Source organism: Gammaproteobacteria bacterium (assembly GCA_030949385.1).
GTDB lineage: Bacteria > Pseudomonadota > Gammaproteobacteria > JAUZRS01 > JAUZRS01 > JAUZRS01.
On the sequence record JAUZSP010000007.1, the window covers coordinates 288,358 to 346,028 of the forward strand.

At 52.1% G+C, this 57,671-nt stretch carries 50 protein-coding genes, 1 tRNA gene and 1 other RNA gene (2 of these 52 only partly in view); 23 read left to right on the top strand and 29 right to left on the bottom strand.

Translation table 11 applies throughout. The features are described 5' to 3' along the window. The 7 genes from ispC to rpsB form a co-directional block, all read right to left on the bottom strand. On the bottom strand, nt 1-77 hold the beginning of the coding sequence (gene ispC, locus Q9O24_10880) for a 1-deoxy-D-xylulose-5-phosphate reductoisomerase (GenBank protein ID MDQ7075630.1). The gene continues 1,129 nt to the left of window position 1, outside the view; 77 of the gene's 1,206 nt are visible here — the first part of the coding sequence; the start codon lies at nt 75-77; its stop codon lies off the left edge, out of view. Nucleotides 78-97: 20 nt separating this feature from the next. After that, nucleotides 98-985, bottom strand: a complete 888-nt coding sequence (locus Q9O24_10885) for a phosphatidate cytidylyltransferase (protein ID MDQ7075631.1) — start codon at nt 983-985, stop codon at nt 98-100. Next, nucleotides 918-1,640 (bottom strand): isoprenyl transferase, encoded by a 723-nt coding sequence (locus Q9O24_10890; protein MDQ7075632.1) that lies wholly within the window; start codon nt 1,638-1,640, stop codon nt 918-920. The genes Q9O24_10885 and Q9O24_10890 overlap by 68 nt, the downstream gene beginning before the upstream one ends. Nucleotides 1,641-1,682: 42 nt before the next feature. Further along, complete coding sequence (gene frr / locus Q9O24_10895) at nt 1,683-2,240, bottom strand: ribosome recycling factor (GenBank protein ID MDQ7075633.1); 558 nt, start codon at nt 2,238-2,240, stop codon at nt 1,683-1,685. 5 nt (nt 2,241-2,245) lie between these two features. Further along, a complete protein-coding gene (pyrH, locus tag Q9O24_10900) occupies nt 2,246-2,968 on the bottom strand; it encodes a UMP kinase (protein MDQ7075634.1) in 723 nt (240 codons plus the stop codon). A 108-nt stretch (nt 2,969-3,076) separates the two neighbouring features. After that, nucleotides 3,077-3,955: a translation elongation factor Ts gene (gene tsf, locus Q9O24_10905; GenBank protein MDQ7075635.1), complete on the bottom strand. Its 879-nt coding sequence runs from the start codon at nt 3,953-3,955 to the stop codon at nt 3,077-3,079. A gap of 70 nt (nt 3,956-4,025) precedes the next feature. After that, entirely contained in the window at nt 4,026-4,811 is a 786-nt protein-coding gene (gene rpsB, locus Q9O24_10910) for a 30S ribosomal protein S2 (GenBank protein MDQ7075636.1), read from the bottom strand. A gap of 210 nt (nt 4,812-5,021) precedes the next feature. Here rpsB and map point away from each other — a divergent pair, with 210 nt between their 5' ends. From map to Q9O24_10935, 5 genes are all read left to right on the top strand, one after another. After that, a complete protein-coding gene (gene map, locus Q9O24_10915) occupies nt 5,022-5,789 on the top strand; it encodes a type I methionyl aminopeptidase (GenBank protein ID MDQ7075637.1) in 768 nt (255 codons plus the stop codon). A gap of 1 nt (nt 5,790) precedes the next feature. Next, entirely contained in the window at nt 5,791-8,439 is a 2,649-nt protein-coding gene (glnD, locus tag Q9O24_10920) for a [protein-PII] uridylyltransferase (protein MDQ7075638.1), read from the top strand. Then, on the top strand, nt 8,436-9,566 hold the full coding sequence (gene dapE / locus Q9O24_10925; protein MDQ7075639.1) for a succinyl-diaminopimelate desuccinylase: 1,131 nt from the start codon (nt 8,436-8,438) through the stop codon (nt 9,564-9,566). Before glnD ends, dapE begins: the two co-directional genes overlap by 4 nt. Nucleotides 9,567-9,804: 238 nt before the next feature. Continuing rightward, on the top strand, nt 9,805-10,002 hold the full coding sequence (locus Q9O24_10930; protein MDQ7075640.1) for a hypothetical protein: 198 nt from the start codon (nt 9,805-9,807) through the stop codon (nt 10,000-10,002). Between the two features lie 6 nt (nt 10,003-10,008). Continuing rightward, complete coding sequence (locus Q9O24_10935; GenBank protein MDQ7075641.1) at nt 10,009-11,058, top strand: hypothetical protein; 1,050 nt, start codon at nt 10,009-10,011, stop codon at nt 11,056-11,058. Here the strand turns inward: Q9O24_10935 and Q9O24_10940 are convergent. After that, nucleotides 11,041-13,752, bottom strand: coding sequence for a hypothetical protein (locus Q9O24_10940; protein ID MDQ7075642.1), 2,712 nt, complete (start codon nt 13,750-13,752; stop codon nt 11,041-11,043). The two genes, Q9O24_10935 and Q9O24_10940, sit on opposite strands and share 18 nt — an antisense overlap. 427 nt (nt 13,753-14,179) lie before the next feature. Here Q9O24_10940 and mutS point away from each other — a divergent pair, with 427 nt between their 5' ends. From mutS to Q9O24_10990, 10 genes are all read left to right on the top strand, one after another. Next, nucleotides 14,180-16,726: a DNA mismatch repair protein MutS gene (gene mutS / locus Q9O24_10945; GenBank protein MDQ7075643.1), complete on the top strand. Its 2,547-nt coding sequence runs from the start codon at nt 14,180-14,182 to the stop codon at nt 16,724-16,726. 269 nt (nt 16,727-16,995) lie between these two features. Then, nucleotides 16,996-17,856, top strand: coding sequence for an NAD(+) kinase (locus tag Q9O24_10950; GenBank protein ID MDQ7075644.1), 861 nt, complete (start codon nt 16,996-16,998; stop codon nt 17,854-17,856). 75 nt (nt 17,857-17,931) lie between these two features. Continuing rightward, entirely contained in the window at nt 17,932-18,162 is a 231-nt protein-coding gene (locus Q9O24_10955) for a type II toxin-antitoxin system HicB family antitoxin (GenBank protein ID MDQ7075645.1), read from the top strand. After that, nucleotides 18,162-18,386 carry a type II toxin-antitoxin system HicA family toxin gene (locus Q9O24_10960; protein MDQ7075646.1) on the top strand — a complete coding sequence of 75 codons (225 nt, stop codon included), beginning with the start codon at nt 18,162-18,164 and terminating at the stop codon, nt 18,384-18,386. The genes Q9O24_10955 and Q9O24_10960 overlap by 1 nt, the downstream gene beginning before the upstream one ends. A gap of 59 nt (nt 18,387-18,445) precedes the next feature. Beyond that, nucleotides 18,446-20,113 carry a DNA repair protein RecN gene (gene recN, locus Q9O24_10965; protein ID MDQ7075647.1) on the top strand — a complete coding sequence of 556 codons (1,668 nt, stop codon included), beginning with the start codon at nt 18,446-18,448 and terminating at the stop codon, nt 20,111-20,113. A gap of 58 nt (nt 20,114-20,171) precedes the next feature. Continuing rightward, entirely contained in the window at nt 20,172-20,408 is a 237-nt protein-coding gene (locus Q9O24_10970; protein MDQ7075648.1) for a hypothetical protein, read from the top strand. Further along, nucleotides 20,409-20,747, top strand: a complete 339-nt coding sequence (locus Q9O24_10975) for a type II toxin-antitoxin system PemK/MazF family toxin (protein ID MDQ7075649.1) — start codon at nt 20,409-20,411, stop codon at nt 20,745-20,747. It abuts the gene before it with no gap. Nucleotides 20,748-20,802: 55 nt separating this feature from the next. Then, the gene (gene cobN, locus Q9O24_10980; GenBank protein ID MDQ7075650.1) at nt 20,803-24,615 is read left to right on the top strand and encodes a cobaltochelatase subunit CobN; all 3,813 of its coding nucleotides are present in this window, start codon (nt 20,803-20,805) and stop codon (nt 24,613-24,615) included. A 126-nt stretch (nt 24,616-24,741) separates the two neighbouring features. Beyond that, on the top strand, nt 24,742-25,113 hold the full coding sequence (locus tag Q9O24_10985) for a nucleotidyltransferase domain-containing protein (GenBank protein ID MDQ7075651.1): 372 nt from the start codon (nt 24,742-24,744) through the stop codon (nt 25,111-25,113). 36 nt (nt 25,114-25,149) lie between these two features. Next, entirely contained in the window at nt 25,150-26,262 is a 1,113-nt protein-coding gene (locus Q9O24_10990; GenBank protein MDQ7075652.1) for a Fic family protein, read from the top strand. Between the two features lie 180 nt (nt 26,263-26,442). Here the strand turns inward: Q9O24_10990 and Q9O24_10995 are convergent, their stop codons facing one another. Both Q9O24_10995 and Q9O24_11000 read right to left on the bottom strand, forming a co-directional pair. Continuing rightward, nucleotides 26,443-27,531, bottom strand: a complete 1,089-nt coding sequence (locus Q9O24_10995) for a cobalt-precorrin-5B (C(1))-methyltransferase (GenBank protein MDQ7075653.1) — start codon at nt 27,529-27,531, stop codon at nt 26,443-26,445. A gap of 16 nt (nt 27,532-27,547) precedes the next feature. After that, nucleotides 27,548-28,870, bottom strand: a complete 1,323-nt coding sequence (locus Q9O24_11000) for a cobyrinate a,c-diamide synthase (protein MDQ7075654.1) — start codon at nt 28,868-28,870, stop codon at nt 27,548-27,550. A 252-nt stretch (nt 28,871-29,122) separates the two neighbouring features. Between Q9O24_11000 and Q9O24_11005 the strand changes: the two genes are divergently transcribed. Then, nucleotides 29,123-29,719 carry a DUF938 domain-containing protein gene (locus Q9O24_11005; protein ID MDQ7075655.1) on the top strand — a complete coding sequence of 199 codons (597 nt, stop codon included), beginning with the start codon at nt 29,123-29,125 and terminating at the stop codon, nt 29,717-29,719. A gap of 756 nt (nt 29,720-30,475) precedes the next feature. Here the strand turns inward: Q9O24_11005 and Q9O24_11010 are convergent. Both Q9O24_11010 and alaC read right to left on the bottom strand, forming a co-directional pair. Next, nucleotides 30,476-31,783 carry a homoserine dehydrogenase gene (locus Q9O24_11010; protein MDQ7075656.1) on the bottom strand — a complete coding sequence of 436 codons (1,308 nt, stop codon included), beginning with the start codon at nt 31,781-31,783 and terminating at the stop codon, nt 30,476-30,478. Nucleotides 31,784-31,788: 5 nt separating this feature from the next. Beyond that, on the bottom strand, nt 31,789-32,982 hold the full coding sequence (alaC, locus tag Q9O24_11015; protein ID MDQ7075657.1) for an alanine transaminase: 1,194 nt from the start codon (nt 32,980-32,982) through the stop codon (nt 31,789-31,791). Between the two features lie 141 nt (nt 32,983-33,123). Here alaC and Q9O24_11020 point away from each other — a divergent pair, with 141 nt between their 5' ends. Beyond that, on the top strand, nt 33,124-33,522 hold the full coding sequence (locus tag Q9O24_11020; GenBank protein MDQ7075658.1) for an Mth938-like domain-containing protein: 399 nt from the start codon (nt 33,124-33,126) through the stop codon (nt 33,520-33,522). Here Q9O24_11020 and Q9O24_11025 read toward each other — a convergent pair. The 9 genes from Q9O24_11025 to Q9O24_11065 all read right to left on the bottom strand — a co-directional run bounded on the left by Q9O24_11025 (nt 33,519) and on the right by Q9O24_11065 (nt 39,241). Next, the gene (locus Q9O24_11025; protein MDQ7075659.1) at nt 33,519-33,863 is read right to left on the bottom strand and encodes a histidine triad nucleotide-binding protein; all 345 of its coding nucleotides are present in this window, start codon (nt 33,861-33,863) and stop codon (nt 33,519-33,521) included. The two genes, Q9O24_11020 and Q9O24_11025, sit on opposite strands and share 4 nt — an antisense overlap. A gap of 23 nt (nt 33,864-33,886) precedes the next feature. Beyond that, nucleotides 33,887-34,474: a recombination mediator RecR gene (gene recR, locus Q9O24_11030; protein ID MDQ7075660.1), complete on the bottom strand. Its 588-nt coding sequence runs from the start codon at nt 34,472-34,474 to the stop codon at nt 33,887-33,889. Nucleotides 34,475-34,486: 12 nt separating this feature from the next. After that, nucleotides 34,487-34,813 carry a YbaB/EbfC family nucleoid-associated protein gene (locus Q9O24_11035; protein MDQ7075661.1) on the bottom strand — a complete coding sequence of 109 codons (327 nt, stop codon included), beginning with the start codon at nt 34,811-34,813 and terminating at the stop codon, nt 34,487-34,489. Nucleotides 34,814-34,885: 72 nt separating this feature from the next. Next, entirely contained in the window at nt 34,886-36,688 is a 1,803-nt protein-coding gene (dnaX, locus tag Q9O24_11040) for a DNA polymerase III subunit gamma/tau (protein MDQ7075662.1), read from the bottom strand. 102 nt (nt 36,689-36,790) lie between these two features. After that, nucleotides 36,791-36,887: signal recognition particle sRNA small type (gene ffs / locus Q9O24_11045), an RNA gene on the bottom strand. Nucleotides 36,888-36,940: 53 nt separating this feature from the next. Then, nucleotides 36,941-37,030 (bottom strand) — tRNA-Ser (locus Q9O24_11050). Nucleotides 37,031-37,607: 577 nt separating this feature from the next. Then, nucleotides 37,608-38,336: a metallophosphoesterase gene (locus Q9O24_11055; GenBank protein ID MDQ7075663.1), complete on the bottom strand. Its 729-nt coding sequence runs from the start codon at nt 38,334-38,336 to the stop codon at nt 37,608-37,610. Between the two features lie 64 nt (nt 38,337-38,400). Then, nucleotides 38,401-38,931 (bottom strand): pseudouridine synthase, encoded by a 531-nt coding sequence (locus Q9O24_11060; protein ID MDQ7075664.1) that lies wholly within the window; start codon nt 38,929-38,931, stop codon nt 38,401-38,403. Then, entirely contained in the window at nt 38,870-39,241 is a 372-nt protein-coding gene (locus Q9O24_11065) for a S4 domain-containing protein (protein MDQ7075665.1), read from the bottom strand. Before Q9O24_11065 ends, Q9O24_11060 begins: the two co-directional genes overlap by 62 nt. A 318-nt stretch (nt 39,242-39,559) precedes the next feature. On the opposite strand from Q9O24_11065, the gene Q9O24_11070 reads away from it, so the two are divergent. Continuing rightward, the gene (locus Q9O24_11070) at nt 39,560-40,627 is read left to right on the top strand and encodes a response regulator (protein ID MDQ7075666.1); all 1,068 of its coding nucleotides are present in this window, start codon (nt 39,560-39,562) and stop codon (nt 40,625-40,627) included. Between the two features lie 6 nt (nt 40,628-40,633). Next, nucleotides 40,634-42,706 (top strand): ATP-binding protein, encoded by a 2,073-nt coding sequence (locus Q9O24_11075; protein MDQ7075667.1) that lies wholly within the window; start codon nt 40,634-40,636, stop codon nt 42,704-42,706. Here the strand turns inward: Q9O24_11075 and Q9O24_11080 are convergent. Further along, nucleotides 42,703-43,581, bottom strand: a complete 879-nt coding sequence (locus Q9O24_11080; GenBank protein MDQ7075668.1) for an FAD:protein FMN transferase — start codon at nt 43,579-43,581, stop codon at nt 42,703-42,705. The genes Q9O24_11075 and Q9O24_11080 overlap by 4 nt on opposite strands. Nucleotides 43,582-43,707: 126 nt before the next feature. Next, the gene (locus Q9O24_11085; GenBank protein ID MDQ7075669.1) at nt 43,708-44,697 is read right to left on the bottom strand and encodes a porin; all 990 of its coding nucleotides are present in this window, start codon (nt 44,695-44,697) and stop codon (nt 43,708-43,710) included. Between the two features lie 559 nt (nt 44,698-45,256). Here Q9O24_11085 and Q9O24_11090 point away from each other — a divergent pair. Next, nucleotides 45,257-45,931 carry a response regulator gene (locus Q9O24_11090; GenBank protein MDQ7075670.1) on the top strand — a complete coding sequence of 225 codons (675 nt, stop codon included), beginning with the start codon at nt 45,257-45,259 and terminating at the stop codon, nt 45,929-45,931. A gap of 2 nt (nt 45,932-45,933) precedes the next feature. Next, entirely contained in the window at nt 45,934-47,346 is a 1,413-nt protein-coding gene (locus Q9O24_11095) for an ATP-binding protein (GenBank protein MDQ7075671.1), read from the top strand. Here Q9O24_11095 and rlmD read toward each other — a convergent pair. After that, nucleotides 47,324-48,646, bottom strand: coding sequence for a 23S rRNA (uracil(1939)-C(5))-methyltransferase RlmD (gene rlmD, locus Q9O24_11100; GenBank protein ID MDQ7075672.1), 1,323 nt, complete (start codon nt 48,644-48,646; stop codon nt 47,324-47,326). The two genes, Q9O24_11095 and rlmD, sit on opposite strands and share 23 nt — an antisense overlap. A 188-nt stretch (nt 48,647-48,834) precedes the next feature. Between rlmD and Q9O24_11105 the strand changes: the two genes are divergently transcribed. Beyond that, nucleotides 48,835-49,551, top strand: a complete 717-nt coding sequence (locus Q9O24_11105; protein MDQ7075673.1) for a hypothetical protein — start codon at nt 48,835-48,837, stop codon at nt 49,549-49,551. 48 nt (nt 49,552-49,599) lie between these two features. On the opposite strand, the gene Q9O24_11110 is transcribed toward Q9O24_11105, so the two are convergent. The 5 genes from Q9O24_11110 to Q9O24_11130 all read right to left on the bottom strand — a co-directional run bounded on the left by Q9O24_11110 (nt 49,600) and on the right by Q9O24_11130 (nt 57,188). Continuing rightward, a complete protein-coding gene (locus tag Q9O24_11110; protein ID MDQ7075674.1) occupies nt 49,600-49,905 on the bottom strand; it encodes a DUF3240 family protein in 306 nt (101 codons plus the stop codon). Further along, the gene (locus Q9O24_11115) at nt 49,898-52,975 is read right to left on the bottom strand and encodes a CusA/CzcA family heavy metal efflux RND transporter (protein MDQ7075675.1); all 3,078 of its coding nucleotides are present in this window, start codon (nt 52,973-52,975) and stop codon (nt 49,898-49,900) included. The genes Q9O24_11110 and Q9O24_11115 overlap by 8 nt, the downstream gene beginning before the upstream one ends. Beyond that, nucleotides 52,976-54,076: an efflux RND transporter periplasmic adaptor subunit gene (locus Q9O24_11120; GenBank protein MDQ7075676.1), complete on the bottom strand. Its 1,101-nt coding sequence runs from the start codon at nt 54,074-54,076 to the stop codon at nt 52,976-52,978. Next, a complete protein-coding gene (locus tag Q9O24_11125; GenBank protein ID MDQ7075677.1) occupies nt 54,073-55,329 on the bottom strand; it encodes a TolC family protein in 1,257 nt (418 codons plus the stop codon). Before Q9O24_11125 ends, Q9O24_11120 begins: the two co-directional genes overlap by 4 nt. A 194-nt stretch (nt 55,330-55,523) precedes the next feature. Continuing rightward, nucleotides 55,524-57,188: an AMP-binding protein gene (locus Q9O24_11130; protein ID MDQ7075678.1), complete on the bottom strand. Its 1,665-nt coding sequence runs from the start codon at nt 57,186-57,188 to the stop codon at nt 55,524-55,526. Nucleotides 57,189-57,354: 166 nt separating this feature from the next. Between Q9O24_11130 and Q9O24_11135 the strand changes: the two genes are divergently transcribed. Continuing rightward, nucleotides 57,355-57,671, top strand: partial view of a hypothetical protein gene (locus Q9O24_11135; GenBank protein ID MDQ7075679.1) — the 5' portion only. Its footprint extends 655 nt past the window's final position; the window shows 317 of its 972 coding nt (coding positions 1-317); its start codon is at nt 57,355-57,357; the stop codon falls past the right edge of the window.

Here is a 57,671-nt window from a genome sequence, read left to right on the forward strand (position 1 = left end):
ACATCCAAAGTACTGACACCAATGGAACCAGTGGCACCTAAAATCGTCACCCCTTGAGAGTCGGTTCTGTTGCTCATATAAACGGTCAATCTTCCTGTTAAAACCAAGCCAAACCGGCAACAAAAATAGGCGCGGCAGCCAAGAGACTGTCTATGCGATCCAACACCCCACCGTGGCCTGGCAAAATTCGGCCACTGTCTTTAGCCCCCGCTTCGCGTTTCAACAGGCTTTCCAACAAATCTCCCACCACCGACAACGAAGCCACAAACAAGGTTAATAAGATAAAACCCAGCTGATTAGCAGGCCAATCCAGCCAGTAAAGACCGGCCACTGCGTAAAAAGTTGCGGCCAGCAAGCCACCCGCCACACCCTGCCACGTTTTGCCAGGGCTCAAAATGGGAGCCAATTTGTCTCTGCCCCAGCGTTTACCGGCAAAATAAGCGCCTGTATCCACCACCCACAACAAACAGACAATGTACAGCAGCAGTTTTGGCCCCCATTGAGACGCACCATGTACCGTAACCAGCGCCAGATAAGAAGGCACTAAAGCAAACAAACCCAGAAAAAGCCATTTCAAGCCCACTTTGCCCCGCTCACGCTCGCTAACAAAACGGACCCGAAACAACACCCAGCACACCAGCCCCCACCCCAACAAGACCAGTGGGTAGAGTGGCGAAGACAAATTCGCCCACTGTAACCACCAGATCAACAGGGTTACCACCACTACGCCCAACATCCAAATGGCTCGCTGAGGCGCAGTGCGTAAGGAGGACAAACAGCCCCATTCCCACGCACCCATCAGATAAAACAGCCCCAACAAAGCCGCCAAACCAGAGGTGGACAAAGCAAGCATCGCCCAAATGGAGAGCGAGCCTAAAATAGCTCCGGTCAATAAACGTTGTTTCAACATACCGTGGTTATCCCACCTGTTCCCCTGTGCGCCCAAAGCGGCGCTGACGCTGGCGATAAAAGGCCAACGCTTCATCCAATGTGTTTTCATCAAAATCCGGCCACAGAGCATCGGTAAAATAGAGCTCCGTGTAAGCCAACTGCCACAACAAATAATTACTGATGCGACGTTCACCACCGGTACGAATAAACAGATCCGGCTCAGGCAGATCACTCAGATCCACATAAGTCCCAAACAACACCTCATCCACCTGCGCGGCGTTTACTTTACCCGCCTCCACATCACGACAGAGGCGTTTCGCTGCGTGGGCAATGTCCCAACGACCGCCGTAATTCACCGCGATATTAAGATACATGCCGTTGTTGTTTTCGGTGCGTTTTTCCGCTGCCTCCATCTCTTCCCGCAAGGTGTCGTTGAAGGGACTTTTATCACCAATAAAACGCACTCGAACTTTATTGCGATGCAACCGTTTCACCTCGCCACGCAAGGTGATCAAAAACAATTTCATCAGCAAACCGACTTCTTCTTCCGGTCTACGCCAATTTTCACTGCTAAAGGCAAACAGGGTCAATGCCTCAATTTTATTTTTCGAACACGCCTCAACCGCCCGCCGCGTTGCTTTGACCCCTTCACGGTGCCCCAAAGTACGCGGCATAAAGCGTTTTTTTGCCCAGCGGCCATTGCCGTCCATAATGACCGCGATGTGACGCGGCAACACCTTGTCAGTCATTTTGTTTCCCTCTCTCTCACAGCCTATTTTTATTAGCGGCGCTTAAACTTCCATCAACTCTTTTTCTTTATTGCCCAACAGCAGCTCAATTTCAGCGATAAAACCATCCGTGAGTTTTTGCACTTTCTCCTCTGCTCGACGTTCGTCGTCTTCGGAGATCTCTTTCTCTTTGCACAGGCTTTTAAAATCGCTGTTAGCGTCACGACGAATGTTGCGAATCGCCACCCGACCGCCTTCTGCTTCGTTACGCACCACTTTCACCAGATCACAACGGCGCTCTTCCGTCAGTGGCGGCAGTGGAATGCGGATCACTTGACCCACAGAGTTGGGGTTCAGCCCCAAACTAGAGTTCATGATCGCTTTCTCAATCACCGCCACCATCGGTTTTTCCCACGGTGTGACGCTCAAAGTACGCGCGTCTTCCACAGAAATATTCGCCACCTGACTCAAAGGCACATCGGAACCGTAATAATCCACCTGAATCACATCCAGCAGACTGGTCTGTGCCCGACCCGTGCGAATGCGGCTGAACTCCTGTTTCAGCGCTTCAACACTTTTGCTCATGCGTCGTTTTGCATCGTCTTGAATTTCATCAATCATCTTAACTAACCTTGTTCTACCACGGTGCCAATGTCTTCGCCCATCATCAGACGCCACAAGTCACCTTCGTTATTCAAATTAAATACCCGTAACGGCATATTATGCTCACGGCAAAGCACCGTTGCGGTGGTGTCCATCACGCCCAAATTATCACTCAACACCTGATCGTAACTGATGCGTTCGTACCGCTTAGCAGCGGGATTTTTCATCGGATCAGAGTCATACACACCGTTCACTTTAGTCGCTTTGAGCATCACATCCGCTTTGATCTCAATGGCACGCAGACTGGCGGCGGAATCGGTGGTGAAAAACGGATTTCCGGTACCGGCAGCCAAAATGGTCACCGCGCCTTTTTGCAGATATTCCAGCGCCAAACGCGGCGAGTAATCTTCGCACGCTTGGGCAATGGACAACGCCGACAACACCCGAGCATCCAGACCTTGCTGAATCAGCGCGTCTTTCATTGCCAAGGAGTTCATCACCGTGGCCAACATGCCAATGTGATCACCGGTAACCCGATCCATGCCGCCTTGCGCCAAACCGGCACCGCGAAAAATATTACCGCCACCGATGACCACCGCCACCTGCACCCCTTGCGCTTGCAACTGCTTAATTTCAGTTGCAACACGGGCAATAAATTGCGGATCAATGCCGTACTCAAACCCGCCCATCAAGGCTTCGCCGCTCAGTTTTAACAAAATGCGTTTGTAAATTGGAGTCTCTGACATCGTGTACCACCCCAGCGTTATTTGATCAAAAAAAAGCCATCATACCTGACAAAAGTCTCTTGCATAAAAAAGCCGGGACTCAATCCCGGCTTTTCGGCTCAAAGGCGATTAACTGCCCTGAACTTGTGCCTTCACCTCATCAGCGAAGTTTTCCACTTTTTTCTCGATGCCTTCACCCACTTCCAAACACTGGAAGTAGGCCACTTCAGCACCTGCGCCTTTGAGCAACTTGGCCACACTTTGATCGGGATCTTTAACAAACGATTGGCCCAACAGAGTGATTTCAGCCAAGTATTTTCTCATCCGACCGACAATCATTTTTTCAATGATGTTATCGGGTTTGCCGCTCTCTTTGGCTTGCGCCACAAAGATGGATTTTTCTTTCTCTAAAATGTCCGCAGGCACCTGCTCTTCAGAGATGCAAACTGGACGGCTGGCAGCAATGTGCATCGCCACATCACGACCCAGAGCCGCATCACCGCCAACGATGTCCACCAGTACAGCGATGCGCACACCGTGCAAGTAGTTGCACAACGTACCTTGTGCTGCACGGATTTCAAAACGACGCACCTGAATGTTCTCGCCAATTTTAGCGATCAGCTCTTGACGTGCCACCTCAACGGTGCGGCCATCATCCAGAGTCATCTCATTCAGAGTGGCCACATCCGCAGGGCTGTTGGCTAAAATCAGTTTTGCTACAGAAGAGACAAAGTTATTAAAATCATCACCTTTAGAGACAAAATCAGTTTCGCTGTTCACTTCCAACATCACGGCGGTTTTGCCATCACCAGCAACCTCAACCACCACCGCACCTTCCGCTGCGATACGACCGGCTTTTTTATCGGCTTTTGCTAAGCCTGTTTTACGCATGTGGTCGATTGCCGCTTCCATATCGCCGTCCATTTCAGACAACGCTTTTTTACATTCCATCATGCCTGAGCCAGTACGCTGACGCAGCTCTTTTACCATTGAAGCCGTAATTGCCATTTGGGGTCTCTCTTTAAATCAGTCAATTTAGCAGCGCCCATCTTGGCAGGCACTGCTAAAACATATCTCATTACGCTTCTGCGGATGCGCCGCTGTCGCCTTCGGCTGCTGCATCGGCATCAGCACCCGCTGCCACTTCAACAAAATCGTCGTTTTCATTCACAACCGGCGTGTTGATGTTTTTGCCGTCTTGGATCGCAGCCGCCACACCTTGGGTGTAGAACTGAATCGCGCGCAGAGCGTCATCGTTACCAGGAATGATGTAATCGACGTTTTTAGGCGAATGGTTGCTGTCCACCACCGCAATCACGGGAATACCCAATTTGGTCGCTTCCGCAACAGCGATGTTTTCCGTACCCACATCAACAACAAAAACGGCATCGGGCAGACGATCCATATCCTTGATGCCGCCCAAGCTGCGTTCCAACTTGTCCATTTCACGCTGACGTTGCAGCGCTTCTTTTTTATTCAGACGCTCGATGGTGCCATCGGCAAACATCGCTTCCAACACTTTCAAACGTTTCACCGACTGTTTGATGGTTTTGAAGTTGGTCATCATGCCACCCAACCAGCGACGGTTGACGTAAGGCATACCACACGCTTTGGCGGATTCGCTGATCGCATCCCGCGCCGCACGCTTGGTTCCGACAAACAGCACTTTGCCGTTTTTAGAAGCCAACTTGCCAAGGAAATTAAGCGCGTCTTCCATCATCGGAACGCTGCTTTCCAAGTTAAAGATATGGATGTTGTTACGCGCACCAAAAATATACGGTGCCATCTGGGGGTTCCAGTAACGGGTTTGGTGACCGAAATGAACACCTGCTTTTAACATGTCACGCATTGAAACTTTAGCCATGAGATTTCCTCTGTCTGGGTTTGGCCTCCGTCTGCCCGCTTAACCAACCCCGTAGGGCACCCAGTCAAGCGTCTCTAGCAGACGTGTGAATTGCATCAACAACCCTATGTCGTGATGCGCGGCGATTTATACCACAATCCTTCCTCAGCTGCAAAACAGAGATAAAAATCGGGTACAATGGCCGCCAATTCAGATCAGGAATCCAATCCCATGCAGGTCACGATAAAAACAGCCGAAGAGATCGAAAAAATGCGCACCGCAGGACGACTGGCCGCCGATGTGCTAACCATGATCGAACCTCATATTCAAGCGGGGACCACCACCGACGAACTGGACAAACTCTGCCACGACTACATCGTCAATGTGCAAAAAGCGATTCCCGCCCCGCTCAACTACCATGGCTTTCCAAAATCCATCTGCACCTCGGTCAACCATCAGGTCTGCCACGGTATTCCCAGCGATAAAAAGCTCAAAAAAGGCGACATCATCAACGTAGACATCACCGTGATCAAAAACGGCTACCACGGTGACACCAGCCGCATGTTTCACGTCGGTCAAACCAGTGCCCAAGCGCAGCGCCTCTGCAATGTCGCTTACGACTGCATGAAAATCGGCATCGAAATGGTCAAACCGGGCGTTCGTCTGGGCGACATTGGTCACGCCATTCAACGCCACGCCGAAACCAGCTACTGCTCCGTGGTACGAGAATATTGCGGCCACGGCATCGGCCAAAATTTTCATGAAGACCCACAAGTGCTGCACTACGGTCGTCCTGGCACCGGTCTGGAGCTGCGTCAAGGCATGACCTTCACCATCGAACCGATGATCAATCTGGGCAAACGCCAGGTCAAACAACTGGGTGACAACTGGACCGTGATCACCAAAGACCGCAGCCTCTCAGCACAGTGGGAACACACCCTACTGGTGACCGAAAGCGGTTTTGAGATTTTCACCCTGCGCGAAGGGGATCTGCTCTAACATGCACCGTACCCCGCTGCTGGATCACATCACCCTGCAAGATGAGCTGAAAAAAGCAGACAATCCTGCACCGGTCTACGCCGACACCCTGAAACGCTACGATGACGTAATTCATCGGCGTTTCACCACCGGCACCCCCATTCAAGAAGTGGTGCAGCTGCGCTCGCAACTGGTGGACGAAATACTGCTGCACATCTGGCAGCGTCATTTTCCAAGCACCCCAGACACCGTGGCGCTGATCGCCGTAGGCGGTTACGGGCGCAGCGAGATGATGCCCAAGTCCGATGTGGATCTGCTCATTTTGCTGCATGAAACCGACCCCGAACAGCACAATGAAGCACTGGAACAGTTCCTGACCTTTTTATGGGACATTGGGCTGGACATCGGCCACAGCGTGCGCACCGTGGCCGAGTGCGTTGAACAAGCGCGCGACGATATTACCGTTGCCACCAACATTATGGAGACCCGCTTGCTCTGCGGCAGCTCAGCGCTGTTTGAGCAGATGCAAACTGAAACCGCGCCCGATAAAATTTGGCCTTCCAAAGCCTTTTTTCAAGCCAAACTGGAAGAGCAACAAAAACGCCACCAACGCTTTCAAGACAGCAGCTACAAACTCGAACCCAACATCAAAGAGAGCCTCGGCGGCCTGCGCGACATTCAAATGATCGGCTGGGTGGTAAAACGCCACTTCGGTGCCAGCTCACTGCAAGAGCTGGTCACCCACCATTTTCTCAACGACGATGAATACCAACTGCTGATGGGCGGCCAAGCGTTGCTGTGGAAAATTCGTTATTTATTGCACCACCTCAGCGGGCGGCGCGAAGATCGCTTGCTGTTTGATCGCCAACGAGAACTGGCACACGCCTTTGGTTACTTGGATGATCGCAACAACCTTGCTATCGAACAGCTGATGCAGCGTTATTACCGTACCGTGCTCGGGCTGCAACGCCTCAATGAAATGCTGCTGCAACTCTTTAGAGAGCACATTTTGCACGCCGACGAAATCGCCAACATCACACCCCTGACACCCTACTTTCAGCTCAATCGCGGTTATCTAGAAACCGTAGACGAAGAGGTCTTTAAACGTTACCCCTCAGGGCTACTGGAGCTGTTTGTCATACTTTCCGCCCACCCTGAAATCAAAGGAGTGCGCGCCAACACCATTCGCCAAATTCGCGCCCATCAATACTTAATCGACGCTCAATTCCGCGCCGATACCAACAATCAAAAGCTGTTTTTGACTCTGTTCCGTGAACCGCAAGGCCTCACCCATCAGATCCGCCTGATGCACCGTTACCGTGTGCTGGATGCCTATCTGCCCGCCTTTGAAAAAATCAGTGGCCGAATGCAGTACGATCTGTTTCACATCTACACCGTCGATCAACACACCCTAATGGTGATTCGCAATCTGCGCCGCTTTAATCTGGCCAAACATCAAGACGAACTGCCGCTCTGTTACGAGCTCTGCCAACAGGTGGATAAAATCGAGCTGCTCTTTTTAGCCGGACTGTTCCACGACATCGCCAAAGGTCGAGGCGGCGATCACGCCCAACTGGGCGCGATGGATGCCGAAACCTTCTGCCAGCAACACCAGCTAAAAAAAGTCGATGTCAAATTGGTCAAGTGGCTGGTGAAAAACCATCTGATCATGTCCGTGACCGCACAACGCAAAGACATCAGCGATCCCGAGGTCATTCACGATTTCGCCAGCCAAGTCAGTTCGGTCAAATACCTGACCCATCTTTACCTGCTGACCGTGGCCGACATTCGCGGCACCAACCCCGAACTGTGGAACAGTTGGAAAGACAACCTGCTCAAAGAACTCTATTACAAAACCCTCAGCGCCTTACGACGCGGCTTAGACAACCCACTCGATCGAGCCGAACACATTCAAGCGGTGCAAGAGGAGGCGCTAGAGCTGATGCAACCCCAGCAAAACCAACAGGCCGCACTACAGACCCTCTGGCGCGATTTTGGCGACAACTACTTTTTACGTCACAGCGCCAAAGAAGTGGTCTGGCACAGCAGCGCCATTCTCGCCCACCACGAGACAAGCCCACTGATCACCTTCCACCCACAGGCGCAACAGGGCAGCACCGAATTTTTTATCTACACCCACGACAGCGGAAATCTGTTTGCCCAAGTCACCTCGGTGATGGATAACCTCAACCTCAACATCGTCAATGCGCGCATCATCACCGCCGACAACGGCATGACCCTAGACACCTTTTTACTGCTGGAAGAGAATGGCGAGGCGATCACCGAAACGTCGCGCATTGAACAGATTCACCGCAATCTTGAAAACAGCATCTCCAACAACACCCTCGCCACTCCAATGCGCCACAGCCAAAGCCGCAAACTGAAAGAGTTTAATGTGCCGCTGCGCATCAGCTACAGCAACGACCTAGAGCACCGCTTCACCTCCGTCTCCATCAGTGCCAGCGACCAATCCGGTCTGCTCTCCAAAATTGGCCGCAGCTTTGCCGACTGCCAATTGCAAGTCCACAACGCCCGCATCAGCACCATTGGTGAACGGGTAGATGACACCTTTTTTATCACCAACCAACACAATCAACCGGTCACCGACCCACATACCTTGCAACAACTGCAAGGCCTATTGGAACAACGACTCGGCGGAACACACTCATGATCTCCCCCACACTAAAATTGGCACAAGCCCTAATCCAACGCCCCTCTGTCACCCCCGAAGATCACGGCTGCCAAGCACTACTAATAGAGCGCCTGGAAAAAATCGGCTTTCAGATCGAACGGCTGCGTTTTGGCGAGGTGGATAACTTTTGGGCGCGACGCGGCAGCTCAGCGCCCCTGTTCGCCTTTGCCGGTCACACCGATGTGGTGCCCACAGGGCCAGAAGAAGCCTGGGACTACCCGCCTTTCAGTGCTGAAATTCATGACGGATTACTGCACGGACGGGGCACTGCGGATATGAAAGGCAGCATCGCCGCCTTTGTCACCGCCTGTGAACGTTTTGTCGCCGACAATCCCGATCACACCGGCTCCATCGCGCTTCTCATCACCAGTGATGAAGAAGGCCCCTCTATCAACGGCACCGTCAAAGTCATCGAACACCTCGAAGCACGGCAAGAAAAAATCGACTGCTGCTTGGTGGGCGAACCGTCCAGCACCGACAAGCTAGGCGACATCATTAAAAACGGTCGTCGTGGTTCCCTCAATGCCAAATTGACCGTTTTAGGCAAACAGGGGCATGTAGCCTACCCACATCTGGCCGACAACCCCATCCATCGTTGTGCCGCCGCACTGGATGAGCTGGCGGGCATCGAGTGGGATCAAGGCAATGACTTTTTCCCCCCAACCAGCTTTCAGATCTCCAACATCAACGCCGGTACCGGAGTCACCAATGTGATCCCTGGGGCAGTAGAGATTCTGCTCAATTTCCGTTACTCCACCGAAGTCACCGCCGAAATTTTACAACAGCGCCTGCTGGCCATTTTGAACAAACACCAACTGCGTTATGAGATCGAATGGACGCTCTCAGGGCTGCCCTTTTTAACCGCCGCAGGCGCACTGGTAGACGCCATTGTGCCCAGTGTCGAAGCGGTCATGGGCTTTAAACCACAGCTCTCCACCAGCGGCGGCACGTCTGATGGCCGTTTTATCGCCCCTACTGGCGCTCAAGTGGTGGAGCTGGGGCCGCGCAACGCCACCATTCATCAAGTCAATGAGTGCGTTTCGGTAGAGCACCTAAACCAACTATCGGAAATTTACGAAGGAATTTTGCAACGCTTGTTAACCTAAGGACTTTTATCAGCGACAAAAATTAAGATGCTCACTCGGTTCAAACGAATGCCGCCCAAGCTGAAGAGAAGGCTCTTTTTTAGCGTGGTCATGTTCAGTAGCACAACCACCCTATTGATTTTTATCGCAGCCATACTCGACATTCTTTACGGCGGCTCAGACGGGCGACTCACGCACATTTACCAGATAATATCTCATATCATACTGAAATAATCTTCAGCAACAACGGCACAACATTATGACCTTAGACATACTAAACAAGCTCTGTTTTACCCTTATCATCCTCTGTATTTTAGCTGGAATCGGCTTGGCACTGGCGATGATCTGGGGCGTGGTACACGACAGCAATTTTGCTTGGAAATCATGGCTAACCATCGGCGTTTTTTTTGTCGCTTCGGTGATCACCATGAACGTTACGAAAGTGTTTGCAAAATAATACAAAATGCAAAAATCATTGACACAATGGGGTCTGACCCACATCGAGCGTTACCTCAAAGGTCACTTCTCCCTCTTTCAAAACACCGCCTATCACAAGCTCGCCAACCACGCTGCGTTCTACTCCTTTGCCACGGGTTTTATCATCACCTTGCTCCTTGCCTCAGCCGAGGTCTATTTTGTCACCCGCTCCCAGATCGAGCTTAATCTTGAAACCGTGCTGTTGCTGGTTCTGCTCAATGTTGGCCTGATTGCCATCGAGTTTTGGTTGCTGTTTCACATCGGCTTTCAAGCCTGCGCGCGCTACATCCAAGAGCTGGAAAAACAGCACTCCCTTAGTCCCGAACTCAAACACGCACTGGTAGAAGCTATTTTAGAGTTGGAAGAGAACAAAGCCGCTCCGTTTAACCTTGATCTACAACGCCACACCCCCAAACACCACTGGCTCAGCTTGCTGCTCTACAAATTCAAAGTGATGCTCAGCAACGCCCTCGCCAAATTGATCATCAACCGCCTTCTCAGTCGCAGCGCCGCGCGCGGTTATGCACCATTGATCTCCACCGTCATCACCGGATTTTGGGACGCTTGGGTGCAACTCAACTGCCTGAAAGAGGTGCGGCTGCGCCTTTCAGCTCACCTTTACAGCCGACAATTGCTCAACACCGTACAACAAAACAACTGCCCACAACCCACTCGACAGGTGTTGATTCGCATCATCGCGGTGCGTCTCGAACTCATGGGACGCTACAGTCTGGCCTTGAGCCACCTACTACAAGACCTAGAAGCAGAACAACTGGGTTCCGTCAGTGAATGCGAACGGCTCTTTGATGCCGCACGAATGGCGCAAGCGTATCAACAGCTGCCTACCTCAGAACAGCACAAGCTGGCCAACATCGCCTGCACCTTGCTGGCCTTCAAGCGTCAACGCCCGAGCAAAAAAGAGCGGCATTGGCTCACCCTATTCACGCTGGACAAACAGCAGCTCAAACAGTGCCGCCAACAACTGGACTGCCCTGTACGTCAATCACACTTAATTACCTTACCGGTAAAAGCGTAACCGACGCCCTCTCACCAACAACAATAAAAACAACACCAGCAAAGGCAAAGGCCCTTGACTGCCCGCCCCAAATTGATCTGTGCCCAAACGGCTGACATTCAAACAGGCAACACTGCTTCTATCCGGCGCACAAGGGTCTAGATTGGCCGAATCCAATTGATCATTCAAACCGTCTTGATCGCTGTCTAGCAAAGCAGACTCCAAAGCACTGATGCGCAGATCACCGTCCACATTGCTTGGTGATGAAACCAGACCCACCTCGATAAAATCACTCACCCCATCGCCATCGCTGTCCTTGTTCGTCGGGTCGGTGCCCAATTGCAGCTCAATGCCGTCACTAAGGCCATCGCCGTCACTGTCACAGGCGGCAACCAAATTAGAGGGCAAACAGGCATTACTCTTACTGCTGTCCAACGCATCCACAACCCCATCGCCATCGCTGTCCTGTTGGTTCGACTCCAAAGCGTCGATCACGCCATTGCCGTTGCTGTCCTGTGGACTGGCCACATTGCCCACCTCCAGCAGATCGGCAAGACCATCGCCATCGCTGTCACTCAGGTTAGGATTCAAACCCCACTGAAGCTCAAAGCCATCACTGAGGCCGTCGTTGTCGCTGTCACAAGCAGCAACCATATTAGACGGCAAACAGGCATTGGCGTTATTGGTATCCAAAACATCCACAACGCCATCACCGTCGGCATCCAAAAGACTCGACTCAAGCGCATCCAGCACACCATCGCCGTCACCGTCTAAAGGGATTAAAGCAGCACCCACCTCAATCAGATCCAAAATGCCGTCACCGTCGCTGTCGTTCAAAGTAGGGTTCAAACCCCACTGAAGTTCGAAGCCATCACTGAGGCCATCGCCGTCGCTGTCACAAGCAGCAACTACATTAGAGGGCAAACAGGCATTAAGATTACTGGGATCATACTGATCCACCACCCCATCTCCATCGGCATCAAAAATATTGGATTCCAACGCATCAACAAGGCCGTCACCGTCGCTGTCCACGCTGTTGGATTCCAAGGCATCAATAAGACCATCACCGTCGCTGTCAATCGGCATGGAAGAGTTAGCCCCCACTTCCAGCCCATCGTGCAAACCATCGCCATCACTGTCGGCGCGGTTCGGGTCGGTTCCCAATAGACGCTCTTGGCCGTTGTTCAAACCATCCCCATCGGCATCACAAAGAGCCACACTGGCGTCCGGATTACAGGCGTCGTTGTTGGCCGGATCAAGCTGATCAGACACCCCGTCCTGATCCGCATCGTTACGTTTTGACTCCAAGGCATCAATCACCCCATCGCCATCGCTGTCCAGCGGGGCAGCGACGTTGCCACCCACCTCAACGGCGTCATTCAGACCATCGCCATCGCTGTCGGCGTTGTTTGGGTCGGTACCCAAAGCGACCTCATCGCCGTTACGCAGACCATCGCCATCGTCGTCGTTAAGAGCCAAACAGGCCAAACTGGATAAATTTGGAACACAGGGGTCGGCATTGTCACTGTCCTGCTGATTGCTCAGGGTATCGCCATCGTCATCCACACGGTCAGACTCCAGGGCATCAATCGCCCCATCACCGTCCGTATCAATGGCCGGAGTGGCCGGATAATTCAACCCCACTTCAATGCCATCATTGACCCCATCGCCATCGCTGTCTGGGTTATACAGATCGGTTCCCAACAACAGCTCTTCGCTGTCCAGCAGACCGTCCGCATCAATGTCATTGGGGCGAAACTGCAACGCCTGCACCGACTGCTGCAAAGGCACCCCGACAGGAACTGCTGCCGTTCCAGAGGTATAAAAGAGCTGCGCATACAAAGTGTAATCTCCCACCAACGCCGCATCGTAAACAAAGCTGATGCTATCAATGGCACGCGTAAATTGTGCATTGGCCACCGAGGTAAAGGGAATGCTCAGCGTTACCGGTGAATTGCCGTTCGGATCAATGATCGAATAGTCCAATTTATAATTGCCCGCCTGCACAACATTCAGGCTGCTTTGCAGCTGCAGATCAACGGTGGTCGCCGTGACATTAGCGCTCAAGGCATCAACGGCCGAAATCTGCCCTTGAACAGCCTCACCGCCATCAATTAGCAGATGGGCGACCGTCACCATCACCGCGCCATTACTGCCAGACACTTGTGAGGGACGAATCACCACCGAGTTATTGCCGCTCACAACTCGATTCAGCGGCAGAGCAAAAACCGTGGTGCTGTAATCGTTATTAAACCCCGTCAGATAGCTGCCCTGCTCAATCAACGGATAAGCCGCCAGCGCGATGCCGTTACCCACCGAGAGGCCGTTAAACTCCACCACGTTCAGCTCCGGTGGAATCAAGGCAGGCAAAATCAAACCCTCTTCATCCACATCAAACGCGGTGACGGTCAAGTAGACCGACTGCTGTGGCAGCGCCCCTGTCATATTAATGTTGAACTCAACCGGCCCCGCCTGTTGAGTCAAAGGTTGGTTGATCAGCGTCCCCGCCTTGTAAACGGCAATGCCGCCCGAACCGAGCGGCAAGCTGGTAAACAGCAGATCACCGTCAGGGGTGGGTATTCCCCCTTGGCCTAAATTGTCTACATGAGTAATGTAAGTACTGCCCGCTTGAGCTACCGATTGCAACAGCAACCCCAACAACACGCCCTTTAACAACCCAAATCTGCTGATTCCCTTATTCATTCTTGCCTTCACAATCGTCGTCCTTTACACACGCCACCAAAATGAGATACAAACACACATTGATAGGAATTAAAATATTCAAATAGCGTAAAGGCATCCGGCTAATATTTTTCTGATTAAAACTCGATTTAGAGCAAAAAAGTCAGTCAATAGAGCCAAAATGAGACCAATTTCACAAGAAAATTAGAAAACACTAATTATTAACAAAGTCTTATTTAACAAAGATAAGAAGAGATAAAACAGTAAAAAAATGCCATATAGTACAAATAAAGGCACAAAGGTCGGTGTAACGCTCACATAAACCCCATCAGAGCAGATGCAGCTACTCAGCACCGCCCAGAGCCATTACACTCCCTCCCATTCGAACATTCCCTCAACCCGCAAATGGACAGAGCCTCGCACCGTGAAAACCAGCACCAAAACCCCCAACCTCACCCCCATGATGCAGCAGTACTTCCGCATCAAAGCCGAACACCCCGACAGCCTGCTCTTTTATCGCATGGGCGATTTTTACGAACTCTTTTTTGACGACGCAAAAAAAGCCGCTCAACTGCTCGACATCACCCTCACCAGCCGAGGCAGCGCCCACGGTGAACCGATCCCCATGGCCGGAGTGCCGCACCACGCCGCTGAAAACTACCAAGCCAAACTGATTCGTATGGGTGAATCCATCGCCGTCTGCGAGCAAATTGGCGATCCCGCCAGCAGCAAAGGCCCCGTTGAACGCCAAGTGGTGCGCATCCTCACCCCAGGCACCGTCACCGACGAAGCCTTGCTGCCCGACCAGCGCGAAAACCTGCTCATCGCCGTCCACCAGCACAACGGAGCCTACGGCCTCGCCGCACTGGAACTCAGCTCTGGGCGTTTCAGCGTGCAGGAGCTGCCAGACGACGAAGCCCTCTTCAGCGAACTCGAACGACTGCATGCCGCCGAAACCCTGCTCAGCGAAAACCTATCTCCCGATCAGCCGCTATTGAAACTAAGTGGCATCCGTACCCGCCCTGTGTGGCATTTTGATCACGACAGCGCCACCCGCCTGCTGAGCAAACAGTTCGGCAGCCGCGATCTGGCCGGTTTTGGCTGCGAGCAACTGCCCTTGGCCATCAGCGCGGCAGGCTGCCTGTTGCAATACCTCAAGGAGACCCAACGCAGCGCCCTACCACACCTGCAAGGCTTGCGCGTCGAACAACGCAGCGAGAGCCTGATTCTCGATGCCGCCAGCCGCCGCAATCTGGAACTGGAAACCACCCTCAGCGGCAGCCGCCAAGGCACTTTGGCCAGCACGCTTGACCAAACCAGCACCCGCATGGGCAGCCGTCTGCTGCGCCGCTGGCTGCACCGCCCACTGCGCGACCAAAACACCCTCAGCGCCCGCCACGACAGCATCGAGGCGCTGCTCAACCATTGGCAGCGCAGCGATCTACAGACTCAACTGCGCGGCATCGGCGATGTGGAGCGCATTTTGGCGCGCATCGCGCTCAAATCAGCCCGCCCCCGCGACCTCACCACTCTGCGCAGCACCTTAGAGCGGCTGCCAGAACTGCACACTCTGTTAAACGATCTGCCCACGGCACGACTGGCCGAATTAAGAACGGAGATCGGCCTTCACCCCGAGGTGCTGCAACGACTGCACAGCGCCATTATCGAAGAACCGCCGGTACTGATTCGGGACGGCGGCGTGATTGCCAAGGGCTACGATGAAGAATTTGATCGCCTGCGTGACCTGAGCCAGAACGCCGACCAATTCCTGCTTGATCTGGAGCAGCGCGAACAGCAACGCAGCGGGATCAAAGGGCTGAAGGTGAGTTACAACCGCGTGCATGGCTACTACCTTGAGATCAGCCGTCTGCACTCCAACGAGGTGCCGGACGATTACATTCGCCGCCAGACGCTTAAATCCGTGGAACGGTTTATCACCCCCGAACTGAAAACCTTTGAAGACCAAGTGTTAAGCGCCCGTGAACGAGCCTTGGCACGGGAAAAAGCCCTCTACGAGCAGCTGCTGGAACAGCTGAAAACCGACATCAAGGCGCTGCAAATCATGGCCGCCGCGCTGGCGGAGCTGGATCTGCTCAACACCTTGGCCGAGCGCGCCGAAAGCCTCAACTTAGTGCGTCCTCACTTCAGTGACAAAAGCGGCCTCGACATTCGCGGCGGTCGCCATCTGGTGGTGGAACAGATGCTCGACAGCCCCTTTGTGGCCAACGACGTGCTGTTCAATCGACAACGCAAAATGCTGATCATCACCGGCCCAAATATGGGCGGAAAATCCACCTACATGCGCCAGACGGCGCTGATTGTGATCCTCGCCTACATGGGCAGTTTTGTGCCTGCCGAAAGCGCCACTCTTGGCCCTATTGACCGCATCTTTACCCGCATCGGTGCCACTGACGATCTCGCCAGTGGCCGCTCTACCTTTATGGTGGAGATGACCGAAGCGGCCAACATTCTGCACAACGCCAGCGACCAAAGTCTGGTGCTGATGGATGAGATTGGCCGTGGCACCAGCACCTTTGATGGCCTCTCACTGGCCTGGGCTTGCGCCGAACAGTTGGCGAATAAACTGCGCGCCTTCACCCTCTTCGCCACCCACTATTTTGAGTTGACCACCCTAGTCGATCAGCACCCGAGCATCCACAACGTGCATCTGGATGCCATCGAGCACGGCGACAGCATCGTTTTTATGCACCAAGTGAAAGCCGGAGCCGCCAGCCAGAGTTACGGTCTGCAAGTGGCGCAATTGGCCGGTGTACCTGCGGTGGTGATTCGCAACGCCAAACGCAAGTTGCAGCAACTGGAGAATCAAACCGCCAACCGCCAACAGCAAGAGCGCGACGACGGCCAGTTGGCGCTCTTCAATCCGCCTGCGGGCAGCGACACCTTGAGCCAATTGCAACAGATCGACCCCGATGCCCTCACCCCACGACAAGCCTTGGACGCGCTGTATAAATTAAAAAAATTGCTGGACACCGAATTTGAAACGTAGGGTGCAATAACCGTAGGGCATTGCACCTATTTGTCTTGATGGCGTAATGCCCTGCGGTTATTACGCCTTACATTCATCGCCACACATCGAGCAAAAACAGGCTTATGGTTGTCTCTCGACGATAAACAAAGCTGTTATTTCAAAATTATGTGAAAAGCATCACAATAGGAACGACAAGGGGCGGCAAATAGAAGACCGCCTTCACCCTTCCATAAGGCCAGCAGCTTTACTATAAACCCCATCGTCTTTTCTATTTTAAGGGAATTTTCATGTCTCAATTTGCCTCCATTGGCCTAATCACCAAACCCGATGCCAGCCAAGTGGTTGATACCCTGTGCACCGTCCATCAACATCTGCTTGAACAGGGCATTCAGGTCTATCTGGAGGAGCGCAATGCGGAACTGGTAAAGAACGCCCAAAGCCTCAGCCGCGAGCAGATGGGCCAGCGGTGCGATTTGGCCATTGTCATTGGCGGTGACGGCACCCTGCTGGGAGCGGCGCGCTCGTTGGCGGAATACGATATTCCCATCGTCGGCATCAATCTGGGCAATTTAGGCTTTTTGGTCGATGTGCCTGCCAGCGATCACCTCAGCCATCTGGATCAGATTCTGGCCGGAGCCTATATCGAAGAGTCGCGTTTTCTGCTGCAAGCCTGTGTCAAACGCGGGGAGGAGACCTTTTGCCAAGGGCTGGCCATGAACGACGTGGTGATACACATCAAAAACGTGGTGCGCATGGTGGAGTTTAAAACCTACATCAACGGCCAGTTTGTCAATCGCCAACGCGCCGATGGTCTGATCGTCTCCACCCCCTCCGGCTCCACCGCCTACGCCCTCTCCGGTGGCGGGCCAATTCTGCACCCCTCGCTGGAGTGCATCACCCTATTGCCCATCTGCCCCCACACCCTGAGCAGCCGCCCCATTGTGGTGGCCGCCGACAGTCTGGTGGAGATCTGCATCAGCGAAATGCGCTTTGAATCCACCCATGTGGTTTACGATGGCCAAGAGGGCTGCGACCTGCAACCGGACGACCGCATCGTGATTCAAAAATCACCGCACCCCGTGCGCCTGCTGCACCCGAAAGATTATGACTACTATCACATTCTGCGTGAAAAGCTCAATTGGGGCTAAGGAAGACCTACTGTTTAGGCTGATACACTAAAAGCGATGAAAAAATCACACACCAACCACACAAATGAGAAAATGATGGAACAGATTGCTAATTTACACATAGAAAAACTGCCTGAAGGCCTTTATCTCGCCACCTGTGATGATATTCCCGGCTTGATCGCTCAGGGTCGCACCATTACAGAGACCGTAGAGATTGCCCGCGATGTCGCGAAGAAATTACTGGAAGCGCAAGCTGAAAGAGATCAACAAGCCAAGTTGACATCAATCGAGGATTCGTTTGATTACCCCTTGATTTTGAGCCTCTGATGGGAAGACTCGCGGGTTTCAAGTACCGGCAGATCATTAAAAAGCTAAAAAAACTCGGGTTTGAATTTGATCGCCAAGCAGCCGGTTCCCATGAGATCTGGTTTAACCCAACAACCAATAAATACACAACCATTCCCAATCACCCTGGAGATATGCCGGAAGGAACACTCCGAGCCATTCTCAAGCAGGCGGGAATTTCTACAGACCCATTTTTGAATGCTTAGAAACTACCACATTCTGCGTGAAAAGCTCAATTGGGGCTAAATACCCGTATAATCCCCCCATGCTGACCCACATCCAGATTAAAAATTTCGCCATTATCGACCAATCGGAGCTGGAACTCAGCTCCGGCATGACCGCCCTCACAGGGGAGACCGGCGCAGGAAAATCCATTTTGCTCGACGCGCTCGGCATGGTACTCGGAGATCGCGCCGACAGCGGCTCCGTGCGTCACGGCGCAGCCCGCGCCGAAATCAGCGCCAGCTTTGATCTGCACTCCCTTGAGCGAGTACAGAACTGGCTCTGTGAACAAGAATTGGACGATGAACACGAGTGCATTTTGCGCCGTGTCATCGGCAAAGACGGTCGCTCCAAAGCCTTTATCAACGCTCGCCCTGTCCCTCTGCAAACCTTGCGTAAACTGGGCGAACAGCTCATCGACCTGCACGGCCAACACGAACATCAATCGCTAACCAAAAAAGAGGTGCAGCGCCAACTGCTGGATGACTACGCCAACAACGACACCCTGCTCAAACGAGTCGCCAACGAATACCAGCAGTGGAAACAGCTCAATGACCAACTGCAACGTTTGCATGACAAAAACGGCTCCCGCAACGAAGCTGAACTGCTGCGCTACCAAGTGGAAGAGCTAGAAGCACTGGAACTGACCGCCGAAAATCTGCAACAACTGGATGAAGAACATCGCCGCCTGAGTCACGCCGAGCAACTGATCAACAGTTGCCAAAGTCTGCTTGATCAACTCTACGAGACGGAACCTTCAATCCACACCCAGCTCAGCCACGGCATCAGCGAACTGGACGGTCTAAGCAAGCTGGACAGCGACCTGCAACCCACCATCGAACTGCTCAACAACGCCCTGATTCAGAACGACGAAGCGGCCACCGCCCTGCGCGATTACCTCAGCGGCATCGAACTAGACCCCAATCGCCTCGCGTGGATCGAAGAGCGCCTCACCACGGTGCAAGATCTGGCACGCAAACACCACATCAACGCCGAACAACTCCCCCAACGCCTAACGGATCTGCAACAGCGCCTTGGCGAATGGGACGATCTAGAACACAATCTGGCCGCGCTGCAACAACAACTGGCGGAACTGGAAATCCAATACCGCCACCACGCTCAACAACTGCACGAAGCGCGTTGTAAAGCGGCCAAACGGCTCGGCACAGCGGTCAGTGCCAGTTTGGCTGAGCTGGGAATGCCCGGCGGTCGTTTTGAAGTGGAGGTAATCGAACTGGAAAACCGTCACTTTAGCAGCCACGGTTTTGATGATGTCAGCTACAAGGTGAGCGCCAACCCAGGCCAGCCCACCAAGCCCCTGCAAAAGGTCGCCTCCGGTGGTGAGCTGTCACGCATCAGCCTCGCCATTCAGATGATCAGCTCACAAAAAGCCAGCATCCCAACCCTAATTTTTGACGAAGTGGACAGCGGCATTGGCGGCGGTGTGGCCGAAACCGTCGGCGGTCAACTGCGCGCACTGGGCGAACGAGGGCAAGTGCTCTGCGTCACCCATTTGCCACAAGTGGCCGCTCAAGCGCACCACCACCTTAAAGTAAGCAAAGTGCTGGGCAACAAGTCCACCCTTGCCACCGTCGAAGAATTAACCGCTGAACAACGAGTGGAAGAGATCGCACGTATGTTGGGTGGCAGCGAGATCACCGCGCAAAGTTTGGCGCACGCCACCGAGATGATTAACCTAACCCAAACTTGATCATCTCAAGCTCAATCTGAGCTTGACGTACTTATAGACAAGGTCATACTTATTTTTTATGAAAACCGCCATATCCATACCCGACCCTATATTTCAAGCCGCTGAAGGGCTGGCTCACCGTTTGGGTGTTTCCAGAAGTGAGTTGTACGCCAAAGCCATTGCTGAATACATGCAAAATCATAAAACACAAAAAATCACAGAAAAATTGAATGAAATATATACCCACGAAAATGAAAAGCTGGACACAGAGCTAAGCACCATGCAGCTTCGATCCATTCCCAAGGAGGGGTGGTAAGTGAAACGAGGCGAAGTTTGGTGGGCGACTTTGGATGAACCTCGCGGCTCAGAACCCGGTTATCGCCGCCCTGTGGTTGTGGTCTCCTCCAATGAGTTTAATCAAAGCAAAATCAGTACAGCCATTGTTGCAGTAGTCACATCTAATCTTCGTTTGGCCGAGGCACCTGGTAATTTTTCCATCTCAAAAAAAGAATCCGGCCTCAGCAAAGAATCCGTTGTAAACCTATCTCAATTGCTGACACTGGATAAATCATTTTTATCAAAAAAATCGGATGCGTTATCGGCAAAAAAACGGCTGGCTATGAACGAAGGTTTAAGGTTGGTATTGTCGCTGTAAGAAAAAATAAGCCACTCGCTCACCCCCCCCATCTAAATCGAAAAAAGAGTTCCCCATGCACCTACTGGCAGCCCAACCTGGCGGTTTTGTCGATGAAGAAGGCATCATCGACCTCGCTCAAACCCCCGCCAAGATTGTTATTTTAAGCGCCGCCGACAGCAGCTTGGCACTCTTAGCGCACGCGCAAGAAGCGCAGCCAGAGCTGCCTTCCCTGCGGCTGGCCAACTGGATGCAACTGCTCAAACCAGCGGCCTTTGACCTCTATCAAGAGCGCGTTTTAGACCAGACTCAACTGGTGATCGTCTCCCTGCTCGGCGGCCAATCTTACTGGTCTTACGGCATCGAACAACTGCACCTCTGGGCGCAGCAACGCGGCCATCAGCTCATCGTCGTGCCTGGCGATGACAGCCCCGACCCCGCCTTGCAGCAGCTCAGCACCTGCGATGAAGCCACCTACCTGCGCGTCTGGCGCTACCTGCGCGAAAGCGGATCGGAGAACGCCCAACAGCTGCTCTACTTTCTCGCCAGCACCTTTTTTGCTCAACACCACCGCTGGCGCGAACCTCAAGTTCTGCCCGCCGCGCTGATCCACAAACCCCAACAGACCATCGGCAGCGCACGGCTCGCAGATTGGCAACGAAGCTGGCACCCCAATCGCCCCGTGGTGCTGCTGCTCTTCTACCGCAGCCACCTCTTGAGTGGCAATCGAGCACTGTTTGATCAACTCATCGAACAGCTGCAACAAGAGGGCATCAACCCCCTGCCGTTGGCGATTCGCTCCCTCAAAGAGCCGCAATCACTGGCGCTGATCAACGATCTTCTGGAGCGCAGCAACGCCCAACTGATTCTGAACAGCCTCAGTTTTGCCAGCAACCGCGCTGCCGCACCGGAACTCAGCTCCACCCCTTTACTCTACGACAGCCCTTTTGTGCGCGACCTGCCTGTGTTGCAACTGATCCTCGCCTCCAGCAGCGCCGCAGATTGGCAGAGCCAGCAGCAAGGGTTACGCAGCCGAGATCTGGCCATGCAGGTGGTACTGCCGGAGATGGACGGGCGCGTCATTGGCCGTGCCATCGCCTTCAAAAGCGAAAACCGCTACTCCGAAGCGGCGCAAATTTCCCTGATTCAACATCAACTTCATCCCGAGCGAGCGCGTTGGCTGGCGCAGTGGAGCCGCGCCTACCTTGCCCTGCGACAGAAAAAAAACAGCGAAAAACGCATCGCGCTGATCCTCGCCAACTACCCCACCCAAGAAGGGCGCATCGGCAACGGGGTCGGTCTTGACACCCCCGCCTCGACGCTGAAAATTTTGACCGCGCTGCAACAGGCCGATTTTCCCGTAGAAAACATTCCAGTCAACGGCAACGCACTCATCGAAGAGCTGCTGAGCGCCATCAGCAACGACCCCGCCACCCTCGCTCAACGTCCCTGTTATCAGAGCCTCTCACTGGTCGACTACCGCCACCACTTCGCCCAGTTGCCAGCGGAAAACCAACAGGCGGTGCTGGCGCGCTGGGGTGAGCCGGAAAAAGACCCAAAGTGCCGCAACGGTCGCCTGATGCTGGCGGGCATTCGTCTCGGCGAGACCTTTGTCGGCATTCAACCGGCACGAGGCTTTAACATTGACCTGCTGGCCAACTACCACGATCCCGATCTGGTGCCGCCCCACGCCTATCTCGCCTTCTATTTTTGGCTGCGTCACGTCTACCACGTCGATGCGGTGATCCATGTGGGCAAACACGGCAACCTGGAATGGTTGCCTGGCAAAGGCAACGCCCTCTCTGAGCAGTGCTGGCCCGACATCGCTCTTGGGCCGATGCCGCATTTTTACCCCTTTATCGTTAACGATCCTGGCGAAGGCGCACAGGCCAAACGACGCGCCCAAGCGGTCATCATCGACCATCTGATGCCACCAATGGCACGAGCGGAGAGTTACGGCGAACTGAACGCACTGGAAAATTTAGTCGATGAATATTACCAAGCCCTCGGTATGGATCAGGCGCGGGAAAACTGGCTGCGTGAGCAGATCCTTCAACAGGTCAAACAGACTCATCTGCTGGAAGAGCTGACACTGCCCTGTAAAAACAACAGCACCGAGCAGATTTTTAATCAGTTGGATGCCTATCTCTGCGAGATCAAAGAGGCGCAGATCCGCGACGGCCTGCACATTTTGGGCGCGCTGCCAGAAACCGATTCACTGGCGGAGACCTTGGTGGCGTTGCTGCGCCTGCCACGGGGTAACGAGATCAACGAGTGCGGTCTGCTGCACAATCTGGCGCACGATCTGGGTCTACCGAGCGACTTCGACCCTCTTCAAGCCAGTGCAGAACCATGGCACACCGCCAAACCCACCCTGCTGCAACAGCAGAGCAGCGCCCTCTGGCGCACCGCCGCCGACACCCGTGAACGGCTGGAGCTTCTGGCGCTGAGTTGGGTCAAACGTCACCTGCTGAAAAATCACAACGCGACAGACCTAAGGCAGTTGAGCAAAACCCATCCGCGCACCGCGCAGCAACTCGGCTACGCCAAAACGGTGATTTTGGCGGCGCTGAAAACGGGGGTGAAGGATGAGATTCAAGCGCTGATCAACGGCCTGCAAGGTCAAGCCGTCCCTCCAGGGCCGAGCGGTGCGCCCACCCGTGGCCGCCTCGATGTGCTGCCCACGGGGCGTAATTTTTTCTCCCTCGACAACCGTTCCGTTCCTTCCCAAGCCGCGTGGGCTTTGGGGCAGCTCAGCGCCCAACGTTTGATTGAACGTCACCTGCAAGAGCACGGCGACTACCCTAAACAGGTCGGACTCTCCGTCTGGGGTACCGCCACCATGCGCACCGGTGGCGACGACATTGCCCAAGCCTTTGCCCTGATGGGCATCGAACCGATCTGGGCCGTTGCCTCACAACGGGTGATCGACTTTCGCATCATTCCTGCCATGCAGTTAGGCCGCCCGAGGGTGGATGTGACCCTGCGGGTGTCGGGCTTTTTCCGCGATGCCTTTGCCAATGTGATGAAGCTGTTTGATGCCGCCGTCTTGGCGCTGGCCAAGCTGGAAGAGCCCGGAGAGAGCAACACCATTCGCCAGACCATTTTAGCCGATGCCGCTGAGCTGCAAGCGGCAGGACAGGAGCCAGAACAGGCGTGGCGCGAGGCCAGTTACCGTGTTTATGGCAGCAAACCGGGGGCCTACGGAGCGGGCCTGCAAGGGCTGATCGACGGGCGCTGCTGGCAAGAGCAGAGCGATCTGGCCGAGGCCTACCTCAACTGGGGCGGTTACGCCTACGGCAATCAGGCCGGTGATGGCGTGGCGGCCAAAAACGCCTTTCAACAGCGCCTCTCGCAACTGCAAGTGGTGCTGCACAACCAAGACAACCGCGAACACGACCTGCTCGACTCCGACGATTATTACCAGTTTCAAGGCGGCATGACAGCGGCGGTGAACACCTTCAGCGGCAAAACACCGCAGGTCTACCACAGCGACCACAGCAACCCAAGCCAGCCCAAAATCCGCACCCTGCAAGAGGAGCTGAACCGCGTCATTCGCTCGCGGGTGCTGAACCCGAAGTGGATCAAGGCGATGCGCCGCCACGGTTACAAAGGCGCTTTTGAGATGGCCGCCACGGTGGATTACCTCTTTGCCTACGATGCCACCACCGACTTGATCGCCGACTATCAATATGAAAAAGTCAGTGAGGCGTTGGTCTTTGATGCTGAAAATCAGCGGTTTTTACACGACAATAATCCCAAGGCATTGGAGGAGATGGCGGAACGGTTATTGGAAGCGACTCAACGGGGTTTGTGGCAAGAGTCTGGGGACTATGCGGGGAGATTGCAGGATTTGTTGTTGGCATTGGATGAGGGTTTGGAGGGGTAAAGACTCGCATAAATTCTGTAGGGGCGCATTCCATATGCGCCCTTCTTTAATTCATCGGATAAAAAAAAACCTTATCGCTGCACAATTAATGATTTATAATCGCACACAAAACATCGGAAACCCCACATGAGTCTCAACACCAACCACCTAATCATGCCAATACTTAACCTACCAGCACAAGAGATTACTTTACTAAAAGAGATCCTAGAAACCCACACCCCTAACGCTGAAGTGTGGGCGTACGGCAGCCGCGTCAACGGCCAATCCCATGACGGCAGTGATCTTGATCTCGTGCTGCGCAACCCCACAGACCTCACCGAACCAGAAGAAAACCTGTTTGAACTCAAAGAGGCGCTTATTGAGAGCAACCTGCCTATTTTGGTGGATGTATTGGATTGGGCGCTGTTACCAGACGCCTTTTACCCTGAAATTGAAGCCCAATATGTACCGGTGCAAAAAGCAAAGCTGAAAAATGCACCTCACCTTTGCGGAGAATAGCCCCCATAATCTCCGCATATTTTGCGGATATTAACAATGTATTTATGGCAAAATTCCGAATGGCCTCATTTCAGTTGGGATGAAGCCAAACTATCCAAGCTGCTCGCCCAAGTATCGAGAGAACAGGGGCGACTGTTGGGAAAAATGGAAATGTTGGGCTTTGACCTACGCAACGAAACCCATCTGCGCACCCTCACCGAGGAGGTGGTCAAATCCAGCGAGATCGAAGGCGAAAAGTTGGAAACAGAGCAGGTCAGATCCTCCATCGCTCGTCGCCTCGGCATGGACATTGGTGGCCTCATTGCCTCTGATCGCCATGTCGAAGGCGTGGTTGAGATGACCCTAGATGCCACCCGTAACGCAGCAGCTCCCCTCACTCAAGAACGTCTGTTTGCTTGGCACGCTGCGCTGTTTCCAACCGGACACAGCGGCATGAGCCAAATCCAAGTGGGGCGTTGGCGTGATGATCATAACGGCCCAATGCAGGTCGTTTCAGGTCCCATTGGCAGAGAGAAAATACATTACCAAGCTCCCCCAGCAGAACGCCTGAACGATGAAATGAATCGGTTTTTGGCCTGGTTCGAACAACCCAGCGAGCAAGACCCCCTGCTCCATGCGGGGCTGGCACATCTCTGGTTTGTCACCATCCACCCCTTTGAAGATGGCAATGGCCGTATCGCCCGCGCCATTGCCGATATGGCATTAACCCGTTCGGAGCAGAGCAAGCAACGTTTCTACAGCATGTCAGCGCAGATTCGCCGCCAACATCAGGCCTATTACGACACACTGGAGTGGACACAAAAGGGAGATATGCAGATCACCCAATGGCAAGAATGGTTTCTCAACAGTCTGCTCTGTGCCATCAAAGAGGCAGAACAGAGCTTAAGCCACACGCTGCGCAAAGCTCATTTTTGGGAACGCTTTGCCAAAGAGCCTCTCAATCAACGACAGATCAAAATTTTGAATAAATTGTTAGAGGGTTTTGAGGGCAAACTCACCACTTCAAAATGGGCAAAGATTGCTAAATGCTCGCAGGATACTGCTTATCGTGACATTCTTGATTTGATAAAGCGCAAGGCGTTGCAGAAAGAAATTGGTGGTGGGCGTAACACGAGTTATGGGTTGAGTTTGGTACAAGAAAAGCAATAACGGTTCGAGCAAGCCAAAAACTGGGGTATAAAACACCCGCTAAATTAATGGCGGAACACAGAGCTGCAATTGCAGCTTAAGCGGTTATGCACTTCGGGGTTGAATCTGCCTAAAGAAAATATGTAATCTATTGAAAGACAGTCCAACCACACGCAAATAAAAAAACTCTCGCAAGAAAACTTATTTTTCAAAACACCCAACAAACCCACCCAAACGATCCACAGCCCAAATCTCCAACGCCGTCTCAACCAACAACTGCCGCTTCGCCACCCCGTGCGCCTCTTGGCAAACCTTCAACCCCAGATCAATCCCCGTCGCCTGACACCAGCGCAACACCTCCGCACTGGTATTGGCACTGCGAATTTTTTCCACCAACTCACCCTCAGCCCCCAACTCCTGCGCCCACTTGGCCAACTGAACAAAATCAATCTGCGAACGTGTGCTGTGCAGATCCAGATGACCACACGCCAATTTAGTTAATTTACCAAAACCGCCACAAATGCTGATTTTCTGAACCGGATTTTTTTTCAGGTGTTTCAGCAGCGCACCGACAAAATCGCCCATTTCGATCAACGCCATCTCTGGCAGTTGATAACGGTCACGAATAAACGCCTCACTGCTGCTGCCGGTGCTGGCCGCCAGGTGGCTTTGGCCGTTGCTGCGCGCCACATCAATGCCTTGGCGAATCGAGGCGATATAGGCACTGCACGAATAAGGACGCACGATGCCCGTGGTGCCTAAAATAGAGAGACCGCCTAAAATCCCCAGCCGTGGGTTCATGGTTTTCAGCGCCAGCGCCTGACCGTTCTCCACCCCCACAGTGACCTGAAAGCCACCGTCGTAGTGGTGCTGCTGCGCCAGCCGTTGCAGATGCTCCGTCATCATTTTACGCGGTACGGGATTGATGGCAGGCTCACCCACCGCCAGCAACAGGCCACTGCGGGTCACCGTACCCACTCCCTCACCGGCAGCAAAATGAATCCCCTCAGGCAACAGACTCAAACGCACAAAAACCCGTGCGCCGTGGGTCACATCGGGGTCATCACCGGCATCTTTGATCGTCGCTGCATGAACAACATCGCCCTCGGCGTAGAGTTGATCCAATTCCAGCGAGACCTCTTGCCCCCGTGGCAGGCTGACAAACACCCGCTGAGGTGTCTGTTTGGCCAGCAGCAATTCCGCCGCCGCCACACAGCAGGCGGTGGCGCAGCAACCGGTGGTCAGACCACTGCGCAGTTTGGGCGGCGTTTCCGCCGACTCAGGCCACATGCCGCACCCCGCTCATTTATGAGACCGCCTGCAACGCCATCTCACCGCGAAACAGCGCCGCAATGGCCGCTGGATTGGAAGAAAAAAAGAGGTGCAAATAAGTAGCGGTCAGACCTTTTTCACGGTAAATCGCCTCACCAGGTGCGGGATGACGCTGACGACGACCGTGAGCAATGGGCTTCAAGTTGACTTCGCAACGAGAGCGATGATGAGCGTGAGCGCGCAGCTCGCCTTCGGGCAGCAGTGCCGTCTGCATCCCTTGACAGCCTCGTTTACCGCGCATCGCCCCTTCGCCCTCCAACAACGCCAACAGCTCAAATCGCTTGCCCTCCAGATCCGTCAGACCGGCCAAGGTGTAAAGAAACCCACCGCACTCAGCCAAGATCGGCCTGCCTTGCTGGAAAAAATCGCCAATGCTGGCCAACATAGAAACGTTCGCCGCCAAACCTTCCGTATGCAGCTCGGGATACCCCCCAGGCAGCCAGAGCGCCTCCGCTTCAGGCAACCGCTTATCTTTCAGTGGCGAGAAAAAACGCAGCTCCGCCCCCATCGCTTCCAGCAGGCGCAGATTAGAATCGTAAAGAAAACTAAAGGCCGCATCACGGGCAATGGCGATGCGCACCCCTGCCAAACTGCGCTGCACCGTGGGCAGCGTTGCAGTCGTAAAACAGACCGCCTCGGGCAACCGGCTCAAAGCCGTTTTGGCCAGCACATCGGCACCGGCCTCAAAACGCCGCTCCAAGGTCTCTCTGACTTCATGGGCTTGCACCAAACCCAGATGCCGTTCCGGCAGCGCCAACGCCGCCTCACGAGGAACGGTCGCCAACAGCGGCAGGCTCTGTGGCAGCGCATCGCGGATCAGATCGGCGTGACGCTCACTGCCACAGTGGTTGGCGATCAGCCCCGCCACTGTGTAATCATCACGAAAGTTGGCCAGCCCCGTGGCCAGCGCGGCAGCGGTCTGCGCCATACCCTTCACATCCATCACGATGGCGATGGGAATGCCAAAAGTGGCGGCCAAATCGGCGCTGGAAGGTTCACCATCAAACATCCCCATCGCCCCTTCGATCAAAATCAGATCCGCCACCTGCGCCGCTGCATAAAGCTTGGCACGACAGTAGGCCTCACCCGCCATCCAGAGATCCAATGGCTCCACCGGCTCCCCAGAGGCTTGCGCCAAAATCTGCGGATCGAGGTAATCAGGGCCGGTTTTAAACACCCGCACCACCCGCCCTTGGCGCTGATGAAAGCGCGCCAGCGCAGCGGTGATGGTGGTTTTGCCTTGGCCTGATGCAGGCGCGGCTAAAAAGAGTGCAGGGCAGAACAGCGTGTTACTCATGACAACAATCATCTCCAAACAATGTAGGGGGCAATAACCTTGTTGGCCATCACCCAATAATGCAGCGCTCTTGCTGTCCGTTAAACCCACTTTTTCTGATTCTATTGATGGGCAAGATCAGCTAAAATTTTGCTGGCAAAAAAAAGGGGGAGGCTGGTATTTTCACACTGCTTAGCTCAAATACTGGTTTTAATAAAATTAGTCTATAGAATAACGCTTCTTGAAGATACTGACAGCGAAGTAAAAAAAACCGTGAACCACAAACCTTACTCCGAAGCCTGCGATCAAAACGCCCAACCCATTTTTGACCTTCTCAGCCAAAAAACACCGCCCAACAGCACTCTGCTGGAGATCGGCAGCGGCAGCGGCCAACACGCGGTCTATTTTGGCAAAGCCTTGCCCAGCGTCACTTGGCAAACCAGCGACCGCCAACAGAATCACAGTGGCATCACCCTCTGGCTGGAAGAGTACGCCCTAGACAATGTCCTGCCACCCTTGGCACTGGATGTCTTAAACGACCCGTGGCCAAAACAGCAATACGATACCGTTTACAGCGCCAACACCGCCCACATCATGCCCACCGCTGCGGTAGAAGCGATGTTTCAAGGCGTAGGTCAGGTGCTGCAAGAGAAGGGGCTGTTTCTGCTCTACGGGCCTTTTATGGACAACGGACAACAAACCAGCGTCAGCAATGAACGTTTTGAACTCTGGTTAAAAGCACAAAACCCACAACAGGGGGTAAGAGACAGCGTTTGGCTAAAAGAGTTGGCGGAAAGCGCCGGTTTAACATGGCTTGATGATGTTCAATTGCCAGCGAATAATCGCATTTTGATTTGGCAGAAACGCTAACAGAATCGCTGCACCAAGCGATTAACGGTGCAGCAGACCCCTTATGCGGCAAAAAACAGCATCAGAGTTGAAAGTGAAAACGCGGCAGCGGTTAACAACAGTTGGTAACGCACCTTTCTTTTCTCATCAAACGTCGATATTTCAGAACTGTTCATTGTTGTTGCTCTCCATTGAAGGGATATTCCCTTCCTAATTCCCTAATAAAATAGACTTCAACCCTTTTGCAAGGAATTGAACTACTTTTATACCAGACTCAAAGGAATTTTAGTAGCATTACAATCCAAAAAATTACCAAATGTGATCCAGATCACATCATTTGATCAGAATTTGATCAGAAAAACACGATGGCGTTACGGTTTGATTAACGCCAATTGTGGCTGCAACAGAGCGGCACCCAGCTGATTTAAGGGTGCGTCGTCCCTGCGTAGGTAAAGATGCCGTTAATCGCCGTCAGCAGCAGAATCACCACTGCAATCAAACGCCCAATGCCAATCGCACTTTTTGATACTGTTTTGTTCATTCGCTTATTTCCTCATAAGAATATTTTCAAGTTTCAAGAACTGCCGGAACATCCTTATGTGTCAAAAGCCAGCAATGAATAAGAATATACTAATATACTTATTCATAAAACCCCAAAGTGCAATTTTGAGCACCCAATCCAATAAATGCCCTTATTAAACGCCTAAAACCCAAAAAACCCCCGCATCAACACAATAATACGAGGGTTTTCAGAAAAGCCGCTAAACTAAAAAACGCTTAACTCAACGTCTCCATACGAATGCGGCTCACCGGAGCGCCGATGCTATCAAGGGCTTCCAGATCGACAATGGCGGCGTTCATCTGCGCCTCTTGCACTCGATGGGTCAACAAAATAATCGGCACCACACGGCCCTCTGTGGCCTCTTTTTGCAACAAAGCCTCAATGCTGATGCCCTGCTCGCTCAAAATACGACTGACATCGGCCATCACCCCAGGCTGATCTGTCGCACTCAAACGTAAATAATAGGCGGTCTTCACCTGATCCATCGCCAACACCGGCAGATCCGACAGCGCATCGGGCTGGAAAGCCAGATGCGGCACCCGATTTTCAGGATCCACCGTCAGAGCGCGCACCACATCCACCACATCGGCCACCACCGCTGAAGCGGTCGGTTCCGCACCGGCACCGGCACCGTAATAGAGGCTTGGGCCGAGCGCATCGGCCTGCACCAACACCGCGTTCATCACCCCGTCCACATTGGCGATCAAACGTCGTTCTGGAATCAAGGTCGGATGCACCCGCAGTTCGATGCCTGCTGCTGTACGACGTGTCACACCCAGATGTTTAATGCGATAGCCCAGCTCGGCGGCGTAAGTCACATCTTCAGGAGTAATTTTACCAATGCCTTCGGTGTAACATTTATCAAACTGCAACGGAATGCCAAAGGCGATGGATGCCAAAATGGTCAGTTTGTGCGCCGCATCAATGCCTTCCACATCAAAAGTCGGATCGGCTTCGGCGTAACCCAGCGCCTGCGCCTCTTTAAGCACATCGGCAAAGTCACGGCCTTTGTCACGCATCTCAGTGAGAATAAAATTACCAGTACCGTTGATAATCCCCGCGATCCACTCAATGCGGTTGGCTGACAACCCTTCACGCACCGCTTTAATAATTGGGATACCGCCCGCCACCGCCGCTTCAAAGGCCACCACCACCCCTTTGGCTTGCGCGGCGGCAAAAATCTCATTGCCGTGCAGACCAATCAAGGCTTTATTGGCGGTCACGACATGCTTGCCATTCTCAATCGCTTGCATCACCAAGGTTTTGGCCAGACCGTAACCGCCAATCAATTCAATCACCACCTCCACTTCGGGGTCATTGACCACCGCATGAGCGTCACTGCTGATTTTGGCTTCCGTCAGACCCAGCTCGGCGGCACGCTCCGTGTTCAAATCCGCCGCATGGCTGATCACAATGCCTCGGCCTGCGCGCCGCGCAATCTCTTCTGCGTTACGCAGCAGCACCGTTGCGGTACCGCCACCGACGGTACCCAAACCCAACAGACCGACGTTTACCGGCTTCAATTCACTCATTCCTGACTACCTTTATCATTACGGAACATGTCACGAATGCCACGCAGCGCCTGCCGAGTACGATGTTCGTTCTCGATCAAACTGAAACGCACGTGATCGTCGCCATATTCACCAAATCCAATCCCAGGTGACACCGCCACCTTGGCCTCTTTTAACAGTTTTTTCGAAAACTCCAACGAACCCATCTCTTGGTAACGCTCAGGAATTTTTGCCCAGACAAACATCGTCGCTTTCGGGATGTTCACTTGCCAACCCATGGTGTTCAGGCCGTGACAAAGCACATCACGGCGGCTCTGATACATGTCACGAATCTCAGCCACACAACTCTGATCACCGTCCAGTGCAGCAATCGCCGCCACTTGGATCGGAGTGAACATGCCGTAATCGAGATAGGACTTCATCCGCGCCAGCGCCGCCACCAACTCCTTGTTGCCGCACATAAAACCGACGCGCCAACCGGGCATGTTGTACGTTTTAGAAAGCGAATAAAACTCCACCGCCACCTCTTTGGCTCCCGGCACCTGCAAAATAGAGGGCGCTTTGTAGCCATCAAACGCAATTTCAGCGTAAGCAATGTCCTGCACCACCCAGATCTCATGTTCACGGGCAATCGCAATTACCTTCTCGAAAAACTCCAGCTCCACACACTGCGCGGTGGGGTTACCCGGAAAGTTAAGCACCAGCATCTTCGGTTTCGGCCAGGCGTTTTTAATCGCTTTTTCCAGCTCAACAAAAAAATCCGCATCTTCGGTCAAGGGCACATGGCGAATGTCCGCACCGGCAATGACAAAACCATAAGGGTGAATCGGATAAGCGGGGTTGGGTACCAGCACCGCATCACCCGGCCCCACGGTGGCCAGCGCCAAATGCGCCAAGCCCTCTTTGGAGCCGATGGTGGTGATGGCCTCGGTCTCAGGGTCAAGATCCACATCAAAGTTGCGTTTGTACCAGTTGCAGATCGCTTGTCGCAGCCGTGGAATGCCCCGCGACTGTGAATAACGGTGGGTGTCTTTGCGATTGGCCGCTTCCACCAGCTTATCCACAATGTGCTGCGGCGTGGGCTGGTCGGGGTTGCCCATGCCAAAGTCAATGATGTCCTCACCGCGCGCGCGCGCCTCTGCTTTCAACTCGCCGGTAATATTAAACACGTACGGTGGCAATCTCTCGATACGTCGAAATTCGTTTTTCAAAGCTCTTTTTCCAGCGGTTGGTGGCGGTAATGTGAGGCGATTATAACGGCATGTTTGCGCGGATGCAGCCACAGAGAGAAAAAAGCCCTGCAAGCCAAAACGAAACCGTATAATAGCGCCTCAAAACCCGAGGGGCGGCAGATGAAATTCAGCGAAACATTTGGTGACAACGACCATCACGTCAGCGGTTACGGCCCAGAAGGGGTTACCGTTTTAGGTCGTCGTCACCCCTACCATCTGATCGTCAATCGAGAACAGATTCAAAAGTGGCCCATTGACGGTCTCAGCAGTCTCAATCTCGACACGCTACAGGCGGTGCTGGATCTGAAACCGGAAATCGTCATTCTCGGCACCGGCGACAAACAGATCTTTCCGCCAATGGAGATCATGATGCTGTTCGCCAAACAACAGATCGGTTTTGAGGTAATGAACACCTCTGCCGCCTGTCGTACCTACAATATTCTGCTCTCCGAAGATCGTGACGTAGTAGCGGCGCTGATTCTAGATAATCCGATCATAGAAAAACCAAAGCACGCTTAACCAGGTGGCCACTGCATCTGTCGTCCTGCCAACAGGTGCAAATGAATGTGGTAGACGGATTGACCACCCTGTTCACCGCAATTGATCACGGTGCGATAACCACTTTCAGCGACCCCTTCCGCTTCGGCCACTTTTTTCGCGGCCAAAATCAACGCACCCATTACCGCGCTATCTTCACTCTCAAGATCATTTAAAGTGGCAATGTGCTTTTTCGGAATCAGCAACACATGCAACGGCGCTTGTGGGTTGAGATCACGAAAGGCCACTACCTGCTTATTTTCGTAGACAATTTCAGCGGGAATCTTGCCATCAACAATATTGCAAAACAGACAATCAGACATACACGCTCCTTCAAAACAACAGGCTAAATTTCTTGGCGACCGGCCAACGCATGAGACAAGGTACTGCGATCGACAAACTCCAACTCACCGCCCAAGGGGACTCCGTGGGCAATGCGCGTCACTTTGATGCCCTGCTCTTTGGCCATTTCACTGATGTAAAAGGCCGTCGCTTCACCTTCCACCGTCGGGTTGGTGGCCAAAATCAGCTCTTCAATCTCATTCGTTGCAAGGCGCTGCTCCAACAGATCCAGACCCAACTCAGCCGGACCGATGCCATCCAATGGCGACAGATGCCCCATCAGCACAAAATAAAGCCCTTCGTAGTGCGTTGCCGATTCAATCGCCATCACATCCGTCGGCATCTCCAACACACAGAGCTGCTTTTTCGAACGACGCGGATTGAGGCACAGCTCACACACGTCCGCCTCGGTAAACGTTCGGCACGACTGACAATGACCGATGCCCTGCATCGCTTTTTGCAACAGATCGGCCAACCTCACACCACCGGCACGATCCCGTTCCAACAGATAAAAAGCCATCCGTCGAGCAGACTTCTCACCCACGCCCGGCAAACAGCGCAACGCATCAATCAGTTGAGGTAACAGAGCCAAAATAAACGCCCCCTAAAAGGGCATTTTAAAACCAGGCGGCAAAGACATACCGGAGGTGACACCGGACATCATATCTTTGCTGGCGGCATCGACTTTTTTGGTCGCATCGTTAACCGCAGCGGCCAGCAGATCTTCCAACATCTCTTTGTCGTCCTCCATCAAAGCAGGATCAATATGAACTCGGCGCAACTCATGACGACCGTTCATGCTCACCTTCACCATGCCACCACCGGCTTGGCCTTCAACCTCTAAATTGGCCACCTCTTCCTGTGCTTTTTGCATGTCTGCTTGCATCTTTTGCGCTTGTTTCATCAAGCCACCCAATCCACCTTTCATCATCCTGCCTCTCTTCTCAAAACCATTAAAAGTAGGGATCGATTCCATATCCACCCTGTTTATTCAATCTAGCAATTATTCGTCTCGTGGCCGCACACTGCCCGCAACCACCTCGGCACCAAACTGCTGCTGCAAGGCCTGCACATTGCTGTCATTCATAATCGCCTGCTCCGCAGCCTGCTGACGCTCCTTGACCAACCGCTGTCGCCGTTGTGCCGGAGTTTCACCTTGCACCTCGTTCTGCGCTGCACCCTGCTCAAAACGCAACGTCACCGCGTGCTGATAATAGTCACTCAACGCCGCTGTCAGACCTTGCACAAAACGTGGCTTTTGCAGATGTCCGTGTTCCGCGTTCATCTGCAAGCGCAGCACATTCTCGCGTTTTTCCAGCAAAACGCAGTGGGTGGCCAACTCATACGGAAGACCGCGTAAATGAGCCGCCTCAATAATCTCCGCCCAACTCTGAGCTGGATTCCCTCCTCCCTTCGAGTGAAGAGGCTTAGCAACGGGCGCTGGAATTGGAACCGCAGTCGAAACAGGAGCAACAGTTGGCGAAACCACCAACTTGGTTTTAGGGGCGACCTTTACCTCTGCGACTGGCTTTTTTTTTTCAGGGTGCAGGGCGGCACGCAACATCTCGCCTCGGCTCATGCCTTCGTTTGGCGACATGACGGGAGCCACAGGAACGGATGCCACAGAAGTAACCACCGGCTCAGCAGGCGTCATCGACGGCTTTTTCTCTGGCTCGGCTCGCCCAACAAGAGGCATTTCAGTGCTCTGTTTCGTCACAGGCGCAGCGGGTCGAAACACCAGCATCCGCAACAAAATCATCTCCAGCCCCAAACGCTGCGAAGGTGCCAAAGGCAGATCTTTGCGCCCATTCAGACCAATTTGATAATAAAGTTGCAACTCTTCCGCGCTCACCTGCTTGGCCAGCGCCAGCAACGGCCTGCTGTCCAACCAGACGTGATCCAAAGCAGAGGGCACCACCTGCGCCAACACCAACTGATGAATCAATTTCAACAGCTCTTCCAATACCGATTCGTAATCCGGCACACTCTGCGCCAAAACAGCGATGGCGGCTAAAATAGCCTCAGCATCGTTGCCAATCAACGCGCTGAGCAGACCAAGCAATTTTTCCGGATGAATGCTGCCCAACATCTGGCTCACATCGGCATCGCGCACCGTGCCATTCCCAAAGGCGATGGCCTGATCCAATAAACTCAAGGCATCGCGCATACTGCCCTGCGCAGCTTTAGCCAACTGGCGCAGAGCCAACTCATCGAACTCAATTTCTTCTTTACCTAAGACCGTCTGTAAATGCGGCGCAATCAACTCTGCCGGTAGACTTTTGAGGTTAAATTGCAGACAGCGCGAGAGAACGGTGACCGGCAGTTTTTGTGGATCGGTGGTGGCAAGCAGAAATTTAACGTGCGGCGGAGGTTCTTCCAGCGTTTTCAGCAGCGCATTAAAGCTGTGATTGGAGAACATGTGTACCTCATCAATCAGGTAGACCTTATAACGCCCTTGAGTGGGCGCGTAAGGCACGTTTTCCAACAGCTCCCGAGTCTCTTCCACCTTGGTACGCGAGGCGGCATCCACCTCGATCAGATCAACAAAACGGCCTTCATCAATGGATTGACAGGCACTGCACACACCGCATGGGGTGGCGGTTACGCCCGACTCGCAATTGAGGCTTTTAGCCAAGATGCGCGCCAAAGTGGTCTTGCCCACCCCGCGCGTACCACTGAACAAATAAGCGTGATGCAACCGTTGGCTGTTAAGGGCATTGATCAATGCGCGCAGCACATGCTCTTGCCCCACCACTTGCTCAAAATTACGTGGCCGCCAGCGGCGCGCCAAAACCTGATAACTCATCTGTTGGGCTTTTTCATCAAAGGGATTGTAAAACAGGGCTGATAAAAGGGGGAACGAGTATAAACCAGATGCCATTGGAATGGCAGAAAATGAGGTGGCGATCCAAACCAGCCACACCTCGGCACCCAAGTCCACTGTTGCCGCTGCTCCCTTCCAGGCCTGACGGGGTCCACAGTTTGTTGTCGCGAGGGGACCGATCAGATCACCATAACAAGGAACCAGCAGAGCCGCGTGCTGCGACCCGCTAAAAAATGGCGGAGAGAGAGGGATTCGAACCCTCGATACGCGTTAGCGTATACACGCTTTCCAGGCGTGCTCCTTCAGCCGCTCGGACACCTCTCCAATTCCCCAAAGGGATAAGGGGCGGGACTTTACCGAACCGAGCCACTTTTGTAAAGCACCAAATCGCAGACAAAATAAATGCCAGCAAATCATCTCTTCTAAAAAGAAAAGCAGACTTGTGGCATTAAAGGAGAGTACTACCTTGTAAATTCAAACATCCATACCTGCAAATAACCATCCTAGTCATCCGCCACACCCTGTGGACTTATGGAGCCTCCTGCCCCAGCCTCATCCCGAAGCCGCTCCATCCTTGAACCTTATAAATTCAACTTCATACCGTTCCCAATCTTGGTATGCTCACTCCCTGAGAAGTCATGAATACGAGTCACGACCCAATCCTTAAAAATGTAACAAATTCGATCCCATCCTTGGGAGACCCCATCCTTGTGGTCAAATCCTAAGGCGTCCTTTCCAAAAAGTACCCCTTGCTGTCGGATTGAAGTTTATCCACGGCCTCTGAACTATTTCTGATAACCTTATTTCCTAGCAAAATCCAACAGCGTTTTTATATCCACATTAAATAAGGCTACTGTTTTTCAATACAAATCAAATGGTTGGATAAAAAAAACAATAACAATTACAATTCAATTAATTTATCACCAACAAAATCCACCGTTTCTTGATAATTATAATAACCACGAGGGTTACAAACCACGCGTGTTGCTCCACAACGATAATCAGAAACCTTATGCACATGACCATGCACCCACAAATCAATCTTAAAACCGGCCATCCAGTCGGCTAAATCATTGCAGTAAGCATAACGAATGTCATTTTTGATCCCAGAAAACCAGCTCAACTCTGTCGGCGCATGATGAGTCACCACCACGGTTTTACCCGCATAGGGTTTCGCCAACTCCTTGGCCAACCAGACTTTTGATGTCTGATGAATGGCCACCAAATCCTGCGCTTTCATCGGACGTTGATCGAAGCTAATGTGGCGAAAATCATTCACCGCCATCTCCGCCATCTCCATCACTTGCGGGTTTTGATCGTTGTAATCCGTCCAGAGGGTGCAACCCAAAAAACGCACCCCCTGCTGCTCATACACCTCGTTTTCCAAGTAGTTCACTTGGGTAAAGTGCGATTCAGCGCGAAACTCCAACACACGGTCACGCAGATCGCCGTACCAATAGTCGTGATTACCACCGACAAACACCACCGGTTTTCCCAAAGTATCCAACCACTGAATGCCATCCGCTCCCAAGGCCACATCACCGGCTGCGATAATCACATCCGCCTCGGTCTCGGGCAGCTCCAATAAGCCAAACTCCAAATGCAGATCAGAAAAAACCTGTAAACGCATATCAACTCCCTTTATTTACACCTCGTCCCCATGCTCCAGCGTGGGAACGCAGATCAAACGTACCTCAGCTCAATGCCGCCGATGTTTCGCTTGTGATTTGCCGCTGCGCGCGCGCAATCGACGAGGGTGCAGTGACTTCAAGGTCAAACTCTGCACCGCGTTGGCCTGTTGCAGAAAGCGCTTTAAGCCACGTTTGACGACGCAGATCCACGTCAACAAACTTGCCTATCCTCAGATCACGAGGCAGCAACAAATCGCCAAACCGCACCCGAATCAGACGGCTGACCGTCACCCCTTGTGATGTCCAGAGCCGCCGCACCTCTTGGTTACGTCCCTCTTTTAGGGTGACGTGATACCAGTGGTTGCTGCCTTGCCCACCGGCATCTTCAATGCTGTCAAATTTGGCCGGACCGTCTTCCAGCTCCACACCGTGTTTGAGATTTTTCAACATCTGATCGTCCACCTCACCCAAAATACGCACTGCGTATTCGCGCTCGATTTCACTCGACGGGTGCATCAAACGATTGGCCAACTCACCGGAGTTGGTGAACAACAACACCCCAGAGGTGTTGATGTCCAAGCTGCCCGACCGCAATCCAGCGACCGTTTCTAAGCTGCGGCAAGCGATGAAAGACCGTTTTGCGCCCTTCAGGGTCGTTGCGGGTTGAAATCTCGCCATCGGGTTTGTGATACAGCAGCAAGCGAGGCCTCTCCTTTTCATCCAATTCGCAGACCTCATATTGGCGATCATCCACCTTGATGCGGTCTCCCACCTCGACCTTCGCTCCTAACACGGCAACCTGTTGGTTGACCTTAATCACTCCTTGTTTAATCCACACTTCCATCGCTCGGCGAGAACCCAATCCCGCCTGCGCCAATACTTTTTGTAACCGTTCTGATGACACCAGTTTCACTCCAGACAAACCCAACAAGAGTCAGGTTATGTCATTAAATAAAACACATTTTTATTGGATTTTAGCATCCTAATGTTCCGTAGAATGCTACTTCATATTAGAAATAAACAATTTACTTAAGCTGACGTTAATATTCAAGCCCTTGGGATCAAGCCCTTGGGATCAAGCCCTTGGGATCAAGCCCTTGGGATCAAGCCCTTGGGATCAAGCCCTTGGGATCAAGCCCTTGGGATCAAGCCCTTGGAGATACCGCTCAAGGAAGCGTTGTGTACCATGACAAAAAGTTGCCCTCATCACAAGCCAGCCCCAATGCCATCCTGGGTCTTGATCATCGACGACCAACAAACTGGCAGTCGCATTCTGGAAAAAATCATCCTCGGCATCGACCCCAAATTGAGCATAAAAATTTTTTCCCTGCCCAAAGAGGCCCTAATCTGGCTGGAGGAACACAGCCCCGACCTGATCCTGAGCGACTTCAAAATGCCCAGCATGAACGGAGTCGAGCTTACCCGCCAAATTCGCAAAATACCACACTGCGCCGACGTGCCACTGATGATCGTTACCATCGTCGCCGACAAACAGACCCGTTATGATGCCCTAGAAGCCGGTGCCAGCGATTTTTTAAGCCGTCCCATCGACCAGCAAGAGTGCCAAGCACGCTGTCGTAATCTACTCAAAATGCGCCAACAACACAAAACGATTCAATATCACGCCCGCTCTCTGGAAGAGCAAATTCAGCAAGCCACCCAAGAAGTCGCTCGCCGTGAACAAGAAACCCTGCTGCGACTGGCCAAAGCCGGTGAATACCGTGACGAAGAGACCGGAAATCATATGATTCGCATGGCCAAATACGCTCGTTTTATCGCCGAAGCACTGAATCTAGACACCAAATGCTGCGAAGAGATTGAACGTACCGCCCCCATGCACGACATCGGCAAAATCGGCATCCCCGATCACATTCTGCTCAAACCGGGAAAACTGAATGCCAATGAGTGGAAAATCATGAAAACTCACACCACCATCGGCTACAACATTCTGAAACAAAGCGACTCTCATTACATTCAACAAGGTGCCACCATCGCCCTTACCCACCATGAAAAATTCGATGGCAGCGGCTATCCAGCAGGCATCAAGGGCAATAAAATTCCCTTGGTCTCTCGCATCATCGCCTTGGCCGATATGTACGATGCCCTCACTTCCATTCGCCCTTACAAACCGGCATGGAGCTCTGAAAAAGCCGCCCAACACATCGAGTCGCTCCGTGGCAGTCACTTTGACCCCGACTGCGTTGATGCTTTTTTTCAGCAATTGGATAAAATCCGCGTTGTTGAAGAGCGGCTCCGCGATCAAGTGCCCACGGCCAAAGCTCATCCTTAACCCTACATGAGCCATGAAAGAGAGCAAGCCAAATGGCGCATCGTCATTGGCAGTTTGGCTTTTACCCACTTTATTTTCGCCCCTCAAACCGAACTCTCCCACCTGCTGCCACCCCAACTGATCAGTGGTCTGTTTCTGCTCTACGCACTGCTGAACGGTTTGAGCCTGAAACTTCGCCCCTCGCCCTGCAATCTGCGCCGCAGGATAAATATGCTCATGGACCTCGGGGCGACCTCTCTGGTCATCGGCAGTGCCGGTGAAGCAGGCACACCGCTGATCGCCATCTACCTCTGGGTGATTATGGGCAACGGTTTTCGTTACGGCGTTGGCGAGTTGCGTCACGCTGCGGCCATTGGCCTGTTTGGTTTTGCCTTGGTGGTGCTGCTCAGCGACTTTTGGTCAAAACACCTCTTTTTTAGCAGTGGATTTCTGATTGTTCTGTTTGCCATCCCCTACTACATGAGCAAATTGATCGGCGATCTGCACCAAGCCATTGAGAACGCCACCCGCGCCAACCGCGCCAAATCTGAATTTTTATCCAATATCAGTCACGATCTGCGTACCCCACTGAACGGCATTACCGGCATGAACGACATGCTCGCCGAAACCGACCTCAACCAAGAGCAACGGGAGTGCTGCGAGGTCATTCATAGATCCGCTCAGAGCTTACTCGAACTGATCGAACGACTGCTGGTACGCGCACAAATTGAAGCCGGTAAACAGCAGATATCAGAACGCGCCTTTGATTTAGACGAACTGCTGGCCGACCTCAGCGGCCTGTTTAAAAAACGCACCGAAAGCAAAAACCTACGCTACCTCTGTCAAATGAACCAAGATGTTCCCAAGCAATTACACGGTGACCCCCAGCTGCTCAAACAAATTCTAAACAACCTGCTCGGCAACGCGCTTAAATTTACCCAGCAGGGTCACATCGAAATCAACATCAGCTTACGACAACAGAAACCAAAACACGCCTTGATCCGGTTTGAAATCAACGACACGGGCATCGGCATCAGTAAAACCAACCAACAAAAGATTTTTGAACGTTTTCAACAAGCCAACGATGAAATCAACTCCCGTTACGGCGGCAATGGCTTAGGAATGACCATTGTTAAAGAGAACATTGAAACCATGGGCGGCACGCTTGGACTCGAAAGCACAGAAAATGTCGGCAGCCATTTTTGGTTCGAACTCGATTTTGAGGTGATAACCGCAAAACCAAAAAAACGGCATCTGGTAAAAAGCGAACCAATGCCCTTTTCCATTGAAGCCTACCAACAGGCTAAAAACCCCCATTTAAAATTGGAGATTTTAGCCGCCGACGACAATGAACTGAATCGAACCATCATCAAAAAAATACTGCAACGGGCCGGTCACCACGTCACACTGGTCAATGATGGCAGCGAAGCACTGGAAGCACTTGAACAACAGGGTTTTGATCTGGCCATTTTAGACATCAATATGAATCATCTGGGCGGTCTTGATGTATTAAAAACCCATCGTTTCAAATACCCCAATGACAGCACACCAATGTTGATGCTCTCCGCTGACGCAACAGAATTAACCGTCAACCGTTGTCTCACCGCAGGGGCAGCGTATTACTTAACCAAACCCATCGACAGCAAACGTCTATTGGATGCCATCAACAGTTCAGCATTAAAAAGCCAACAAACCACTTCAATCTTTAAAATCCAAACCGAAGGCGCTCTTACAAAGATTGCTCTGCTCAACAGCCAAACTCTGGCTGAACTCTCCAGCATTGATCCGCACGGCAATTTTGTTGCTGATTTAATGCAAGGTTTTCAACACGATGGCGATAAATTACTGGAAAAAGTACACCAATCTCTACACACACCGATTGATTTTATCAGCTTCAAAAACGGCGTACATGCTCTAAAAGGCAACGCGGCGGAGCTGGGTGCAGACAAACTGTTTAAATTCTGTCAACAAGCAGAAAAAACCTCCCTACGCGAACTGCACCAGCAGAAAAATCAAGCACTTTATAACGAACTGGAACAACTCTACCGCGAAACACTCGCCGCATTCAAACAGCACGCCGAAGAATCTTCCGCCTCTTAATCAAGCCAGTACATCACCTCCTGCTGCTCTAAAAACCGCTCGGCTCCAGCTCCCTGCAACAACGCCAAAGTGGCCAACATGCCCGCTTCCACACAACTGGATGCCGCCACGGTGACGCTGCCAACCATTTGCTGCACCGGCCAGCCTGTGTGTGGATTGAGAATGTGGCTGTAACGCACCCCCTCGTTGAGCAGGTAACGGTGGGAATCACCGCTGGTGGCCAATGCACCTGAATGCAGAGCCAAAACACGCCCCTGCCGCCCTCTGCCACGACAAGCCACTCGCCAAGCCGAACCGTCTTTTTTGCCGCACGTCAGCGCCAAATCACCGCCAAAATTGACCAACACACTGGCCTCGCTCTGCTGGGCAATCAATTGGCTCACTCGATCCACCGCATACTCTTTGCCGATGCCACCCAGATCAATTTCCATCCCAGTGGGCAGTTGCAGATAGGGGCTTTTCCAATTGACTTTTGACCAACCCACCAAGGGTAAAATGGCATCAATTTGCGTTTGTGTCGCCAGTGCAGTGGTGCCGTCAAAAGACCAGATGCGGCGCAACACCCCGGCGGTAATATCAAACAGACCTTTACTCAAGCAGTGAAACCGGTCAGCACAATCCAATAGACCCGCGCTCTCTTCATCCAGACGAATTTTTTTACCCGCAGAAGTGTTGATTCTGGCAATGATGTTGTCATCACGATAACGACTGAATTTGGCCTCAATACGCTGAGCTTCACCCATCGCAAGGCTCAACAGATCCGAGGCCAACCCTTGACCCTCTACTTCCATCAGGATCTCACAAGGAGTGGCCATCGCCTGAAAACTGCCCAGCCAATACCCCCCACAGCGTTCTAAACTGACTGCAGACAAAATACACCGTTCCTTTCTAAGTCTGAAGATGTTTATTATCGAGCAAAACGCAAAAAGGGCAAAACGTTTTCACGTTTTGCCCTTTTAAGACTTCCGTTTTTCAGTCAGGCATCAAAGCCTGCAAAAAACTTAGAAGCTTTGTACAACACCCACTGACAGACCAGAACGGTCGGTGATCACAGCAACATCATCATAAGCAACGCTGGTGAAGATGGCGCTTAAACGGGTTTTAGGCAGGACATTGTAGAATGCACCCACTGAGAAGCCAGTACCTGTAGCGTCAAAACCCATGCCGGTTGTGCCGTCGGTCACAGAACCAAAAGAAGCAGCAATTTTCATAGCAGAGCTGACTTTGAAAGAACCGTTAACGTGCACGTAGTTACGGCTGTTAGCTGCACCGGTATCGACGGTTTCAAAAGAAGCGCCAACGGTGATGCCAGACAGTTTAGCTGAACCGTAAACACGAGTTGCGGTATCAACACCAGCGCCCTTAGCTACGATGGCACCATTAGTTGCATCGGCTGCATCATCACCAATTGAAAGCACAGAAACACCGGCTTTGAACATTTTGTTAGAGAATTCTGCACCAAAACCGATGTCATGGTCGTCGTTACCAGAATCATCAATGCTCAAGCTGCCGTGCACACTGATTGCGCCGCCAATTTTAGAAGAGTAGAACGCGATGCTGTTGTCGGTGAAACCGTTGTTCAAACCAGAGTAACCGTAGTTAGAACCACCGTTACCAGGACCTGCACTGGTATCATAGAAGGGATCTTGTTTTACACCGGCCATTTTGTAAGGAGTAGACAAACGACCGTAGATCACTTTACCAAAACCGCCTTTCAAACCAGCGAAGTAAAAACGTGATGAAAGAGCTGCACCACCACCGTCGTTGTTAGCACCCATCTGCATGTGGTAGATGCCTTTCAGGCTATCGGTACCTGAAGAACCTTTCACACCCAAACGAGACACGTTGTTTACAACACTGAGGCCATTATCAGCGCCATTCAGATCACCGAAGTTCATAGAAGCACGGAAGTTACCATACACCTTAGGATCAGCCATTGCAGAACCTGCAAACAAAGCACTTAGCGCGACAGCAAGTACGGTCTTTTTCATTTTATTCACCTTAAATCAGTTATTTAACAAATAAAAAAATTTAGTTTTTCTTGCCAGATGTTCCGAATCGTCCTAACAAAGCAACAAATTAGGTCAAACCACGAAGTTTTGTGGTAAACAACCATGCAACTGCGGCGAACAATAGCAAACCCGTTGCTCTAAAACAACTCTTTTTTGCTTTTTTCATAAAAATGTCAGGAATTTTGTACAGAAGAACAGCACCAAAGACGCTTAAAGGCCGATCTAATGCCGGTTATAAGTTTAATCATCACGTTTGGAGCCCCACACAGTTGCTAAAAAGCAACACCTTCCAATGCAGTTGTTTTTGCAACAAAATTACCCAACAACAGACAAACCACAATACAAGCCATTTTCACGCGAAAATACATCAGTTTCACCCCTCCTGACAAAATTCTACAAATCATAACCACCAGACCCTTACTAGAGAACACGTTGAGCGCTAATTTGCTATCATCAACACCCGTTTAAGCTACCCTAGAATTCCTAAGTGATGCACAATCACAGAATACCGCACAGTTTTATTAAGAGGTGTTTCACAATGCGCGTTTTATTGGTCGAGGATGATGTTCTGCTGGGTGACGGCATTCACACAGGCTTACGCAACGACGGTTACGCCGTTGATTGGGTCAAAGACGGTGAAACCGCTCGACGAGCCCTGCAAGACAATGAATTTCATGCCGTGATTCTTGACCTGGGTCTGCCAAAACTGCCCGGCCTTGAGGTCTTAAAAGAGTTCCGTGAGCAGGGCAAGTCCACCCCCGTATTGATTCTCACCGCACAAGATGGCATTAACGACCGCATCGGTGGGCTGGATGCCGGTGCTGATGACTATCTGGTCAAACCCTTTGATCTGGAAGAACTCTGCGCTCGTTTGCGTGCGTTGATCCGCCGCGCTCATGGTCGTACCGACAGTGTCCTGCAACACGGCGATTTGGTGCTTGATCCCGCCGCTCACACCCTGCGACAGAATAAGCGAAATGTGACGCTCTCCAGACGTGAATTTGCCGTGTTGCAAAACCTGCTCGAAAATCGTGGCCGAGTGCTCTCCCGTGAACGGCTGGAACAGAGTCTTTATGGCTGGAGTGACGAAGTGGAGAGCAACGCCGTCGAAGTGTACATACATCACATCCGCAAAAAACTCGGCAGCAAACTGATTCGAACCATTCGCGGTGTGGGTTACATGATCGACAAACCCCAGAGTGATACGGAATAACCATGTCTCTCCGTCGTCGCTTACTGAGCCTGTTATTGCTGACCGTTACCGTCACCGGAGCCATCAGCCTCTGGAGCAGCTACGAAGGTGCAGAACACGAAACCTTGGAACTGTTTGATGCTCAACTGGCCAGCTCCACCCGTCTGCTACGCTCCATCATCATCTCCGATCTCAAACAGAAAAAAAAGATCGACTATCTGAGTGAAATCAAATTAGAGGATCGTTTTACCGTTGAAGGTGAAGAGCATGGCCACAGCCACGATTTTAATTTCACACTGGTGTTCCAAGTTTTCGACCGCCAAGGCCAACTGATCTTGCACTCGATCAACAGCCCAGACACACCGATGCAGAAGCTGGATCACGACTACAGCAGCACCTTTGGTTTTAGCGACCTGATGTTTTTCGGTGAACGGTGGCGCACCTATGGAACTTGGGATGAGGCAGAAGAGTATCTCGTCATCAGTGCCCAACCTTATAATTTACGTGACAGACTGACCCACGACATCCTGCGTGAAATCACTTTTCCTTTTGTTCTCCTTCTGCCCATCCTCTCCGTCTTACTCTGGATTGCCGTCACGCAAGGCCTAAAACCCCTTAAACAGGTCACCGCCGAACTCTCGCAGCGAGATGAAAACAACCTCAACCCGCTAACACTGAGTAAAACCCCCAAAGAAATTCTGCCCCTTAGCAAAGCGCTAAACCGACTTTTTTTACGTCTGCAACATTCACTGCAAAAAGAGCGGCGTTTCACCTCCGACGCCGCTCACGAACTGCGTACGCCACTGGCGGGGTTGCGTACCCACGCCCAATTGGCACTCGCCGCTAAAGAAGCCGCCCCCAGAAAACACGCCTTAAAACAGCTGCTGCAAGGGGTTGATCGTGCCAGCCATTTGATTGATCAACTGCTGACCATGGCGCGCTTAGAGCCCGAAAACCAGACCCAACAACACGGCCCGCTGAATCTGCACACGTTGGCGGTGGATGCCATTGTGCAATCCACGCCGATGGCGCTGGAAAAACAGATTGACCTCAGTCTGGCCGACGACAGTGATCGCCACTATCTGTTTGGCAGCTCAGCTGCCTTGCGAATTTTACTGCGCAACTTGATCGACAACGCCCTTCGTTACACCCCTGATCATGGCCAAGTACAGGTCAGCATCGTTAAAACAGAACATCAACTGCGCCTGAGCGTCTGTGACAGCGGCCCTGGTATTCCAAAAGAAGAACGCGAACAGGTTTTCAGCCGATTTTATCGGGGCGAAGACCCACAAGCAGCGGGCTGTGGCATCGGCCTCTCCATTGTCAAACGCATTTGTGATCTGCACAACGCCAAAATCGAGCTGCACCGAGCCGAACTGGGGGGGCTACAGATTGCAGTGAGCTTTCCCAATGTCACTTCACACGCTGCAAAATAGCCACACTCTCAATGTGATGGGTTTGCGGAAACAGATCAAAGGTCTGTAGCTTCTCCAGCACCCAACCCTGCGCCAGCAACTGCTTTAGGTCTCGCGCCAAGGTCACTGGATCACAAGAGACGTAAGCCATCTGTTCAATGCCCAGCGCCTTGATGGAGGGCAACAACGCCGCCGCACCCTGCCGTGGTGGGTCTATCACCAGATGACTGAATTTTTCACCTTTTTCCACCAGCTTTTCTGCCAACAGACCGGCATCGCCTTTTTGAAAACGACAATTTTCCAGACCCGCCTCTTTGGCGTTGAGCCGCGCCATGCGCATCGCTCCGCCTTGAGAATCTATCCCCAACAGTTCATGACAGCGTTCTGCTAACGGCAGAGAAAAATTACCTACCCCGCAGTAGAGATCCAACACTCGGCTCGTCTTATCCAGCTCTAAATGCTGCTTTACATAATCCAACATAGTTTGGTTCTGGGGCAGATTGACCTGAAAAAAGCGCCCCGTCTCCCAGCTTACCCGCCGCCCATCAATGTGAGCACTTAGCAGCAAAGCCTCACTGCCCTCAGCACGTTTACCATCAGCCGTAAACACACCGCGATTTTTCACCTCAGCGAACACCGCCTCCACACCGTCGTGCTGCACCGCCCAACGGGCAAAGGCCTTTAGCTCCAAACGCAAAAAATCCAAATCACAATAAAGCATCAGCTTTACCCCTGAACTCTCCGGGTTCAGTTGCAATGAGATGGCATCACACAGGCCGCGTTTCGCCTGCCAAGGGTAATCGCTCACCACCTGCATCAAAACCTCGTTGAGCGGTTCTGCCGCCAGCAAGCAGCGCTTGATCGGCACCACCCGCTGAGACTTTTTCATTCGATAACCAAAACCGTTTTTGGATGCGTGCAGACGAATCCGCTGTCGATAGAAAAAAGCGGTTTCTGACTCAATGGGTAAAGGCATTGCCTCAGCCACCTCAGCAGGCAACCCCGCCACTCGCTGCAACGCATCACTGACCATCTGCTGTTTAACCCGCAACTGAGCAGGGTAAGCCGCGTGTTGTAAATTGCAGCCACCGCAACGGGCTTCATAACGACATTCTGGTTTTACCCGCTGTGCAGCCGCCTGCACAATCTGTTCAGGCTCCGCGATGACATGATTTTTTTTCTCACTGAGCAAGCGCAACTGCACACGCTCATCAAGTAAAACGTCACTGACCAACACACTCTTGCCACTGTCAAGGTGCGCCAGACCCAAACCACCGGCCACCATTTTTTCAATCACCACCACAGGCGAGGTTTCATTCATAAGACACCTTATTCAGTCAGCCAAAAACAGAAAAAGCGGCCATTAATGCCCGCTCACCCCCCTTTCGTCAAGCCAATACGCTTCTGGATTATGGGATTATGACTTTTATCAGCAAAAGGGGCTTATATTATGCTTTTGAGTTCCATTCTTGCTTTAGCTATCTACGTTATTTTCAATGAGGAGAAACCATGCTTATCAAAGGACTCTTGGCCATCGGGGTCATTCTTACCTATATTTTTATCTATCAAGCCGACCCTAATTACATTGTCGTCTTGGGTGATGAAGACCATCCCATCGAATACATGAGCGCCCTGTTTCTGTTCACCACCTTTGTCACCTTCACCTACCTCTACATACGCTCCAAACAAACCGAGAATCAATTTTTTGGCAAAAAAACCCAGCGCAACGTCTACTTTGTCTTACTGGCGCTGTTTTTCTTTGTCTGTTTTGGTGAAGAACTAAGCTGGGGACAACGCATTTTTGGCTGGGAAACACCGGAAAATTTCAAGGAGATGAACGCACAAAAAGAGACCAACCTACATAACATCTGGGCTTTTTACGATGAAGACGCCGCAGGCGAGAAAAAATCGTTCCTCAGCTTGATGCTGAGCATGAACCGGCTGTTTGCCCTGTTTTGCCTGATCACCACCGTCATTATTCCGCTCACCCATCGTTACATTAAGCCGATGCGAACGTTTTATCGCTACGCAGGCATTCCCATCGCTCCGATCTGGATCGGCGGCCTGTTTGTGCTCAACTACATCGCTTTTAAAATCACCGGTGTCTACGGGGATCCGATACTCGTTTACCCATTAGATGAATTTAAGGAGTTTTTCTACGCGATGTTTTTTATGGTCTTAGCCTTTTGGTTCACTCTGGAAGCAAAGCGCAACGAACCGCAATAAAACAACCATCCGTGCAATAGGCTCTGCTTATCGCACGGGTAACGAAATTTACTCGATACGCCCCGCCGCCATCACCGGCGTTAACCAATAGTGAACTCCCATCCCAGGAAAACTCTCTTTCAACTCCTGCAACAGCGTTTCTGCAACAGCGTAGTTCAACTGGATATGAAACATCACCTGTCGACGACGACCACTGACCTGCTCGGCCAAGCTCAAATGCATGTGATCTCTGCTGTGACCATCAATTTTATGGCTGGAAAAACCGCTCACCTCAACACGCCCCAAAAGCCAATCCAACAAACTCTCTTCCACCTCAGGGCTGGAGACCAAGGTCATCAAACAAGACTCAGACATACGCTTTTCCCTTTTCAATTCCAAAACGACGGTACAAAATCGGCAACAGATAGAGCGTCAATAACGTAGAGGTCACCAAACCACCGATCACCACCACCGCCAACGGCTTTTGAATTTCAGACCCAGGACCGGTGGCAAACAGCAACGGTACCAGCCCAAAAGCCGCAATGGTGGCGGTCATTAACACCGGTCGTAAACGCCGTTTCGCTCCCTCTAAAACCACCTCTGCCATCGGTACCCCATGCGCCAACAACTGATTAAAGTAGGTCAGCATCACCACGCCGTTCAAAACCGCAATCCCCAACAGGGCGATAAAACCCACGGAAGCCGGTACCGACATGTATTCACCGGAAAACCAGAGCGCAAACACGCCGCCAATCATGGCAAACGGAATATTGGTCAATACCAAAGCCGCCTGCCGTGCCGAACCAAAGGTGGAAAAAAGCAGCAAAAAGATCAAACCAATCGCCACCGGCACCACCAAACTCAAACGGGTTGCCGCACGCTGTTGATTCTCAAACTGCCCACCCCAAGCCAACTGGTAACCACTGGGCAATTGCACTTGCTGCTGCACCGCTTGCTTCGCCTCCTCCACAAACCCCACCAGATCACGACCTCGCACATTGGCCGCCACCACCACCAACCGTGCCCCTTGCTCACGATTGACCTGTACCGGCCCCTCTACGCGACTGATGTCCGCCACCAAAGAAAGCGGCACATTACGACCGTCCTCCAAGGTCAGCAGCAGGTTTTTAAACTCCGAGGCGGATTGACGCACCTTGTCATCGCCGCGCAACACCAAGGCGGTGCGCCGCGCCGATTCATGGATCGTACCGATCACTGTGCCTTCCAGCTGAACCCGCAAAATCGCTTCAACGGCTTCAACAGAGAGACCCAAACGGCCAATAGCGGCACGATTCAGAGCCACTTTCAGGTATTGCACACCGTCGTTTTCGGTGTAAAAAACATCTTCCGAACCGCGCAGACCGCGCAGCACATCGGCGATCTGCTGCGCGGCCAGATTGAGCTTATCCAGATCGTCACCAAACAACTTCACCGCCACATCACCGCGCACACCGGTCAACATCTCCGACACCCGCATCTCAATGGGCTGGGTAAAACCAAAGGAAACCCCAGGAAAACCCTCCATCACCAAGCGCAGCTTTTCGATCAACGCTGCTTTATTTTCAACCTGCCATTCATCTTCGGGGCGCAGCATCAAAAACGTGTCGGTCTGATTCAACCCCATCGGATCCATACCAATCTCATCGGAGCCGGTGCGCGCCACCACTCCTTCCACCTCATGCACCGACATCAAACGTTTTTCCACCCGCAGATCCATTGCCATCGACTCTTCCAAGCTGATGGAGGGCAGTTTTTCCAACTGCAAAATAATGCTGCCTTCGTCCATCGTCGGCATAAAGGTTTTGCCGATCTGACCGTAAGCCAAAGCCGTGGCCACCAGCCCCAGCAACGCACTGCCGATCACCACCTTGCTGTTCTGCAATGCCCATTGCAATGAAGGGGCATACATGCGATTTAAACCCCGCACCAACCACGGCTCAGTGTGCGTCACTTTGGTCATTAAAAACGCACTCAACACCGGAATCACCGTCAACGACAACACCAAAGAAGCACCCAAAGCAAACACAATGGTCAACGCCACAGGGATAAACAGTTTGCCTTCCAGCCCTTGCAAGGTCAGCAAGGGCAAAAAGACCAGCATAATAATAATGATGCCAGAGGTGACGGGCACCGCCACCTCACGCACCGCGCGATAAATCAGATGCAGACGAGGCAGTTTTTTGCGTTTTTCATCGTCCGACAAATAGACCATGATGTTCTCCACCACCACCACCGAGGCATCCACCAGCATACCGATGGCAATGGCCAGACCACCCAAGCTCATTAAATTGGCAGTCAAACCAAACTGAGACATCAAAATAAACGTTGCCAACGCCGCCAAAGGCAAGGAGAGCGCCACCACCAAAGAGGCGCGCGCGTCACCCAAAAAGAGCAGCAACAAAATCACCACCAAAACAATCGCTTCCGTCAACGCTTTCGAAACCGTATTGACCGCCCGTGACACCAGATCACCACGATCATAAAAAATATCGGTGTGAATGCCTTCCGGTAACGAGGATTGCAACTCCTCCAGTTTCAGGCGAACGCCTTTCACCACTTCATTGGCATTGGCACCGCGCAGACCCAACACCAGCCCTTCCACAGCTTCACCCTCACCGTTACGGGTCACACCACCGTAACGGGTCATGGAACCCAATTGCACCTTGGCTACATCACTGACCTTAACCGTCACCAAACCGTCCTGCTTCACCACGATGTCAGCCACATCCTGCAAGGAACGAATGCTGCCCTCGCTGCGCACCAACAGCACCTCTTCACCTTCGTTAAGACGACCAGCACCGTCGTTGCGGTTGTTGTTTTTCAACGCCTCCATCAACAGAGCATAACTGACCCCACGAGCCGCCATTTGCGCGTTATCGGGCACCACCTCAAAGCTGCGTACCAAACCTCCCAACGAGTTGACATCCGCCACCCCTGGCACCCCGCGCAATGCGGGGCGAATCACCCAATCCAGCAACGAACGTTTTTCTTGCAAGGTGAGAGTGTCGCCCTCCACGGTGAACATGAACATCTCACCCAGTGGGGTGGTCAACGGCGCAATACCACCGCTGATGTCCTGCGGTAAATCAGCCCAAATACCGCTCAGACGTTCAGCCACTTGCTGACGTGCCCAATAAATATCCGTGCTGTCCTCAAAATCCACCGTAATGTCCGTCAAAGCGTATTTGGCCACCGAGCGCAACATGGTCTGCTGCGGGATGCCCAACATCTCCACTTCAATCGGAGCGGTAATACGCGCCTCCACCTCTTCTGGGGTCATGCCAGGCGCTTTGATAATGATTTTTACCTGAGTCGAAGAGACATCGGGAAAGGCATCAATGGGGATGTTTTTCACCGCGCCAATGCCCACACCCACCAACAGCAACACCAACAACATCATCAACAGGCGTTGGGTTAAGGCAAACTGCACCACTCTGGAGAGCATTTATTCACCCCCTCCCAAACCCAACCAAATCGCTTTCAGAGCCGAAACCCCAGTGACTGCGAACAGATCGCTGCTGTTCAGCCGCGCACTGACCAAAGCTCTGTCCTCCTGCTGACTCACCACGGCCACCGAACGCACCACAAACCCCGAAGCATCCCGCACCATCAGATACACCTGTCCATCACGACGCAACAGCGCCGAACTGCTCACCTCAAACTGAGAGGCCTGCGCCTCCAGCGCCAAGCGCGCCTCAACAAATTGCCCTGGACGCAACTGCTCAACCCCCTTAGTCACTTCCGCTCGCAACATCACCGTTTGATTATTTGGGTTCACCTCTCGACCGATCAAAATCAACCGCGCCTGCACTTCAGGTTCCACCAATTGCACCACCGCACCCACACGCACGCCTTTCAACTGGGTCAAAGGCAGATACATCTCCAGCCACAACGGCTCTAGTTTCGCCAAACGGTAAATCGGTGTCATACGGTCAAGCTGTTCACCGGGTGTCAACAAACGCTTCATCACCACCCCATCGGCAGGCGCACGAATCACCAACTGACTGGAAAGCTTGCGGCTGCTTTTTAAAACATCAATTTCATCCATTTTCATCCCAGACAACATCAGCGCCTGCCGACCTTCATCTTCAACCGCTTGCAACTCTGAGTAACGACTCTGCTTTTGCAACAGACGACGTTTCGCAATCACCCCCTCTTTGTAGAGCTTTTGATCACGCCGTTTGTCACTCAAGGCCAGAGCCAACTGCGTCACGGTCTGTAAATAATCGCGCTGCAATACCATCAATTCTGGGCTTTCCAGACGCGCCAACGGCGCTCCTTCAACGACCATCTCCCCCTCCGCCACCAGCAACGCTTGCAACAGACCCGCTTGCGGTGCACTGACAATACGCACTTGCGCCGGAGGGATCACCATCTGACCTGGATGACGTGCGCCCAACGTCACATCCACCACCACCGGCTGCTGTAACGTTACCCCCAACGCCAAAAATTGCTGTGGTTGCACGTCAATGTGATCAGCCTCAGAGGCATTTACGTGTACAAAGGCTGCGCTCATCAACAGCACTAATCCTAAAATTCGTTTCATAACGATGCTCCCGCAGCTTGATTCAAACGGGAAATTTCCCGTTGCAATTGTAATTGATGCAAATGTAAATTTCGTTCGACGCTAAACGCACGCGCCTTAACCCGTAACAACTCCACCAAGTCCACCTCACCCGCCTGAAAAGCCGATGTTGTTAGGCGCACGTTTTTTTGCAGCAGATCGTGACGCTGTTGAGCCACCGCCAAGGCCTCACGACTGACCTCCAAAGCGTGTTCAGCGTGATGCAGTGCTTTGTGCAGCGAACGTCTTTTGTCAGCCAGTTGACGCTGTGATTGTGCGATGAACAATCGACCTTGTGCCTCCGCTTTAGCTGCGCGAGTACCGCCGCCCAGGGGCATCGTCAGACCCAAACCGACACTCTGAACCGCTTCATCTTGACGATTGAAACGCTCTTGGCGCAGATTGAATTGCAACTCAGGTTCACCCTTTGCCACAAGGCGTTCCAGCATGGCTTGCGCCTCTGCTCGCCCCTTTTTTGCTGCCAACAAAAGCAACTCAACATGCTGCATTAATGGCTGCGCCAAGCGATTCACTGGCTCTTGAAATTCAGCGGGAATCTGCTCCAAGCCGGTCAAAGATTGATAATGGTATTGCGCGTGTTTGACTTTCTCCAGCGCATGAAACAACTCTCCTTGGCGCGCCAAGCTCTCCTCTTGCGCTAACAGAAGATCTCGGTATGCCAACTCCCCCAGATCCACCCGCTTTTTCACATCAATCTGCAACTGCTTCGCCGTCTGCCATGCCGCATTGACCAAAACGTAATCGTTGTGACTGATGATCAACCCCCACAGGCTCTCTCGAACCAGCCCCGAAAGACGCAAATGCAACGCCGCTTTTTTGTGTGTCAGCAATTGCGCTTCAAAACGCAAGACACTCTCTGTTGCGGTTTGGCTTCCAAAGCGCTTGAGAGGCAGCGTCAATCCCAGCTCCCACTCTTCCAAACCTTGATCCTGCAATAACAGATCATTTTGATGCTTCACAGCCATTCGAACGTTATCGGATAACCACGACGTGCTGTATTTTTGAGCGGCCAATAATGCCTGCGACTCCGCCTGCAACAGTTGCGCTTCTGGCGTACGGCTCAACGCTGCACCCACTACCTGCGGCAAGCTCAACGCCTGTGAACGCAACAAAGGTACGACAACATCGTGTTTATTGGCCTTATGATCGGCAAAAACCGGTAAAAAAGAGAAAGATAACAACAGCAGGCTGATACGCCCAAAAGTAAAAAACATAACCGTCCTAACGCTAAAAACAATTTTAAATATTTTGCTCCATCACCAACATGGCAGCAGCAAAGAGGCGCAGAATAATCCTTATTTCTTAGCCAATACTTAATAGTTTTTACAGAATAAACACAACCTAAAAATATGTGATAGAGATCTCATAGCCCTACTGTACGAAGGACAATAGAGGCGATTGATTATTATCAATCGCGCAACGCTCGGCGCAAAATTTTACCCACGTTATTTTTCGGCAATTCACGCCGAAATTCGATTAAATGCGGCACTTTATACGCAGTTAAATTACGTTTGCAGTGTTCAATTAATCGCTCTTTTTCAACGATTTTCCCTTGTTTCAGTACCACAAATACCTTTACCGCCTCACCACTTTTAGGGTCTAACACCCCAATACAGGCGGCTTCATCAACGCCATCACACTCTACCAGCACCGATTCGATTTCATTTGGGTAGACATTAAATCCCGAAACAATAATCAGATCTTTTTTCCGGTCCACAATGCGCACAAAACCCTGTTCATCCACACACGCCACATCACCCGAATAGAGCCAACCGTCACGCAACACTTTCTCACTCTCATCTGGCCGTTGCCAATACGCCGACATTACCTGCGGACCACGAATGCAGAGTTCTCCCGCCTCACCTTGTGGTAAAACCTCACCCGCATCATTACGAATGGAAATCTCAGTGGAGGGCAGAGGCAGGCCAATCGAAGCGGTAAAATGATCAACCGAAACAGGGTTAACACAGACCACCGGTGAACACTCCGTTAAACCGTAACCCTCCACCATCGTCTGCCCAGTCAGGCACTGCCAACGTTCAGCCACCGATTTTTGCAACGCTGTGCCACCGGCCACACTCAACTTCAAAGCTGAAAAATTCAATTTGGCAAAGTCAGGGTGATTCATCAGAGCATTGAAGAGGGTATTAACCCCTGAAATCACGCTAAAAGGCCAGCGAGACAGCTCTTTTATAAACGCCGGAATGTCTCTAGGGTTGGTAATCAACACCATCAATGCACCCTGCTTCATAAAGGTCAGGCAATTACAGCTTAAACAGAAAATGTGGTAGAGCGGCAAAGCGGTAATCACAACTTCTTGCCCCTCTTTTATCACCGGCTTTAACCAAGCAGAAACCTGTTCAATGTTGGCCAACATATTTCGATGGCTCAACACCGCACCCTTAGCCACTCCCGTGGTACCGCCAGTGTATTGCAAAAAAGCCATATCCTCTGCATCAACGTTTACTGGACTCAACGCCTGTTTTTCGCCCCGAGAAAGCACCGTTTTAAAGGTCACAATCTGCTCACGAGGCAATTGAAACGCAGGTACAGCACGTTTAATCCAACGCAAAACAAAATTCACCACCGAGCCTTTAATAACCGGCAACAAATCCCCCACCTGCGTCAAAATAATGTGTTCAATGCGAGTTTGTTCCAACACTGGCTGCAAAACATGGGCAAAATTAGCCAAGATCACAATGGCTTTGGCACCAGAATCGTGCAGTTGATGTTGCAGTTCACGTGAGGTGTAAAGCGGGTTGATGTTGGTCACCACCAAACCGATGCGCAAAGCGGCAAACATCGCCACAGGGTATTGCAATAAATTGGGCATCATCAGCGCCAGCCTATCGCCCTTTTTCAGCTGCAGATCCTGTTGCAGATAAGCCGCAAACGCACGACTCCGTTGATCCAACTGTCGATAACTAAGCAACGCACCAAAATTGCTAAAGGCAGGTTTGTCTTCATACAACTGACAGTTTATTGCTAAAAAATGCCCCAAGGAGTCATAAACATCAGATTCGATCTCATTGGGTACCCCTTCTGGATAGTGATCCAACCCTATTTTTTTCATCAGCTAAGCCTCCACAAAGATGCAAAAAAACAGCGCATCATTATTCAATCATACGCCCCAGACCCATCAATTTTTAAACCATATTATCCTTAAGAGCCGTGATAAGTCGTCGCTAACAACAGATATAACCTGCTCCCTAAAACCCGATCATTAATGAGTTAAAATCATGAAACTATTTGCTAATCCTTGGTTAATTGTCACCGCCACCGCCTTTTTACTGCTGTACGCGCTAACCGATGCCTACTTTGGCCACCTGTTTGTCTCCCATGCTTTGCTGCTGATTTCCATTGTGCTGCTGATGTTCAATGTTCATCTGCAATTCAAAGCCGACAGACAGCGCCCTAACTCAAAGGGAGACAATGAACACAACAGCGTAGTTCATACCGCGCTTGAGGAGATTGCCAATCAATGCGCTTTTTTTAAAGATGAACTGCAACAGGTGCAAAGCATTGTCAGCAGCGCCAGCGATAACTTAACCGGCAG

Excerpts from the sequence above, each read along its gene's own strand:
- Q9O24_10885 (MDQ7075631.1), bottom strand. The coding sequence starts at position 985 with ATGAAGCGTTGGCCTTTTATCGCCAGCGTCAGCGCCGCTTTGGGCGCA.
- Q9O24_10890 (MDQ7075632.1), bottom strand. The coding sequence starts at position 1,640 with ATGACTGACAAGGTGTTGCCGCGTCACATCGCGGTCATTATGGACGGC.
- frr (MDQ7075633.1), bottom strand. The coding sequence starts at position 2,240 with ATGATTGATGAAATTCAAGACGATGCAAAACGACGCATGAGCAAAAGT.
- pyrH (MDQ7075634.1), bottom strand. The coding sequence starts at position 2,968 with ATGTCAGAGACTCCAATTTACAAACGCATTTTGTTAAAACTGAGCGGC.
- tsf (MDQ7075635.1), bottom strand. The coding sequence starts at position 3,955 with ATGGCAATTACGGCTTCAATGGTAAAAGAGCTGCGTCAGCGTACTGGC.
- rpsB (MDQ7075636.1), bottom strand. The coding sequence starts at position 4,811 with ATGGCTAAAGTTTCAATGCGTGACATGTTAAAAGCAGGTGTTCATTTC.
- map (MDQ7075637.1), top strand. The coding sequence starts at position 5,022 with ATGCAGGTCACGATAAAAACAGCCGAAGAGATCGAAAAAATGCGCACC.
- glnD (MDQ7075638.1), top strand. The coding sequence starts at position 5,791 with ATGCACCGTACCCCGCTGCTGGATCACATCACCCTGCAAGATGAGCTG.
- dapE (MDQ7075639.1), top strand. The coding sequence starts at position 8,436 with ATGATCTCCCCCACACTAAAATTGGCACAAGCCCTAATCCAACGCCCC.
- Q9O24_10930 (MDQ7075640.1), top strand. The coding sequence starts at position 9,805 with ATGACCTTAGACATACTAAACAAGCTCTGTTTTACCCTTATCATCCTC.
- Q9O24_10935 (MDQ7075641.1), top strand. The coding sequence starts at position 10,009 with ATGCAAAAATCATTGACACAATGGGGTCTGACCCACATCGAGCGTTAC.
- mutS (MDQ7075643.1), top strand. The coding sequence starts at position 14,180 with ATGATGCAGCAGTACTTCCGCATCAAAGCCGAACACCCCGACAGCCTG.
- Q9O24_10950 (MDQ7075644.1), top strand. The coding sequence starts at position 16,996 with ATGTCTCAATTTGCCTCCATTGGCCTAATCACCAAACCCGATGCCAGC.
- Q9O24_10955 (MDQ7075645.1), top strand. The coding sequence starts at position 17,932 with ATGGAACAGATTGCTAATTTACACATAGAAAAACTGCCTGAAGGCCTT.
- Q9O24_10960 (MDQ7075646.1), top strand. The coding sequence starts at position 18,162 with ATGGGAAGACTCGCGGGTTTCAAGTACCGGCAGATCATTAAAAAGCTA.
- recN (MDQ7075647.1), top strand. The coding sequence starts at position 18,446 with ATGCTGACCCACATCCAGATTAAAAATTTCGCCATTATCGACCAATCG.
- Q9O24_10970 (MDQ7075648.1), top strand. The coding sequence starts at position 20,172 with ATGAAAACCGCCATATCCATACCCGACCCTATATTTCAAGCCGCTGAA.
- cobN (MDQ7075650.1), top strand. The coding sequence starts at position 20,803 with ATGCACCTACTGGCAGCCCAACCTGGCGGTTTTGTCGATGAAGAAGGC.
- Q9O24_10985 (MDQ7075651.1), top strand. The coding sequence starts at position 24,742 with ATGAGTCTCAACACCAACCACCTAATCATGCCAATACTTAACCTACCA.
- Q9O24_10990 (MDQ7075652.1), top strand. The coding sequence starts at position 25,150 with ATGTATTTATGGCAAAATTCCGAATGGCCTCATTTCAGTTGGGATGAA.
- Q9O24_10995 (MDQ7075653.1), bottom strand. The coding sequence starts at position 27,531 with ATGTGGCCTGAGTCGGCGGAAACGCCGCCCAAACTGCGCAGTGGTCTG.
- Q9O24_11000 (MDQ7075654.1), bottom strand. The coding sequence starts at position 28,870 with ATGAGTAACACGCTGTTCTGCCCTGCACTCTTTTTAGCCGCGCCTGCA.
- Q9O24_11020 (MDQ7075658.1), top strand. The coding sequence starts at position 33,124 with ATGAAATTCAGCGAAACATTTGGTGACAACGACCATCACGTCAGCGGT.
- Q9O24_11025 (MDQ7075659.1), bottom strand. The coding sequence starts at position 33,863 with ATGTCTGATTGTCTGTTTTGCAATATTGTTGATGGCAAGATTCCCGCT.
- Q9O24_11035 (MDQ7075661.1), bottom strand. The coding sequence starts at position 34,813 with ATGATGAAAGGTGGATTGGGTGGCTTGATGAAACAAGCGCAAAAGATG.
- dnaX (MDQ7075662.1), bottom strand. The coding sequence starts at position 36,688 with ATGAGTTATCAGGTTTTGGCGCGCCGCTGGCGGCCACGTAATTTTGAG.
- Q9O24_11055 (MDQ7075663.1), bottom strand. The coding sequence starts at position 38,336 with ATGCGTTTACAGGTTTTTTCTGATCTGCATTTGGAGTTTGGCTTATTG.
- Q9O24_11070 (MDQ7075666.1), top strand. The coding sequence starts at position 39,560 with ATGCCATCCTGGGTCTTGATCATCGACGACCAACAAACTGGCAGTCGC.
- Q9O24_11075 (MDQ7075667.1), top strand. The coding sequence starts at position 40,634 with ATGAGCCATGAAAGAGAGCAAGCCAAATGGCGCATCGTCATTGGCAGT.
- Q9O24_11085 (MDQ7075669.1), bottom strand. The coding sequence starts at position 44,697 with ATGAAAAAGACCGTACTTGCTGTCGCGCTAAGTGCTTTGTTTGCAGGT.
- Q9O24_11090 (MDQ7075670.1), top strand. The coding sequence starts at position 45,257 with ATGCGCGTTTTATTGGTCGAGGATGATGTTCTGCTGGGTGACGGCATT.
- Q9O24_11095 (MDQ7075671.1), top strand. The coding sequence starts at position 45,934 with ATGTCTCTCCGTCGTCGCTTACTGAGCCTGTTATTGCTGACCGTTACC.
- rlmD (MDQ7075672.1), bottom strand. The coding sequence starts at position 48,646 with ATGAATGAAACCTCGCCTGTGGTGGTGATTGAAAAAATGGTGGCCGGT.
- Q9O24_11105 (MDQ7075673.1), top strand. The coding sequence starts at position 48,835 with ATGCTTATCAAAGGACTCTTGGCCATCGGGGTCATTCTTACCTATATT.
- Q9O24_11110 (MDQ7075674.1), bottom strand. The coding sequence starts at position 49,905 with ATGTCTGAGTCTTGTTTGATGACCTTGGTCTCCAGCCCTGAGGTGGAA.
- Q9O24_11115 (MDQ7075675.1), bottom strand. The coding sequence starts at position 52,975 with ATGCTCTCCAGAGTGGTGCAGTTTGCCTTAACCCAACGCCTGTTGATG.
- Q9O24_11120 (MDQ7075676.1), bottom strand. The coding sequence starts at position 54,076 with ATGAAACGAATTTTAGGATTAGTGCTGTTGATGAGCGCAGCCTTTGTA.
- Q9O24_11125 (MDQ7075677.1), bottom strand. The coding sequence starts at position 55,329 with ATGTTTTTTACTTTTGGGCGTATCAGCCTGCTGTTGTTATCTTTCTCT.
- Q9O24_11130 (MDQ7075678.1), bottom strand. The coding sequence starts at position 57,188 with ATGAAAAAAATAGGGTTGGATCACTATCCAGAAGGGGTACCCAATGAG.